At 62.0% G+C, this 55,435-nt stretch carries 54 protein-coding genes (2 of these 54 cut by a window edge); 27 read left to right on the top strand and 27 right to left on the bottom strand.

The annotated features are described in order from the left end of the window. The 11 genes from CXQ81_RS03940 to wrbA all read left to right on the top strand — a co-directional run. Positions 1 to 693, top strand: partial view of a DNA cytosine methyltransferase gene (locus tag CXQ81_RS03940; RefSeq protein ID WP_101336541.1) — the 3' portion only. Its footprint begins 762 nt before the window's first position; the window shows 693 of its 1,455 coding nt (coding positions 763-1,455); the start codon falls outside the window, past its left edge; it ends in the stop codon at positions 691 to 693. Continuing rightward, positions 686 to 1,309 carry a hypothetical protein gene (locus tag CXQ81_RS03935; RefSeq protein WP_101336540.1) on the top strand — a complete coding sequence of 208 codons (624 nt, stop codon included), beginning with the start codon at positions 686 to 688 and terminating at the stop codon, positions 1,307 to 1,309. Before CXQ81_RS03940 ends, CXQ81_RS03935 begins: the two co-directional genes overlap by 8 nt. Next, on the top strand, positions 1,306 to 1,632 hold the full coding sequence (locus tag CXQ81_RS31400) for a hypothetical protein (protein ID WP_256593452.1): 327 nt from the start codon (positions 1,306 to 1,308) through the stop codon (positions 1,630 to 1,632). Before CXQ81_RS03935 ends, CXQ81_RS31400 begins: the two co-directional genes overlap by 4 nt. Beyond that, positions 1,629 to 1,838 carry a DUF4224 domain-containing protein gene (locus tag CXQ81_RS03925; protein WP_101336539.1) on the top strand — a complete coding sequence of 70 codons (210 nt, stop codon included), beginning with the start codon at positions 1,629 to 1,631 and terminating at the stop codon, positions 1,836 to 1,838. Before CXQ81_RS31400 ends, CXQ81_RS03925 begins: the two co-directional genes overlap by 4 nt. Beyond that, on the top strand, positions 1,835 to 2,983 hold the full coding sequence (xerC, locus tag CXQ81_RS03920) for a tyrosine recombinase XerC (protein WP_101336538.1): 1,149 nt from the start codon (positions 1,835 to 1,837) through the stop codon (positions 2,981 to 2,983). Before CXQ81_RS03925 ends, xerC begins: the two co-directional genes overlap by 4 nt. Before the next feature lie 389 nt (positions 2,984 to 3,372). After that, positions 3,373 to 4,356: an AraC family transcriptional regulator gene (locus CXQ81_RS03915; RefSeq protein WP_101336537.1), complete on the top strand. Its 984-nt coding sequence runs from the start codon at positions 3,373 to 3,375 to the stop codon at positions 4,354 to 4,356. Between the two features lie 334 nt (positions 4,357 to 4,690). Next, on the top strand, positions 4,691 to 5,725 hold the full coding sequence (locus CXQ81_RS03910; protein WP_101336536.1) for a DUF1254 domain-containing protein: 1,035 nt from the start codon (positions 4,691 to 4,693) through the stop codon (positions 5,723 to 5,725). A gap of 146 nt (positions 5,726 to 5,871) precedes the next feature. Then, the gene (locus tag CXQ81_RS03905) at positions 5,872 to 6,723 is read left to right on the top strand and encodes a MipA/OmpV family protein (RefSeq protein ID WP_101336535.1); all 852 of its coding nucleotides are present in this window, start codon (positions 5,872 to 5,874) and stop codon (positions 6,721 to 6,723) included. Between the two features lie 53 nt (positions 6,724 to 6,776). Continuing rightward, positions 6,777 to 7,604, top strand: coding sequence for a phosphatase PAP2 family protein (locus CXQ81_RS03900; RefSeq protein ID WP_101336534.1), 828 nt, complete (start codon positions 6,777 to 6,779; stop codon positions 7,602 to 7,604). A gap of 13 nt (positions 7,605 to 7,617) precedes the next feature. Beyond that, positions 7,618 to 8,409 (top strand): hypothetical protein, encoded by a 792-nt coding sequence (locus CXQ81_RS03895; protein ID WP_101336533.1) that lies wholly within the window; start codon positions 7,618 to 7,620, stop codon positions 8,407 to 8,409. A 262-nt stretch (positions 8,410 to 8,671) separates the two neighbouring features. Continuing rightward, the gene (wrbA, locus tag CXQ81_RS03890; protein ID WP_085533433.1) at positions 8,672 to 9,271 is read left to right on the top strand and encodes an NAD(P)H:quinone oxidoreductase; all 600 of its coding nucleotides are present in this window, start codon (positions 8,672 to 8,674) and stop codon (positions 9,269 to 9,271) included. Between the two features lie 360 nt (positions 9,272 to 9,631). On the opposite strand, the gene CXQ81_RS03885 is transcribed toward wrbA, so the two are convergent. Next, a complete protein-coding gene (locus tag CXQ81_RS03885) occupies positions 9,632 to 10,060 on the bottom strand; it encodes a hypothetical protein (RefSeq protein WP_087089649.1) in 429 nt (142 codons plus the stop codon). A gap of 439 nt (positions 10,061 to 10,499) precedes the next feature. Between CXQ81_RS03885 and CXQ81_RS03880 the strand changes: the two genes are divergently transcribed. Then, positions 10,500 to 11,054 (top strand): hypothetical protein, encoded by a 555-nt coding sequence (locus CXQ81_RS03880; protein ID WP_053259294.1) that lies wholly within the window; start codon positions 10,500 to 10,502, stop codon positions 11,052 to 11,054. A 37-nt stretch (positions 11,055 to 11,091) separates the two neighbouring features. On the opposite strand, the gene CXQ81_RS03875 is transcribed toward CXQ81_RS03880, so the two are convergent. The 5 genes from CXQ81_RS03875 to CXQ81_RS03855 are packed head-to-tail and all read right to left on the bottom strand — an operon-like array spanning position 11,092 to position 16,117. Then, positions 11,092 to 11,409, bottom strand: a complete 318-nt coding sequence (locus CXQ81_RS03875) for a cytochrome C oxidase subunit IV family protein (RefSeq protein ID WP_007922565.1) — start codon at positions 11,407 to 11,409, stop codon at positions 11,092 to 11,094. 21 nt (positions 11,410 to 11,430) lie between these two features. Next, entirely contained in the window at positions 11,431 to 12,141 is a 711-nt protein-coding gene (locus tag CXQ81_RS03870) for a heme-copper oxidase subunit III family protein (protein ID WP_053259293.1), read from the bottom strand. Between the two features lie 4 nt (positions 12,142 to 12,145). After that, positions 12,146 to 12,838, bottom strand: a complete 693-nt coding sequence (locus CXQ81_RS03865; protein ID WP_101336532.1) for a cytochrome c oxidase subunit 3 — start codon at positions 12,836 to 12,838, stop codon at positions 12,146 to 12,148. Continuing rightward, entirely contained in the window at positions 12,835 to 14,610 is a 1,776-nt protein-coding gene (gene ctaD, locus CXQ81_RS03860; protein WP_101336531.1) for a cytochrome c oxidase subunit I, read from the bottom strand. Before ctaD ends, CXQ81_RS03865 begins: the two co-directional genes overlap by 4 nt. A gap of 40 nt (positions 14,611 to 14,650) precedes the next feature. Further along, on the bottom strand, positions 14,651 to 16,117 hold the full coding sequence (locus tag CXQ81_RS03855) for a cytochrome c oxidase subunit II (protein WP_101336530.1): 1,467 nt from the start codon (positions 16,115 to 16,117) through the stop codon (positions 14,651 to 14,653). 310 nt (positions 16,118 to 16,427) lie between these two features. Here CXQ81_RS03855 and CXQ81_RS03850 point away from each other — a divergent pair, with 310 nt between their 5' ends. Beyond that, entirely contained in the window at positions 16,428 to 16,823 is a 396-nt protein-coding gene (locus CXQ81_RS03850) for a cytochrome c family protein (RefSeq protein ID WP_053259289.1), read from the top strand. Positions 16,824 to 17,004: 181 nt separating this feature from the next. On the opposite strand, the gene CXQ81_RS03845 is transcribed toward CXQ81_RS03850, so the two are convergent. The 4 genes from CXQ81_RS03845 to CXQ81_RS30990 form a co-directional block, all read right to left on the bottom strand. Next, on the bottom strand, positions 17,005 to 18,309 hold the full coding sequence (locus CXQ81_RS03845; RefSeq protein ID WP_007922539.1) for an OprD family porin: 1,305 nt from the start codon (positions 18,307 to 18,309) through the stop codon (positions 17,005 to 17,007). A gap of 236 nt (positions 18,310 to 18,545) precedes the next feature. Further along, positions 18,546 to 18,941, bottom strand: coding sequence for a nuclear transport factor 2 family protein (locus CXQ81_RS03840; protein WP_007922537.1), 396 nt, complete (start codon positions 18,939 to 18,941; stop codon positions 18,546 to 18,548). Positions 18,942 to 18,968: 27 nt separating this feature from the next. Continuing rightward, the gene (locus tag CXQ81_RS03835; protein ID WP_053259286.1) at positions 18,969 to 19,664 is read right to left on the bottom strand and encodes a DsbA family protein; all 696 of its coding nucleotides are present in this window, start codon (positions 19,662 to 19,664) and stop codon (positions 18,969 to 18,971) included. Positions 19,665 to 19,707: 43 nt separating this feature from the next. After that, entirely contained in the window at positions 19,708 to 19,920 is a 213-nt protein-coding gene (locus CXQ81_RS30990) for a hypothetical protein (protein ID WP_157832231.1), read from the bottom strand. Here CXQ81_RS30990 and CXQ81_RS03830 point away from each other — a divergent pair. Continuing rightward, a complete protein-coding gene (locus tag CXQ81_RS03830) occupies positions 19,919 to 22,012 on the top strand; it encodes a TonB-dependent siderophore receptor (RefSeq protein ID WP_101336529.1) in 2,094 nt (697 codons plus the stop codon). The genes CXQ81_RS30990 and CXQ81_RS03830 overlap by 2 nt on opposite strands. 314 nt (positions 22,013 to 22,326) lie before the next feature. Here the strand turns inward: CXQ81_RS03830 and CXQ81_RS03825 are convergent, their stop codons facing one another. The 4 genes from CXQ81_RS03825 to CXQ81_RS03810 form a co-directional block, all read right to left on the bottom strand. Continuing rightward, positions 22,327 to 22,518, bottom strand: coding sequence for a hypothetical protein (locus CXQ81_RS03825; protein WP_009041729.1), 192 nt, complete (start codon positions 22,516 to 22,518; stop codon positions 22,327 to 22,329). A gap of 246 nt (positions 22,519 to 22,764) precedes the next feature. Beyond that, entirely contained in the window at positions 22,765 to 23,871 is a 1,107-nt protein-coding gene (gene aguA / locus CXQ81_RS03820) for an agmatine deiminase (RefSeq protein WP_101336528.1), read from the bottom strand. Positions 23,872 to 23,875: 4 nt separating this feature from the next. Then, entirely contained in the window at positions 23,876 to 24,754 is an 879-nt protein-coding gene (gene aguB / locus CXQ81_RS03815) for an N-carbamoylputrescine amidase (protein ID WP_101336527.1), read from the bottom strand. Between the two features lie 310 nt (positions 24,755 to 25,064). Further along, a complete protein-coding gene (locus CXQ81_RS03810; RefSeq protein WP_101336526.1) occupies positions 25,065 to 27,977 on the bottom strand; it encodes an aminotransferase in 2,913 nt (970 codons plus the stop codon). Positions 27,978 to 28,200: 223 nt separating this feature from the next. Between CXQ81_RS03810 and rfbB the strand changes: the two genes are divergently transcribed. Genes rfbB through CXQ81_RS03775 form a run of 7 tightly spaced genes read left to right on the top strand, consistent with a single transcriptional unit; the run spans position 28,201 to position 35,326 of the window. Beyond that, positions 28,201 to 29,283: a dTDP-glucose 4,6-dehydratase gene (rfbB, locus tag CXQ81_RS03805; RefSeq protein WP_101336525.1), complete on the top strand. Its 1,083-nt coding sequence runs from the start codon at positions 28,201 to 28,203 to the stop codon at positions 29,281 to 29,283. Next, positions 29,280 to 30,155, top strand: coding sequence for a glucose-1-phosphate thymidylyltransferase RfbA (gene rfbA / locus CXQ81_RS03800; protein ID WP_101336524.1), 876 nt, complete (start codon positions 29,280 to 29,282; stop codon positions 30,153 to 30,155). The genes rfbB and rfbA overlap by 4 nt, the downstream gene beginning before the upstream one ends. After that, positions 30,152 to 30,697: a dTDP-4-dehydrorhamnose 3,5-epimerase gene (rfbC, locus tag CXQ81_RS03795; RefSeq protein ID WP_009041723.1), complete on the top strand. Its 546-nt coding sequence runs from the start codon at positions 30,152 to 30,154 to the stop codon at positions 30,695 to 30,697. Before rfbA ends, rfbC begins: the two co-directional genes overlap by 4 nt. Then, a complete protein-coding gene (gene rfbD / locus CXQ81_RS03790) occupies positions 30,694 to 31,575 on the top strand; it encodes a dTDP-4-dehydrorhamnose reductase (protein ID WP_101336523.1) in 882 nt (293 codons plus the stop codon). The genes rfbC and rfbD overlap by 4 nt, the downstream gene beginning before the upstream one ends. A 36-nt stretch (positions 31,576 to 31,611) precedes the next feature. Then, positions 31,612 to 33,420 (top strand): ATP-binding protein, encoded by a 1,809-nt coding sequence (locus CXQ81_RS03785; RefSeq protein ID WP_101336522.1) that lies wholly within the window; start codon positions 31,612 to 31,614, stop codon positions 33,418 to 33,420. Continuing rightward, positions 33,417 to 34,820, top strand: a complete 1,404-nt coding sequence (locus CXQ81_RS03780; RefSeq protein WP_101336521.1) for a sigma-54 dependent transcriptional regulator — start codon at positions 33,417 to 33,419, stop codon at positions 34,818 to 34,820. The genes CXQ81_RS03785 and CXQ81_RS03780 overlap by 4 nt, the downstream gene beginning before the upstream one ends. A gap of 50 nt (positions 34,821 to 34,870) precedes the next feature. Next, positions 34,871 to 35,326: a YiiD C-terminal domain-containing protein gene (locus CXQ81_RS03775; RefSeq protein ID WP_007931705.1), complete on the top strand. Its 456-nt coding sequence runs from the start codon at positions 34,871 to 34,873 to the stop codon at positions 35,324 to 35,326. 152 nt (positions 35,327 to 35,478) lie between these two features. On the opposite strand, the gene cysQ is transcribed toward CXQ81_RS03775, so the two are convergent. After that, positions 35,479 to 36,306: a 3'(2'),5'-bisphosphate nucleotidase CysQ gene (gene cysQ, locus CXQ81_RS03770; RefSeq protein WP_101336520.1), complete on the bottom strand. Its 828-nt coding sequence runs from the start codon at positions 36,304 to 36,306 to the stop codon at positions 35,479 to 35,481. An 11-nt stretch (positions 36,307 to 36,317) separates the two neighbouring features. After that, entirely contained in the window at positions 36,318 to 36,884 is a 567-nt protein-coding gene (gene nudE / locus CXQ81_RS03765) for an ADP compounds hydrolase NudE (protein ID WP_007931715.1), read from the bottom strand. Positions 36,885 to 36,973: 89 nt separating this feature from the next. On the opposite strand from nudE, the gene yrfG reads away from it, so the two are divergent. Continuing rightward, positions 36,974 to 37,636 (top strand): GMP/IMP nucleotidase, encoded by a 663-nt coding sequence (gene yrfG / locus CXQ81_RS03760; protein WP_101336519.1) that lies wholly within the window; start codon positions 36,974 to 36,976, stop codon positions 37,634 to 37,636. A 119-nt stretch (positions 37,637 to 37,755) separates the two neighbouring features. Here yrfG and lysM read toward each other — a convergent pair whose 3' ends face one another. After that, positions 37,756 to 38,196 carry a peptidoglycan-binding protein LysM gene (lysM, locus tag CXQ81_RS03755; protein ID WP_007931719.1) on the bottom strand — a complete coding sequence of 147 codons (441 nt, stop codon included), beginning with the start codon at positions 38,194 to 38,196 and terminating at the stop codon, positions 37,756 to 37,758. Positions 38,197 to 38,335: 139 nt separating this feature from the next. Between lysM and CXQ81_RS03750 the strand changes: the two genes are divergently transcribed. The 4 genes from CXQ81_RS03750 to CXQ81_RS03735 all read left to right on the top strand — a co-directional run bounded on the left by CXQ81_RS03750 (position 38,336) and on the right by CXQ81_RS03735 (position 43,331). Next, positions 38,336 to 39,223, top strand: coding sequence for a LysR family transcriptional regulator (locus CXQ81_RS03750; RefSeq protein ID WP_007931721.1), 888 nt, complete (start codon positions 38,336 to 38,338; stop codon positions 39,221 to 39,223). A 94-nt stretch (positions 39,224 to 39,317) separates the two neighbouring features. Further along, positions 39,318 to 40,157 carry a formate dehydrogenase accessory sulfurtransferase FdhD gene (fdhD, locus tag CXQ81_RS03745; protein ID WP_009046475.1) on the top strand — a complete coding sequence of 280 codons (840 nt, stop codon included), beginning with the start codon at positions 39,318 to 39,320 and terminating at the stop codon, positions 40,155 to 40,157. Continuing rightward, positions 40,154 to 42,502 (top strand): FdhF/YdeP family oxidoreductase, encoded by a 2,349-nt coding sequence (locus tag CXQ81_RS03740; protein ID WP_101336518.1) that lies wholly within the window; start codon positions 40,154 to 40,156, stop codon positions 42,500 to 42,502. Before fdhD ends, CXQ81_RS03740 begins: the two co-directional genes overlap by 4 nt. Before the next feature lie 346 nt (positions 42,503 to 42,848). Continuing rightward, on the top strand, positions 42,849 to 43,331 hold the full coding sequence (locus CXQ81_RS03735; RefSeq protein ID WP_007931726.1) for a glycine zipper domain-containing protein: 483 nt from the start codon (positions 42,849 to 42,851) through the stop codon (positions 43,329 to 43,331). A gap of 130 nt (positions 43,332 to 43,461) precedes the next feature. Here the strand turns inward: CXQ81_RS03735 and CXQ81_RS03730 are convergent, their stop codons facing one another. The 10 genes from CXQ81_RS03730 to hslO all read right to left on the bottom strand — a co-directional run bounded on the left by CXQ81_RS03730 (position 43,462) and on the right by hslO (position 55,297). Beyond that, complete coding sequence (locus CXQ81_RS03730) at positions 43,462 to 43,893, bottom strand: thioesterase family protein (protein WP_101336517.1); 432 nt, start codon at positions 43,891 to 43,893, stop codon at positions 43,462 to 43,464. A 67-nt stretch (positions 43,894 to 43,960) separates the two neighbouring features. Further along, positions 43,961 to 45,193, bottom strand: coding sequence for a 3-hydroxyacyl-CoA dehydrogenase (locus CXQ81_RS03725; RefSeq protein WP_101336516.1), 1,233 nt, complete (start codon positions 45,191 to 45,193; stop codon positions 43,961 to 43,963). 112 nt (positions 45,194 to 45,305) lie between these two features. Continuing rightward, on the bottom strand, positions 45,306 to 47,240 hold the full coding sequence (locus CXQ81_RS03720) for an ATP-dependent DNA helicase RecQ (RefSeq protein ID WP_101336515.1): 1,935 nt from the start codon (positions 47,238 to 47,240) through the stop codon (positions 45,306 to 45,308). A gap of 188 nt (positions 47,241 to 47,428) precedes the next feature. After that, positions 47,429 to 48,553, bottom strand: a complete 1,125-nt coding sequence (locus tag CXQ81_RS03715; protein WP_101336514.1) for a polysaccharide deacetylase family protein — start codon at positions 48,551 to 48,553, stop codon at positions 47,429 to 47,431. A gap of 69 nt (positions 48,554 to 48,622) precedes the next feature. Beyond that, positions 48,623 to 49,798, bottom strand: a complete 1,176-nt coding sequence (locus CXQ81_RS03710) for a tetratricopeptide repeat protein (RefSeq protein ID WP_007931735.1) — start codon at positions 49,796 to 49,798, stop codon at positions 48,623 to 48,625. A 290-nt stretch (positions 49,799 to 50,088) separates the two neighbouring features. Continuing rightward, a complete protein-coding gene (locus CXQ81_RS03705) occupies positions 50,089 to 50,775 on the bottom strand; it encodes a hypothetical protein (protein ID WP_101336513.1) in 687 nt (228 codons plus the stop codon). Between the two features lie 163 nt (positions 50,776 to 50,938). Continuing rightward, positions 50,939 to 51,169: a pyocin S6 family toxin immunity protein gene (locus CXQ81_RS03700; RefSeq protein ID WP_101336512.1), complete on the bottom strand. Its 231-nt coding sequence runs from the start codon at positions 51,167 to 51,169 to the stop codon at positions 50,939 to 50,941. Next, positions 51,166 to 52,371, bottom strand: a complete 1,206-nt coding sequence (locus tag CXQ81_RS03695) for a colicin E3/pyocin S6 family cytotoxin (RefSeq protein ID WP_101339375.1) — start codon at positions 52,369 to 52,371, stop codon at positions 51,166 to 51,168. The genes CXQ81_RS03700 and CXQ81_RS03695 overlap by 4 nt, the downstream gene beginning before the upstream one ends. 302 nt (positions 52,372 to 52,673) lie before the next feature. Next, positions 52,674 to 54,215: a phosphoenolpyruvate carboxykinase gene (locus CXQ81_RS03690; protein ID WP_087089600.1), complete on the bottom strand. Its 1,542-nt coding sequence runs from the start codon at positions 54,213 to 54,215 to the stop codon at positions 52,674 to 52,676. 179 nt (positions 54,216 to 54,394) lie between these two features. Beyond that, positions 54,395 to 55,297 carry an Hsp33 family molecular chaperone HslO gene (gene hslO, locus CXQ81_RS03685; RefSeq protein ID WP_007931739.1) on the bottom strand — a complete coding sequence of 301 codons (903 nt, stop codon included), beginning with the start codon at positions 55,295 to 55,297 and terminating at the stop codon, positions 54,395 to 54,397. A gap of 101 nt (positions 55,298 to 55,398) precedes the next feature. On the opposite strand from hslO, the gene CXQ81_RS03680 reads away from it, so the two are divergent. After that, a protein-coding gene (locus CXQ81_RS03680) for a phosphatase PAP2 family protein (RefSeq protein WP_101336511.1) crosses the window boundary here: on the top strand, positions 55,399 to 55,435 show its beginning. Its footprint extends 764 nt past the window's final position; only the first 37 of its 801 coding nucleotides appear in the window; it begins with the start codon at positions 55,399 to 55,401; the stop codon falls past the right edge of the window.

Raw genomic sequence — 55,435 nt, 5'->3', positions numbered from 1 at the left:
TGCCCAAACTGCGAGGGAGACGAAGGCCCGGGCGTCGAAGTCATGGCTGGCGTGCCAGCGTTCGGGGGCGAGAACCAGAGCAGTCTGTTCCAAGCTGGGGCCTTGACCGCCCACGGCGTGCGCAACGACTTCGCGTCGGAGACGTTCTGCATCACCCCGACGCTGGCAGGCGGCGCGCGCAAGTCTGGCGGTTACAGCCTCGATGACATCCCACTGACTGCCGGCACCCTGCAGGCGAGCGGAAAGGCCGCAGGCAGCGCTACTCAGCAGGATGCCGAGGCCGGGTTGCTGGTGGTGCACGGTACTCAAGACCCAGACATCTGCATTGACCAAGTACACCCTCTTGGCCGTAACAGCGGCCAGGAGAACGCAGTCCTGGTGTTCGATCCGACGCAAATCACCAGCGCCGCCAACCGGAGCAACCCGCGACCAGGCGACCCTTGCCACACCCTTGCCAACGGGCAGCAACCGCCGACGCTTGCTGGCCAGCAGGTACGTCGACTGACCCCGCGCGAGTGCGAGCGCCTGCAGGGCATGCCGGACGACTACACCTTGATTCCCTGGCGCGGCAAGCTCGCCGAGGAATGCCCAGACGGCCCGCGCTACAAGGCTATCGGCAACAGCAAGGCGGTACCGGTGGTGCGCTGGATCGGCCGGCGGATCAAGCAACAACTGGAGGTGGCCCATGGCTGACCTTTTCTACCTTCAAGACAGCCGCAGCAACGTCGGTAGCCGGGCCATGTTCTGGAGGAACGGCGGCGGCTACACCTCCAACCTGGACGAGGCCGAACTCTTCACCAGGGAAAAAGCGGTGCGACAGTACGAGTGCCGCGAAACGGACCTGCCTTGGCCAAAGGCCTATGTCGAAACCCGGACAGAGATTGGCGTCGACAGCCAATACATCACCAAATCGGAAGCCGCTGCGGATCGCAACGAGGACGGCCGCATTTATGTGTCCTTCGTGCACAACTGGGACGGCAACGACCTGGTGTGGATCAGCGGTACCGGCGCGCCGACGTCAAACTTGGAAGAAGCCATTCACCCAGGGGCAGCGGAATCGGAGCATTATCTAAAGCGCGGGTTTGAAGTGTGGCCGTGTGGTTACATCGTCATGCGGTCACGCAACGTTGTCCGCGCCGACCAACTCAATCACAAACAAGCGCTCCGGGGTGCCGCCCTTAAGCTGCCCAAAGTGAAACGCCAGCGGATCCGCCGCTACACCGTCAACTGCGGCGGCTGCGGTCGCTTCCTGAGCGAACGCCAGGTTTACGGTAACTGCCCGAACTGCGGGGAGGGCAATGCGCCATGAGCCGCGTCGTGTTCCTCCAGGGCGGCCGTCGTTGTGGGCGCTCGAAGAGCCTCCTGCCGTTGCTCCAGTACGCCCAGGGCAACGGCTGGAAGGTGGTCCAAACCAACGGCGGACACCTGCGTTTCACCAAGCCAGAGCGTCCGATCATCCATACCAGCAGTACGCCGAGCGATTGGCGTGCTGTTCTCAACGCCTTGGCCATGCTGGCCAGGGCCGACCGCTTCGTTTTCCTGGAGCTTAGCCATCCTAAGCGAGAAGCCGGCCGCGGAGTTTCTCGGCAGAGGTCACCGACCGGCGGCGATACACTGGAGGCCCAGCCATGAGCGGAGCCACCGGCGTGCTCACATTCGAGGATCTCAAACGCATCACCGGCTACGTCCGGCGCGCTGACGTGGAGCGGACCCTGCACGACCAGGGTATCCGCTTGTTCAGGGGCCGCACCGGCCCCTGGACTACCGTGGAACTTATCAACCAGGCCGGCGGGCTACGGCCGGCGCCCCAGGAGCAGTACGGCGTCGAGATTCTATGAGGCAATCCAGGAAGCGAAAGCACAACCCGAACATCCCCACACACATCGACCAGGCCGCTATTCCAGCGGCCGTTTTCTATGACCATCGCGGCAAAGGCACCTGGTATACCCTCGATCGCGACGAGGCCGGCCGGCAGCGCCGGCAGAACATTGCAACGCCGCTGGCCAACCTGTCGGAGCTGCACCGAATCATGGAGGAGCGCGCCGGCATTGATCGTGACAGCCTCCGCTACATGTGCGAGCAGTACCATGAAAGCGCCAGGTTCAAACGGCTCAGCATCAAGAGCAAGGACGACTACGTTTACTCCCGGGGCGTCCTCCTCAAGATTCCCACCAAGCTCAACAAGCCCCTCGGTGACCTTGCCGTTCGCAAGTTCACCCCTGCGCTGATCCAGCGGATCATCGACAGCATTGCCGACGAGGGCACGCCATCAAAGGCAGCCCATGCCCTGCGCTACTTGCGACTCGTCATGCAGTGGGGCCGTAACCGTGGGTTCCTGGACGGCAACCCCGCCCAGGGCATCGAGGCGCCGATTGAGCGCAAACAGCGCCGCCTGCCCTCTCCCGCGGTCATGCAACGCCTGATCGAGCGGGCCAGGGAGCTTGGGCAACTGAAGCGCGGCCAGGCCGGTGCCTGCCCTGCTTATCTCAGCTATGTGATGGAGATTGCCTACCTGTGCCGCCTGCGCGGTATCGAGGTCGTCACCCTGACAGATGCCAACGAGCTGGCCGAGGGCGTACTCACCAACCGGCGCAAGGGTAGCCGTGACAACGTTGTTCACTGGACGCCGCGTCTGCGCGCTGCCTGGGAAGGCGCCAAGGCCTATCGCGCCCTGGTCTGGACACGGCAGAGCACCGCCGTGCCGAACGTACCCGAGAAACGCAACATCATCGTCGCCGCCCATGGGGGCGCACTTCGCAAGTCCAGCTTTGACACGGCATGGCAGCGCTTCATTACTGCCGCACTGAAAGCCGGCATCATCACTCCTGACCAGCGCTTCGCTCTGCACGACCTCAAGCGCCGCGGTATCACAGACACACCTGGTACCAGGGCTGACAAGCAGCTCGCCAGCGGTCACCGCGACGGGTCCATGCTCGACGTCTACGACCTCAGCGTCCCCACAGTCGCCCCGTCTGCCCTCTAACCCCCCGCCAGCCTACGTAACAGACGTGCCGGATACCGCATGGAATCCGGCCTCTGTCGCCCCTCTTACGTAACAAGGATTCCGCTAAGTGGTTGATTTCACTACAGAGAGCAGGGTCCTTGTAATCAGTAGGTCCCGGGTTCGACTCCTGGTGCCGGCACCATACAAGGTTGCAGAGAAGGCTTTCAAAATCTCTGGAACCCCCGAAAAACCCGCCTTCTGGCGGGTTTTTTCGTTTTGGGATTCTGCAAAAGCGATGATCTTGTCGCTGAATCGACCTGTGCTGTGCTGTCAATAACGCGACTTTGGCAAAAGTTTTACGCTAGTGTTTCCCTGCGGGCCAAGACGGTTTTCCCGTGCATTGCCTTTAAAAACAGGTGCGAACACTTATGACGAATGCCACGCCATCCATCAAACTCAGCACTCTTCGGCAAATAGCCCCCTACCTGAGCATGCGTGGGGTGTCGCCGCTGGAGTTCTTTCGGCGTTACGGCATTTCCCCTCATGTTTTTCAAAACCCTGATGCCTGGGTACCGCGAGCGGCCTGTTTTCATATAGCCAACGAAATGGCAGCTATCGCACAGGACCCCTTCGGCGGTGCCTGTGTGGGGCATCTGATCGAAGTACGCTCGCTCGGTGCCTGGGGCGAGTTGATATTGGGCTCGACCAACCTTGCTCAGGCTTGCGCAACGGCGGCGATCTATACGGACCTACTGCATCAAGGAGGAGAAGTAGAAATCGTCACCGAAGGCCGTACGACGAAACTGATCCACCAATTTACCGGACAGCACGGGGCTGATCCGAAGCAAGTCATTCTCGGCACGCTTGCGCTGCTTAGAAAAGTACCTCTCATGTCCGGTGAGCCTGGCGCCATACGCGTGCATCTGCAAAACCCGAGGGAAAGAGGCGATGAGGCGCTTGAAGAATACCTGGGGCCGAATCTCGAAATGAACGCGCAGTACAACATGATCGAATTCGACCGTGAGCTGCTCGACACACCCCTGCAACCTGTTCGGGATGATGCCTGGAAAGTCACCGAAGCCTTGAAGTCGACAGCACAAGCAGCGGGCGTGCTCATCGAGCGGATATCGGACCAGGATCAATCCAAACTTACCGCTATCTCAAGAAACATCGGACTGTCTTCTCGAACGCTGCAGCGCCGTCTCAAGTATTGCGGCATCGACTTCGAAGATCTACGCGACGAGACGCGGCGCAGCGAAGCACTTCAACTAATTGCCAGCGGTAAATACACCGCGACCGAAATTGCCTACATGGTGGGTTACAGCGATCAAGCGCACTTTACTCGAGCCTTCAAACGCTGGACCGGGAACTCGCCGTCGCGCTACCGCTCGGCCTTGAAACATGATTATTAAAATTCAAGACAGCGTCTTCGCCTGACCACTTGCTCCCTCTCCCACCCGCCCCTTCGGCCCACTTCGGGCTAAGCCTTCCAATAGCCTCGAACTACCGGGATAGGGCTTGCCGTCCTGACCTGAACAGCCATTTCTGTACGAGCACCGCCGGCAAGCTGATCGGTAGGTAACGGCTTGGCCTTTTGGCATCAAATGGCAAGTTTCCATCGAGACGTTCTTATACAGTTTGAAAAGGTAATGCCAACCCCAGCAAGCGCTGCAGCGAGCAACTCATGCACAAGAACAGCCTGAAGCCGGGGAAGGGAATCACTTCTTATAAGATCAAGAGGTTTAAATGTCCTACTCATCCACGGCCTGCATCGTCGCCCTGACGCTGGCAACTTTTGCGAGTGCAAACGCTCAGTCATCCGCTGATGCAGCGACGCCGGTGGGTGTCGATAACTTTGTCCGTGCCGAGTCCGATCTGTACATGGGCAAAACGGTGACGAGTGGAGGCTTTGGTCAGTTTGTTCATAACCGTGAACCGGTTCCTATCGACGCTCAGGATGTCGTCCGAATGAATCGGGACACCCTCTACTCATCAGCGGTGTTCGATCTCGATGCCGGTCCAGTCACGATCACTTTGCCTGAGGCCGGTGAGCGGTTCATGTCGATGCAAATGGTCAACGAAGATCACTACGTACCCGCCGTCATTTACGGTGCCGGTCGCCATACGCTGACGAAAGAGGATATTGGCACACGCTATGTTTTTGTCGCTGTGCGCATTTTCTTCGATCCCACGGATCGCGAAGATCTTGAGCAGGTGCATGAGCTGCAGGACGCAATCAAGGTCAGCCAGGCCAGGCCAGGGGAATTCGCAGTACCAAAGTGGGATCAGGCGAGCCAGAAAAAGATGCGGGATGCCCTGGCTGTCCTGGGTTCGACAATTGCCAACTACAACCAGTCCTTTGGCCCTAAAGGTAGCGTCGATCCGATCCAGCACTTGATCGGAACTGCGACGGGGTGGGGAGGAAATCCGAGCAAGGACGCCATCTACCTCGGCGGTGTGATGCCGCAGAACGATGGGAAAACCGTTTACCGTCTCAAAGTTGGACAGGTCCCGGTCAACAGCTTCTGGTCTGTGAGTGTTTACAACGCAGACGGATACTTTCAGAAGAACCCATATGACCTCTACTCGCTGAATAACCTCACTGCCAAGAAAAGCGATGATGGCTCGATTGTCATCCAGTTCGGTGGTTGTGACGCAAAGATCACTAATTGCCTGCCCGTTATGCCCGGTTGGAACTATACGGTCAGGCTTTATCAGCCGAGCAACGAAATACTGAATGGCCAATGGCGTTTTCCACAGCCGCAGCCCGTCGTTCTATAAATTCAATCATTCAAATAATGACTGGTTATTTAGATCAATTGGCTGACGCCTTAGTAGCGTTAGACGCAACGGTTACCAAGTTTGATATGGCTTATTAAGTCAGGGATGGCTCTGGACTACAGAGTTCACACCAAAGGAACTAAACAATGACAAACAAAGACCATTCAAATTCTTTCAGACACCCGCTGATGTTCATCATGGGTGCAGCCCTCGCATTGACGCTGGTGTTACCTGCACATGCAGCCCTTGACGATTCAAACGGCACTCCATCCGTGACGGTAGGCGGCGGAGTTGCCTTTGGCCCGTTGTACGAAGGCTCTTCACACTACGCCGCGTTCCCGTCGCTGAAACTGAAAGCGGTCTTGCCTACCGAAGACTGGGGCACCTTTACCGCGGCCTTCCCGGATGGGCTGCGCTGGGACTTGCCGGGGCTGGCTCCTTTCGGAGTGGCCCTGCTGATCGGTTATGACCAGGGGCGCAAGGAAAGAATTCATACCCTGGACGGCCGCGATGAATACTTGAAGGGAATGGGCAACCTGGACAGCACCGCCCTGGTCGGGGCGGAAGCGTACTGGATCCTGCCGGCCGGCCGCCTGTTCGTGCGCGGCCTGCAATCGAGCCAGAACCGTCATTACGGTGGCGAAAGCCTGGGGCGCACGGCGTACCTGGAAGCCGGGGTCGCCACGGCATACCCACTGTCTTCGACCTTGACCCTGGACTCGACGCTGTACGGCACCTGGAGCAATGAGAACGACATGATGGCGCGCTTCGGCGTCACGGCCCAGCAAGCCGCACGCACCCGGTTCGATGAATACCGCCCGGGTGGCGGGATGCGCGACGTGACCTTGAAGCTGGGCCTCACCTGGCAATGGCAGCCACAGCTGGCACTGGAAGGCGGCATCAAGACCTACGCCCTGGTCGCCGACGCCCGCGACAGCCCGCTGACGGGAGAGAAGGTCGGTGCCGGTGCCTATCTGAACGCTCTATACCGTTTTTGATAAACCGGTAATACCGGCGCCATCCGATACAGGGATAGATAAAGGAATGATCGATGAAAAAACTACCTAAGCAGTTGGGGATGACCGCGTCCCTGGCCGGCCTATTCGGGTCGGGACTGCTGCTCGCCGAAGATGCCGCCACCCAGGTCACGGACCCTCACTTCAAGCTGGCTCCAGGCTATCTGGACCCGGCTGACTTGCCAGTGCGCCTGGCGCTGCTCGGTGCACCGCCAAAACCAGACTCCGCGGCGCTTGCGCGGGATGAGGAAGCACGGCGTGCGGCGCTGGCGCTGCGTGGCACCGCTCGGGAGAAACTCGCGGCAACGGATGCGGCGCTGTCATTCCCTGGCCCGGCGAAAACATTCTCCTGCGCGCTGGGCACGCCGATCACCGAGAAAAGTACACCGCATCTTTACACCTTGATGCAGCGCACCCTGACCGATGCAGGCGGCTCCACCTACGCCGGGAAGAATGCCTACAACCGTACCCGTCCTTTCGTGGTGCATAACCAAAGCACGTGCCGCAAAGACATGGAGCCACTGCTGCGCACGGATGGTTCCTGGCCGTCCGGCCACTCTGCCGCGGGCTGGGCCTGGGGCCTGGTACTGGCTGAGATCAATCCGGCACGCGCCACCGAATTGATGACCCGTGGCCTGTCATACGGCCAGAGCCGGGTCATCTGCGATGCGCACTGGCAGAGCGACGTGGATGCAGGCCGCATCATGGGGGCCGCCACGGTGGCGAGCCTGCATGGCAATCCGGCGTTCCTGGCGGACCTGGCGGCCGCGAAGGAGGAGGTCAAGGCTGCGCAAAAGGCGGGCCTGAAGCCTGCAGAGGACTGTGCGGCCGAGGGCGTGGCGCTCTCGCTGACCCAGCACTGATCGGAGAAACACCATGATGCACAGTGACAACCCACGCTCGCCGTTGCGGTGCAAGCACGCGGGCCTGGCGCTGCTGGTCAGCGCCTTGACGGCCGGATCCAGCCTGCCGATGGTGGCCATGGCGGCGGATGCTGATGGCTGGCAGTTCAACGGCGGGCCTTACCTGTGGGGCGCCGGGATCCGTGGGCACGTGGGCCACCGCAGCACCGGGACCCAGTTTATAAAATCCGACTTCTCCGACATCGCGCGTAGCGTCGATATGTCGGTGATGCTGATGGGCGAGGCGCGGCGCGGGCCCTACAGCGTACTCGCCGACCTGATGTACATCGACACCGACACCCGCAACCGTCTGCCAGCGGGCGCCCCGGCGTCCAAGCTTGAGGTGGAAAGCAAGACGGCCTCGGGATTCCTGGGGGGCGGATACCAGGTGTTGGGAGATGACGATCATCGGTTGGACGTCGCGAGCGGCGTGCGCGTCTGGTACAGCAGCACCACCATCACCCTGCATGGCGGGCCTGCTGGCGGCCTGTCCGGGTCCGACAAGGCCACCTGGGCCGACGCCATGGCGGGGCTGCGTGGGCACTATGCCGTGAACGAGCGATTCTGGTTGTCATCCTGGGGCATGGCGGGCGCCGGCCAGTCGCGGGAAGACTGGGACCTGGCCGCGCTGGCGGGCTGGGAGTTCTTGCCGGGCTTTTCTGCGGTGGCCGGTTACCGGGCCATGGGGGTGAATTATCGCCATGACGGTTTTGTCTACGACATTGTCCAGAAGGGGCCACTGTTGGGGATCAGTGGGCGATTCTGAGGCTTTCATGTCATTACGTTTTTTTCTGGTACCCATACGCAGTATGTCAAAGGCCAACCTTCGGGTTGGCCTTTGTGCTTTCCATGATCAGCTTTTTCGAACATCCCGTTCGATATTTTCTCATATTCACAGAAGCCAATTAGATCGATCATGCGCCACGACTCACGCAGATGCAGGTGCAACAGTGGGATGGATAACTAACCTGATCGCCTATTTAACAGGCCGTCAGTCAGCTCAAGACACACCTCAAGAGGAAGTACGCATGGCTAAGGTATTGGTTCTTTATCATTCGATGTACGGTCATATCGAAACAATGGCCCAGAGCGTGTCGGAAGGTGCCCGGAGCGTTCCCGGGGTTGAAGTCACCCTCAAACGCGTACCCGAGACCATGGACCCGGAAGCCTTCAAGGCTGCCCATGGCAAAGTGGATCAGAGCGCTGCGGTTGCCACACCAGGCGAGCTGGGCGACTACGACGCAATCATCCTGGGTACTCCGACCCGCTTCGGCAATATGTCCGGCCAGATGCGCAACTTCCTCGACCAGACCGGCGGGTTGTGGGCCAAGGGCGGCCTGGTTGGCAAGCTCGCCAGTGTATTCACCTCGACAGGTACCGGCGGCGGCCAGGAGATGACCATTACCTCCACGTGGACCACCCTGGCTCACCACGGCATGATCATTGTGCCCATCGGTTACAGCTCGCCAGCCTTGTTCGATACATCCAGTGTCGGCGGTGGCACGCCTTATGGCGCATCCACCATTGCCGGTGGTGACGGCTCGCGCCAGCCTGATGCCCGGGAACTGGAGATCGCCCGCCATCAAGGCCAGTACGTGGCCCAGCTGGCGGTCAAACTGAGCAAGTAACAAATCGCCAGGTGAGCGCTGAAGCAGACACTGCATAAGCAGTGTCTGGATTCGACTCCCGGCGTGGCACTCTACAGAACAAAGCCCTCGCAACGATGCGAGGGCTTTGTTGTTTCTACCAGACGTACATTGTTCTAGCGGCTCTTGAGTTATCCACACCTGCCGCTCATACAAAACATAATCGTGGCTCCGTCGCACATCGGTCCGGCTATCCGGGAGCGGACAACTGATCTTGCAATACGAGTAAGCCGGCATCCATCTTGATCAACGTGCCCAAATGAGGCATCGCGCTCTATCGGCAAAGCTCAATTCAAAAGAGTTATAGAGGCCGCCAGTTTTAGCTACTCCCAAACTTGCTGATCATTGCTTTGGTGGCAGGCAGTCAGCCTGTAGAAAAACCATCGAATAAGTGAAATGCCTATCGAAAGACAGGGGCGGAGTACCGGGGGCGGTCCACTCCGCATAATTGCCTGTCATGGCGGTAGGGCTGTCCAGCTTACCCATCGCCATGCTCGCAATGGTACCGATCTGGGAGATAGGAATACTTCCATACCAATGGACATCTTTTTCGTTCTTGAACCAGTTGCCGTTCCAATTTGGCTCGCTTGTGGAATACCACGTGTTATCGGCTTTTAAGCAAACCGTCTGAACAGTCGCCGCAGCTCCGCCTGGAATGGTGAACGTCGACATCCGCCATAAGCCAACAGGCGAACTATCAGCGTGAGCTGCGCCAACAGCCCCAGCAGCAAGGCCGAGCGAAAGCACAAAACGGATAAAGCTTCCCTTCATAAATTTTCTCCATGGAAACATGTTGCATTGAGTTGAACTGGATAGAATTCCAGTCAAAATAACTGTACATACATACAGTATTTCGACGCAACCCCATGCCGATGAAATTTCTCCGGAAGGCCAATCATTTGTCCCCTACAAGGCATGCACAAAAGCTCGGCAGGCTTTAAGCACAAGGGCTGCCAGATTTCCTACGGGCAACAAACCGCTAATACCCACTTCACCAGGCCAATTCGAACAGAATGACTCACGCCCCTCAGATTGCCCTATGTGCCCGCAGCCCCCGGCCGGCAAGGCGTTGACAGGGGCGGTGCTATACTTTTTTAGCTAGCGATCAGCGTGCGGTGTTATCCAGAGCGGCAGGAAAACGCTCTGGAATTTCAGATAACGACTGCAGAAAAAATGGGGGCCTCTGCGACGATGAAGTAGGAGGTGACTCATGAACCGACACTTTTACATCAGCGATAATCTCGACGAGCTGGAAACCGTTGAAAGCGAACTGGAAGCCAGCGGCATCAGTACCGAGCAGATTCATGTGCTCAGCGACCGGGATGCGGATGTGGAACAGCATCACCTGCATGATGTGAACTCACTCATGAAGCAGGATGTCGTTCACTCCGGCGAGATTGGCGCGGTCATTGGCATACCGCTCGCGGCATTGGTACTGCTCGGTGCTTATCTGGCAGGTTGGACCGAGTCCGCGGCAGGCTGGGTGCCGTTCATCTTCCTGGCGATCGTGATCCTGGGCTTCTGTATCTGGGAAGGCGGCTTCTTCGGTATCCAGGTGCCCAATGCCCACTTCAGCAATTTGAAAAAGACGGTAAGGGACGGCGAGCACATTTTCTTCGTGGACGTCGAACCCGCTCAGGAGCCAATCCTGGATCAGGTCATCAGCCATCACCCACAACTGCAGGTCGCCGGGACCGGCGCAGCAGCGCCTCACTGGATAGTGGCCTGGCTGCAGAAATGGCATCAGTTCAAGCGCACGATATAGGACGCTGCGGCGCTTGAACGCTGGAGGCGGAAGCCGGTCATTGCCCGAGGAAAATCCCCCGGGTGGAAAACACGTAGTCCGCCTCGGCGGCCATCAGGCCAACCAGCACCAGCAGGCACAACGGCGGGACGAGGATCGCGTAGACCATCGCCAGGCGCTCCCAGGCCATGTGCATGAAGATGGAAACGATCAGGCCGGCCTTCAACAACATGAGGACCAGGATCAGCGACCACCTGAAGTAGCCCTGGAAGTGAAAGTAGTCGACCAGGTAGGACAGGGTACTGAGTACGAACAACAGCCCCCAGATCTTCAGGTACAGGCTCAGTGGATGCTGTTGACCTTGTGCATGTGCCATCGCCGATACTCCTCTGCGGGCTCACCATAAGTAGAAGAAAGCGAAGATAAATACCCACACCAGGTCCACGAAGTGCCAGTACAACCCGGCGATCTCGACGATCTGATAGTTGCCGGAGCGCTCGTAGTCTCCGCGCAACACCTTGAAGGCGACGATGCACAGGTAGATGACGCCGACCGATACATGCAACCCGTGGAAACCGGTAATCATGAAAAAGCTGGCGCCGAACTGCGCGGCGCCCATGGGGTTCGACCAGGGGCGCACGCCTTCGGCGATGAGCTTGCTCCACTCGAACGCCTGCATGCTGACGAAGGTCGCACCGAAGGCCGCGGTCGCCAGCATCAGGGCCGCGCATTTGCCGCGGACACGGCGATAGGCGAAGTTCACGGCCATGGCCATGGTGCCGCTGCTGCTGATCAGCACGAAGGTCATGATGGCGATCAGGATCAGGGGGATTTCAACGCCGCCGATGGTCAGGGCGAACACCTCGCTGGGGTTCGGCCAGGGGACGGTGGCACTGATGCGCACCGACATGTAGCCGGTCAGGAAGCAGGTGAAGATGAAGGTGTCGCTGAGCAGGAAGATCCACATCATCGCCTTGCCCCAGGGCACCCGCTTGAACACATCCTGATCCGAGGCCCAGTCGGTGGCGATGCTCTTCCACCCCGCTACCAGCGTATCGGGTGGGGGCGGGACGGGATCTTCCGGAGCTGTTGCTGAGGGCAATGCCATGGCTTCACCTCAGGCCGCAGAATGCGGCGATGGCTTGATAGGTTTCCGGCGTGCTGGTCAGCAGGACGAAGAGGACGATCCACAGCCCCAGCAGGTAGTGCCAGTAGATCGCGCAGAGCTCCACGCTGGACGCCAGTCGCGACAGCGGAACCCGGCGCAGGAACCTGGCGCCGACTCTGCCCCAGGCCACCAGGCCTCCCAGCAGGTGCAGCCCGTGTACGCCGGTCAGCAGATAGAAAAAGCTGTTGGCCGGATTGGCGGAGACGAAATAGCCCCAGTCGACGAACTGCTTCCAGACCCAGAGTTGCCCCCCGAGAAAGGCGATCGCGAAGACACCGCCCAGGGCGAAGCCGAGGGTGGCCCCGTTCAATGCATCCCGCCGGGCGGCCAGCCGCGCCCACTGCAGGCTGATACTGCCCAGCACCAGCAGGAGCGTGTTCAGCCAGAGTTGCCGGGCACTGGCCAGCGGCGCCAGGGGCTCGGTCAGAGGCTGCCAGTCCGCCATTTGCGAACGCGCGATGAAGGCCAGCAGGAACAGCAGGAACAGCGAGGTCACCACCACCAGGAACATGCGCAGGCCCACTTTTGCGGCTTTCGCCCTGTCCAGGCCTGCCGGTCCCCAAGAGTGCTCGGGGGGCTGGCTCCAACGGCCACCGGCGCCGGCGCTTTCGGTATTTTTCAATAGCGGCCCGTTCATGGTCTTTCGCCCGCGATTCTGGCTTCTGCGCTGTTCTGCCTCATCTGCTCCAGCTCCTGGGCAGAAACCGTCTGTGGCACGAAGTCCTGCTCTATCCCGGGCACGCTGTAGTCATAGGCCCAACGGTGCACCACCGGCAGCTCCGGCCCCCAGTTGCCATGTACGGGCGGGGTGTCCGGCGTCTGCCATTCCAGGCTGGCCGCCCCCCATGGGTTCGGGCCCGCCGGCTTGCCTTTGAAGGCACTCCAGGCCAGGTTGAAAAGGAACAGCAACTGGCATACCCCGACCGTCAGCGCGACAACGGTGATGAACGCATTCAACTGCTGCGCCGATTGCGGGATGAAGTCGTAGTTCTGCCAGGCGTAATAGCGCCGAGGCATGCCCAGCAGGCCCAGGTAGTGCATGGGGAAGTAGATGCAGTAAGTACCCAGGAAAGTTATCCAGAAATGCAGCTTGCCCAGGGTGTCGTTCATCAGGCGCCCGGTGATCTTCGGAAACCAGTGATAGATGGCGCCAAATATCACCAGTATCGGCGCGACCCCCATGACCATATGGAAGTGGGCCACCACGAAGTAGGTGTCCGACAGCGGGATATCCACAATCACGTTGCCGAGAAACAACCCGGTGAGGCCACCGACCAGGAAGGTGACGATAAAGGCCAGGGCGAACAGCATCGGCACCGTCAGGTGGATGTCGCCATGCCACAGGGTCAGCACCCAGTTGTAGACTTTCAGCGCGGTCGGCACGGCGATGATCAAGGTGGTGGCAGCGAAAAAGAAGCCGAAGTACGGGTTCATCCCGCTGACGTACATGTGGTGCGCCCAGACCACGAAGCTCAGCACGCCGATGGCAATGATGGCCCACACCATCATGCGGTAACCGAAGATGTTCTTGCGCGCATGGGTGCTGATCAGGTCGGAGACCAGGCCGAACGCCGGCAGGGCGACGATGTAGACCTCCGGATGGCCGAAGAACCAGAACAGATGCTGGAACAGGATCGGGCTGCCACCCTGATGCGCGAGCTGCTGCCCCATGGAGATCACCGCCGGCATGAAGAAGCTTGTGCCCAGCAGCCTGTCGAACAGCATCATCACCGCGCTGACGAACAAGGCCGGAAAGGCCAGCAGGGCCAGGATCGAGGCCATGAAGATGCCCCAGACGGACAGCGGCATGCGAAACAGCGTCATGCCGCGCGTACGGGCCTGCAGCACCGTGGTCACATAGTTCAGCCCGCCCATGGTGGCGGCGACGATGAAGATCGCCAGCGATACCAGCATCAACACGATGCCCCATTCGGTCCCCGGGGTGCCCCGGGTGATGGATTGCGGCGGATAGAGTGTCCAGCCCGCCCCGGTGGGCCCGCCCGGGACGAAGAAGCTGGAAAGCAGCACCAGGACCGAAAGCAGGTAGAACCAGAAGCTCAGCATGTTGACGTAGGGGAAGACCATGTCCCGGGCGCCAATCATCAGCGGAATCAGATAGTTGCCGAAGCCGCCCAGGAACAGGGCCGTCAGCAGGTAGATGACCATGATCATGCCGTGCAGGGTCATCGCCTGGTAATAGGTGCTGGCGTCCATGAACTCGAGGCTGCCGGGAAAGCCGATCTGCATGCGCATCAGGCCGGACAGCACCAGGGCGACGAGCCCCACGGAGATCGCCGTCAAGGAATACTGGATGGCGATGACCTTGTGGTCCTGGCTCCAGATATAGCGCGTGAAGAAGCTCTTCGGTTCGTGCAGGACTTCTGTTTCTGCATGCTCGACATAAGCCATCAGGTCATCCTCCGGTAAGTTTCGGAGCATTTCCGGCTAGTTACGGCGACTTGCCCGATTCCACCTTGCCGGCATCCGCGTCGACAGCAGCTTTCGACTTGATGAAGGCGATCAGGGCGTCCAGTTCCTTGTCATTGGGGGTAAAGGTCGGCATCACCGCGGCGTAACCCTTGACGATCGCAGCACCGGGGTGGCGCACGGAATCCTTCAGGTAGCCCTCATCGACCTTGATCTGAGAACCATCGGCCAGGGTTTGCGTCTTGCCGTACAAACCCTGCCAGCCCGGGCCGATACCCTGGCTGCCATCGACGCTGTGGCAGGCCAGGCAACCCAGCGATTCGGCCAGCCGCTGTCCCTGCGCCGCCAGCTCATTCTGTGCGTCTGCAGGGCCTTGTTCTTTCTGCCCCACGGCACTCAGCGACTTGATGAAAGCCACCACGGCGGCCAGTTCATCTTGAGTGAAAGTATAGGCCACCATGACCGGCGGATAGCCCTGGACCAGCTTGGCCTGCGGCTCGAGAATCGACTCCTTGAGGTAGGCTTCGTCGACCTGGACGCGGGTGCCATCGGCCAACTGCTCCGAGCGGCCGTACAGGTCCTTCCAGCCCGGGCCCAGGCTGGTGCTGCCGTCCTGGCTATGGCAGGCGCGGCAGCCATGGCTTTCCACCAGTTGGCGGCCTTTTTCCAGCAGGCTGTCCCGGCTCGGCGTGGCGACGTTCGTCAGCGTCTGGGCAAAGGTCGGCTGGCTAGCGAACCATTGGTCGAAAGCGCCCTGCTCCTCGACGACCAGATGGCCGCGCATGTTGTAGTGGCCCACGCCACAGTACTCGGCGCACAGCACTTCAAACTTGCCGAGCCGGGTCGGGGTGAACCAGAAGTGGGACACCATGCCCGGCACCATATCCATCTTCGCGCGCATCTGCGGAATATAGAAATCGTGCAGTACATCCTTTGCCCGCAGCAGGACTTTTACCGGCCGATCGATGGGCAGGCGCACTTCATTGTTCATGATCAGCACATCGTCCTGCCCGGCAGGGTCATTGCGATCAAGACCGAAGGGATTGCCGGGATCGATCCATTTGACATCCGCCTTGCCGAGTTTTCCGTCACGCCCGGGAAAGCGAAACGCCCACTGCCACTGCTGGGCAACCACTTCGAGCTGGGTAGCCTCTTGCGGCACCTGGACGAAATCGTTGTAGACCACCAGGCCGGGCGCGAGCATGCCGATGATGCCCAATGAAGTGAGGATGACCAGCCACCCTTCCAGCTTCCGGCTTTCCGGCTGGTAGTGCGCCCGGGCACCTTCGCGATGACGGAAGCGAATCACGGCGATGGCCATGAACAGCGTGATGGCGATGAAAAAGATTCCGGTGATGACCAGGGTGATCAGCAGCGTGGTGTCTATCGACCCCCAGTTGGAGGCAGCCGGCGTCATGTGCCAGGGAGCAAGCAGGTGAAACAGCACCGAAGCGACAACGACTAGAACCAGGATGATTGCTATCGCCATTTTCTCGTCTTCCTGTGCCGGTTGTTCTGTGGCCATGCAAACGCAACGTCGCCCAACCGCAGCGCCACACCGATGCCTAACCCTCCTCCCAAGCCTGCTGGAACATTGCCTCTATCCCCGGGGCAAATCTTCTGAAAAGTATAGTGCGCCCCGTCGGACGTGCGCCGCCGGGCCCCGACACGACACAAGGCCAGGAGGTTGTGGCATTACCACGTCCCTTTCCCCTGATGGCCATCCCCAACACCTGCCAACCATGCTCAAATAGCCCCCGCGTTTTCTGCCACCCGCCACATCCGATCCGGAGCCGAACATGAAAAACACCGCCGCCCTGACCTTGGCCCTGATGCTTAGCCTGCTGTCGCTCCACGCCCAGGCAGAAGCAGTGGGCGATGCCGAGGCCGGTGGCAAGCTGTTCAAGCGCATCTGCGGTGGCTGCCACAATATCGGGCCTTCGGTGCGCAGCTCTTTCGGACCGCAGCTCAATGGCATTTTCGGGCGCACTGCAGGGAGCGTGGCGGACTATCACTACTCCGACGCGATGAAGTCCTCCGGCATCGTCTGGACCCGCGACAAGCTGGTCGCCTACCTCGAAGACCCAAAGGCCGTGGTGCCCGGTACGCGGATGATCTTCTGGGGGCTGAGCGATCAGGAGAAGATCGATAATCTGCTGGCTTATCTGCAGAGCTTTCAGGCGCAACAGCCCTGAGTGACCTGACAAATCAAAGCGGCCCCAAATCCTCAACGGGCGCTTCGCGCCCGATCGCAGCCTGGCGGCAGCGGCTACAGGGAGCCGCGGTGCTGGACGGGGCAACACCCACAAAAAAGCCCCGAACCAGTCGGGGCTTTTGCTATTGCCGGCCCAGTATCAGGCCGCGATCAGGCGTTTATCAGAACACGTTGATCGGGTAGTCGACGAACACACGCAGTTCGTTACCGCTGTCGTTGTAGCCACTGGATTTCTGCGATACACGCAGGATCGAGCTACGCACCTTGACGCTCAGGTCCTTGGCCGGGCCGCTCTGGACCACGTACTTGAACTGGTTGAAGATTTCGCGCTCGGTACCGCCGGTGGTGGTGGCGCCCTCACTGTTGGTGGCGGTGATGTTGTCACCACGCACATAGGCCAGGTTGTAGGTCAGGCCCGGTACGCCGAAGGCGCCGAAGTCCAGACCGTAGCCCAGCTGCCAGCTGCGCTCGTCTTCCGCGTTGAAGTCGGACCAGTAGGAGTTCGCCAGGTAGATGGTGTTGCCACCGTCGCCCACACGGTGCTGCTCTTTCTGGTAGCCGCCGTAGGCGTAGCCCAGGTTGCTGTCGCCGGTGCTGCGCTGGTGCGCCAGGGTGAAGGAGTGCGGGCCGGTGGCGTAGGTGGCTGCCAGGCTCCAGATCTTGTTGTCCTGGCCACCTGCTTCTTTGAACTCGGCGTAGGACTTGTCCAGCTTGGTGCGATAACCGTTGAAGTCGAAGGTCAGGGACTGATCTGTGGCCAGCGGGAACACGTAGTTCAGGTTCACGTACTGCTTCTTCAGCACGTCTTCGACGTCGGAAGCGTACAGCGAGCCCTTGAACTGTTCGGTGAACTGGTAGCTGCCGCCCAATACGTTGATCGACTTCAGGCCACCGCTGTCACGGCCTTCGGCGCTTTTACGCGACTCGGCGGTGAAACGACCGGCGTTCAGCTCCAGGCCCTTGATCTCTTTGGAGGTGATCAGGGTACCGGTGTAGCTTTCCGGCAGCAGACGACCATTGTCGTAGCTCAGTACCGGCAGGGCCGGCATCTGGTCACCGTAGGTCAGGACGGTGTTGGACAGGCGGAATTTGACCGCGGCGCCGGCCTTGGCCAGGTCTCCTGCCGGGCTCTTGTTGCCGCCTTCGCTTGGCTTGAAGAAGTCGATGCCCTGGCCGCCGCTGTGGCTGCCTTTATCCAGGCGCAGGCCGTACAGGCCGAAGGCATCGACGCCCACGCCGACGGTGCCTTGGGTGAAGCCCGACGAGAAGGTACCGATGGCCGCTTGACCCCACTCACGCTGGTCATCGTTACCGTTCTTCTTGTCGCGATTGATGTAAGCGTTGCGCAGCAGAATTTTCAGGCTGCTGTCTTCGACAAAACCCTTGGACTCAGCCTGGTCGTTAGCCATAACTTGAGTACTGCTCAGAATCCCCAGTGCGATCAGACCGATCCGCTTGTTCAACATTTTATTTTCCTTATTACGGGTTGATGACGCGCTGTGGTGCTCCTTTGAAACGGCGCTTAAGCGCTCTTTTTTCAGGCCAGAACAAAAAGACCCACCCACGAAGAATCGCGGTGGGCCTTTTATTATTGGAAGGTCATGGCCGTTGGCCACAGGCGTTGGCGCGAATCCTATCCGCGCCCTGAACAGTGTGTCAATTTCAAGAATCGTCTGAAAATAGGCAAAAATCGTCTAAGAACTTAACGATCCTTGATGGCCAGTTGCACGGTATGGCTGTCGACGAACTGTTCGAAGTGCGTGACCTTGCCATCTTTCAACGTCCACAAATGGGCCACGCGGGCATTCAGCGGTTTGCCCGTGGCTTTATAGACGCCGCTGTAGTTGCCGTAGGCGAACACCTTGTCGCCCTGGGCCACATAGTTCTCGACAGTGAAGGCAAACCCCTCCCACTCGGTGGCCAGGCGCTTGAAGACATTCTCCACCACGGCATCGAAGCCGACGTAGGTGCCGGCGTAGGGAAAACCTGCCGCTTCGGTCCAGCGCGCATCCGCAGCCAGGGCGGCGGCGGTGTTTTTCGCGTTCTCCTGGGAGTTGGCGCCTTCGTAGGTGCTTTTGATCAGTGCCAGGTTATCCATGGGCGACTCCGCAAATCAAGTGGGGGTTCAAAGGGCGCAACCGTTCAGGCCACAGGCCTGCAGGCTAGGTGAAAGCTCGACCTCTGGCGAACCGAAGGCTTCGCTCAGCCAGGCGGCGAACGCTTGCGGCTTGCCCAGCCAGGGGCTGATATCGAGCAGCCTGAACTGACCGTCCTGCTCCAGCACCAGGGTCGGAAAACCCTGGCCACCGACCCGGGCCAACAAGGCGCGGCTGGCCTTGATGTGCTCGTTCAGGCTGTTCGCCGCGGCGTACTCGAAGGCTTCCTCGAACTCGCCGCGCTCAAAGCCCAGGCCTTCGGCGAGTTCCAACAGAACATCGACATCGGCGATGCGGCGCCCTTCGACGTAGTGGGCCGTCTGCAAGCGCCCGAGCAACTCCAGGCCGCGCCCGGCGAGCGCCTGCGCCGCCAGTACCGCGGCAATCGGCGGGGCCGAATCGAACAGCGCCGAATAGTCGCGCAGCAAACCTTCGAAGTAAGCCTCGCCGAACGGCTGCCCGGTGTATTCGGCAATGCGCCGGTCATGGGGCATGACGTAGTCGCGCAGTTGCGGCGAAACCTGCTGGCAGTTGCGCCCGGTCATCATGCCGCCGCCATGGGCCACCACCGGCAGCACTGCCTGGGCCGCCTGCACCAGCGGTTTGGCGCCGTAGCACCAGCCGCACAAAGGATCGTAGATGTAATGAAGGGTCGCTGCCGACATGCAAGGCTCCGGGACAAAGGCCGATAAATTCGATGGCGGCAGACTATGCCTGTGGCCCACGGCGAAAAACGCTGGAATGGCTTTTAGTCTGTTTCGGGAATCGGTCGAATCGGCCATGTATCCACTGCATTTCAATCAAGACACAAATTGAAACAATCCACCCAGGGAACTTTTCAAGAATAATTAACGAAAGTAAATAGCAAGCATTACCATTCGCGCCGACTGTTTCTTTCCCCTTCTGGATGCGTTTTTCCATGCCTGCCCCCTTCCGCCTGACTCCCCTCACCCTTGGCTTTTGCGCCTCGCTGACGGCCGGCTTCACCTGCGCCGCCCCGACCACCCTGCCGGCTACCGCCATCAGCGCGCAAGTCGATGCCGACGACCCACGGGTCAAGGAAGTCAGCACCGCGACCCGCACCGCCACGCCGGTGCGCTACGTGCCGCAAGCCATCGACTCGGTGAAGACCAGCAACCTGCTGGACTACGGCATCAACGACCTGGGCACGGCCTTGAGCGGCATTCCCAACGTCAGCAGCGGCGCCGACACCCGCTTCGACAGCCTGCGTATTCGCGGTTTCGACGCCAGCAACGACTTCTACCTCGACGGCGTCCGTGACGACAGCCAGTACGTGCGCGACCTGCACAACATCGAGCGCATCGAGGTGCTCAAGGGCCCGGCGGCGGTGCTTTACGGCCGTGGCAGCCAGGGCGGGATCGTCAACCGGGTGAGCAAGCTGCCGCAGTTCGGCCGCCACTCCAGCGTCGAAGTCAAAGGCGGCAGCGAAGACCTGCGCAGCCTGTATGCCGACCTCAGCGCCGACCCCAGCGAGAACATCAGCCTGCGCCTGAACATGGGCAACCAGGACAACAACAGCTTCCGCGACGGCGTCAGTGGCAGTCGCCAGCTGTTCGCGCCGTCCATGAGCTGGCAGCTGACGCCGGACCTGAACTGGCTGGTGCAGTACGAGTACAGCCGCTACAACCGCACGCCGGACCGCGGCATCCCGGGGATCGACGGGCGCCCGGCGGACGTGAGTCGCGACACCACGTACGGCGACCCGCGCGACTACATCGACGACAAGTCCCAGTCGCTGCGCTCCAAGCTCAGCTACGAGCTGAACGACAACTGGCAACTGCGCCATACCCTGAGCCTGTTCAAGCTCAACAGCGATTTCGACAACACCTACCAGACCGGCTACGACAGCCGCACCAAGCGGGTGAACCGCCAGCGCTGGCAGCAGGACCTGAACACCCGCAACCTCTACAACAACCTCGAAGTCGAAGGCACCTTCGATACCTTCGGCCTCGAGCACCGGGTGCTGACGGGTGTCGAGCTGGGCAGCCAGCGACGCGATCCTAAGCTCTATACCGCAGCGGCGGTCAGCGCCGGTGGCCAGGCCGTGCCGTCCCTGGACCCGTTCAACCCGGATAAAAACATGCGGCATACCGGGAAAATGGTGGCGTCCAGCTACAACCACAGCGAGGTGGAAAGCCGCGCCGTGTATGTCCAGGACCAGTTGCGCCTGAACGATCAGTGGCAAGTGCTCGCGGGCCTGCGCTACGACAACTTCAACGTCGAGACCCACAACAAACTGCTGGATATCAAGGACGACCGCGACAGCCACAGCACCAGCCCGCGCCTGGGCGTGGTCTGGACCCCGCTGGAGAACCACTCCTTCTACGCCTCCTGGAGCAAGAGCTTCTCGCCGGTCGGCGGTGGCCTGATCGGCATCACCCCCAATGCCAACGGCAACAGCAACGACCTGAGCCCCGAGCGCACCCGGCAGAAGGAAATCGGGGTCAAGAGCGACTGGCTCGACGACCGCTTCAGCACCACGCTCGCGGTCTATGAGCTGGAGCTCTACAACCGTCGCAGCCGCAGCGTGGAAGACCCGAACGTGATCCTGCTGACCGGCCTGCAGCGCTCCCGCGGCGTGGAACTGACCGCCGCCGGCAAGATCGTGGGCAACTGGTCGATCCGCGGCGGCATCGGCCTGCAGGACGCGACGGTGGTCAAGAGCAACAACGGTGACGAGGGCAACCGGGTGAACAACGTGGCCAAGCGCAATGGCAGCCTGTTCGTGACCTGGAAGCCGGAAATGGGCTGGTACGCCGAGACCGGCCTGACCCTGGTGGGCGATCGTTATGCCGATAACGCCAACACCGTGATGCTTCCGGGTTATGGCCGCTGGGACGCCCTGGCCGGCTTCCGGCAGAAGGACTGGGACCTGCGGGCCGCGCTGAACAACATCAGCGACCGCACGTATTACTCCTCGGCCACCAGCGCCGGGCAGATCCAGTTCGGCGATCCACGCAGCCTGGTGGTAACCGGCACCTACAGCTTCTAAAAAGCAGCCATGGATACGGCCGCCATCGCCTGAGCGCGGTGGCCGGCTTTGCGTCCGCTGCGCGGCCGATCACAGCCTTCGGCAGCGGCTACAAAAACCTCGACCTTGTACCCTGCTCACTCCCTGTAGCCGCTGGCGCAGCCTGCGATCGACGGCGCAGCCGGCGCAAAACCCGGCTACACCCTTCCTGCTGACGGATCGCGGTGGCAGATTCGCGTCCGCTGCGCGGCCGATCGCAGCCTTCGGCAGCGGCTACATTCGCGCAAAAAAAAGCGCTGCCATCCGGGCAGCGCTTTTACCAATCCGTTGTTTGCTTATCCTTCCAGCACATCCCACAGCGCTTCGAGTTCGGCCTCGCTGAACAAACCAGCAGGGTAACGATCGAGGATCATCCGGCGCGGGTCGGTTTCCCGGACCTGTCGCGTTCCATTGCACTTCAACCATTGCGCCAGAACCTGAAGCGACTCGCTATTTATTGCGGAAGTCCGCTCGCTGACCCTATTCATTTCCAGCGTTCTCTCCCGGTTTGTGAGCGGCTAACTTATCCAAGGTTTATGACAGAACATCGCAGTTCCACCCGCCTCGGATTGACCTCGCGAGAGATACAAGAGCTATGCCAAGGTCTCGCAATTGCCAGCTTCCGGATCCAAAAAAACCCGCAGTCCATCAGGGCTGCGGGCTTGCCGGGCGACGCCGGATTGGATCCATATAACCGCCCGTCAATCAGGCGTCATGGGCTGTTACAACAACACTCAAACCTTGTGCGGCGCCGGTTGCTGTTGGGTAAGGCAATGGATATTTCCGCCCCCCAGTAACAACTCGCGACCCGGCACCATCACCACTTCGTGTTGCGGGAACAGGTTCTGCAGGATTTCCTTGGCCTGGGCATCCAGGGGATCGTCGAAACTCGGAGCAATGATGCCGCCGTTGACGATCAGGAAGTTCACATAGGAACCGGCCAGGCGCACCGACGGATTACGCTCCTGGGTGCCATCCACCGGGTCGACGCCCGCGCACTCTTCTTCGGTGGCGTACAGCGGTCCGGGAATCGGCATTTTGTGCACCGTGAACGGGCGACCCTTGGCGTCGGTGCTGTCTTGCAGCACTTTCAGCGCCGCCTGGCAGCGCGGGTAGTTCGGGTCCTGCGGGTCGTCGGTCCAGGCCAGCAATACTTCGCCCGGGCGCACGTAGCAGCAGAAGTTATCCACATGGCCGTCGGTTTCGTCGTTGTACAGGCCGTCCGGCAGCCAGATGACTTTATCCACAGCCAGGTTGACGCTGAGCACCGCTTCGATCTCGGCACGGTTCAGGTGCGGGTTGCGATTGCGGTTGAGCAGGCATTCCTCGGTGGTGATCACCGTGCCTTCGCCGTCGACGTGAATCGAGCCGCCTTCGAGCACGAAACCCTCGGTGCGGTAACGCGGGCTGCGCTCAATCTCGAGGATCTTGCCGCCCACCTGCGAGTCACGGTTCCACGGCGAATACAGGCCGCCGTCGAAACCGCCCCAGGCGTTGAAATCCCAGTTCACGCCACGGACTTCGCCCTGCTCGTTGATGACGAAGGTCGGGCCGGTATCGCGGACCCAAGCGTCGTCGCTGGACATCTCCACCAGGCGGATATTCGGCACGTCCAGGCGGGCCCGGGCGTTTTCATACTGGCCCGCGGAGACTGCCACGGTTACCGGTTCGAAGCGGGCGATGGCCTTGGCCACCGCTACGTGCGCGGCTTGCGCCGGCTTGCCGCCCAGGCGCCAGTTATCCGGGCGCTCGGGCCAGATCATCCAGGTCTGGGTCTGCGTCGCCCACTCGGCGGGCATGTAGAAGCCGTCGGCGCGAGGGGTGCTGTGCAAAGTGGTCATGGGTTCAGGACTCCAGGGAACCGTCGAGGGTTTTGATCGCGCTGTACAGGTTCGGCCGACGGTCGCGGAACGAACCCCAGGCGCTGCGAATGTGTTCCAGCTCGTCGAGGTCGAAACTGTGGACAAGAATACCTTCTTCAGTCTCGTTCAGTTCTTCAACCTTCTCGCCGAACTGGTTGGCGATGAACGACGAGCCGTAGAAGGTGATGTCGTAGCCGTCCTGCTCTTCGTTGCCGATGCGGTTGCTGGCGATCAGCGGCATCAGGTTGGCGCCGGCGTGGCCTTGTTGCACGCGCTGCCAGTGGTCGCGGGACGAGATGCTCGTGTCGTGGGGCTCGCTGCCGATGGCGGTCGGGTAGAACAGAATCTGTGCGCCTTGCAGCGCCATGCTGCGGGCGCACTCGGGGAACCACTGGTCCCAGCAGATGCCCACGCCGATTTTCGCGTAGCGGGTGTTCCACACCTTGAAGCCGGTGTCGCCCGGATTGAAGTAGTACTTTTCGTGATAGCCGGGGCCGTCCGGGATGTGGCTTTTACGATAAATCCCGAGGTTGCTGCCGTCGGCGTCGATGATCGCGATGCTGTTGAAACGCGCCCGCCCGGCCAGTTCATAGAAGCTGATCGGCAGCACCACCTGCAGCTCCTTGGCGACTTTCTGGAAATGTGCGATGGCCGCATTGCTTTCCACCGGAGTCGCCAGCTGCAGGTAGTCCGGGTTCGGCTTCTGGCAGAAGTACGGGGCCTCGAACAGTTCCTGGATCAGGATGATCTGCGCGCCTTTGGCGGCGGCCTCGCGGACCAGCTTTTCCGCGGTCTCGATATTGGCTTCGAGGTCCCAGGAACAGGCCATCTGGGTTGCGGCGACGGTAACGATACGGCTCATGGATCATCTCCTGGGCAGCAGCAAAGGACCGAGGGTGGCATCGGTCGATGACAGAAAAAGGGCAAGGCCGAGGCGGTTTGATCATGACCTGGGCTGAGGCAGTTTATATCCGATAAAAATCGACTTTAAAAGCGTAAAAATAAATTAGCCAAAAATAAACCCCTATAAACATCGATTATTATCGATATTTATAGGGGTTTAGGGGTATCAGTACCGACGCTATCGCGAGCAAGCTCGCTCCTGCAGGGCACACCTTTCTATGTAGGAGCGGGCTTGCTCGCGATCCGAATGCTGGGCATTCGAGTGGGGCCTAGAGCCCCTCCTCCAGCACCTTGGCCAACATGTCGACAAAGAAGTCGACGCTCTGGCGCGTGGTGACCATCGGTGGCTTGATCTTGAGGATGTTCAGGTCATCGCCGGTGGGCTGCATGAAGATCCCCAGCTCGCGCAGGCGATCGCACAGCAGGGCGGTCTCCTGCGTGGCCGGCTCCAGGGTCTGGCGATCGCGGATCAGCTCAAGGCCCAGGTAGAACCCCGAGCCATGCACCGCGCCCACCAGCGGATAACGCTCGATCAGGGCTTCGAGGCGCTGCTTGAAGTGGCTGCCGACCACCTGGGCGTTTTCCCAGAGTTTTTCTTCCTGCATCACGTCCAGCACCGCCATGCCGATCCGGCAACTCACCGGGCTGCCGCCGGCCGAGGAGAAGAAATAACCCTCGGCCTCCAGCGCTTCGGCGATCTCCCGGCGGGTGATCACCGCCCCCAGCGGCTGGCCGTTGCCCATGCCTTTGGCCATGGTGATGATGTCCGGCACCACGCCCTGCTCTTCGAAGCCCCAGAAAAACTTGCCCATGCGCCCGTAACCGACCTGCACCTCATCGGCGATGCACACCCCGCCCTGGGCGCGGACCAGCGCATAGACCTGCTTCAGGTAACCCGGCGGCAGGGCGATGCCGCCAGCGTTGCCATACACCGGCTCGCAGATGAAACCGGCCAATTGGCGATTCTGCTCCGCCAGTTTGGCCAGGTTGTGTTCGACGCTGCGCACGTAGTCCGCGGTGCTGTCCTGGCCGCGGAACTCGCCACGATAGGTATTGGGCGCGGTCACCGGATGTACCCAGTCCGGGCGGCTGCTCAGGGCCTGGGGGTTGTCGGCGATCGAGGTGGACACCGCATCCGCGCCCACCGTCCAGCCGTGATAGGCCTCCAGCACGCTGAGCAGGTCGCGCCCGCCGCTGTAGGCCCAGGCCAGGCGGATCGCCAGGTCGTTGGCCTCGCTGCCGCTGTTGACCAGGAACACCCGGTCCATGGAGTCCGGCGCCAGCTCCAGCAAGCGCTCGGAGAACTCGGCAATCGCCGCGTAGTGGAAACGCGAGTTGGTGTTGAGCAGCGACCATTGGCGCGCGGCCTCGGCGGCCATCCGTGGATGGCCATGGCCGAGCACCGCGACGTTGTTGAGCATGTCCAGGTAGGAACGGCCCTGCATGTCGATCAGGTGGTTGCGCCAGCCGCGCTCGATGCGTGGCGGGTCGACGTAATAGTGCTTCTGCGAACGGGCGAAACTGGCATCGCGGCGCGCCAGCAAAGCGTGCGAGTCGAGCTCCGGCTCGGCGTCGCAGGCCAGGCCCAGCAGCGCCGCCGGCGACGGGCACAGCGCCTGCCATGCCGCGGCGCGCGAGGGCGTGCAGAACAGTGGCGGATCGAGTTGCGCGCCACGGCACAGCTGGACCTTGAGCCCGCCATCCACCGCCCCCAGGACCTGGCCTTTGACCAGTGCAGCGCCGGCATGCACCGAGGGCGTGACGCCCCACAGCCGCACACTCAATTGCGGGCCATCGAGGCGCAACACACCGTCGGTGGCGCGGTGCAGCACCCCGGCAAAAGGCGCTTCGACCGCCGTGCCCGACGGTACCTGCAACTGCACATGCAGCGGGAAGGTGTCCGGCTCGACCGCACTGTCCGGGCAGGTCCGGGACAGGCGGTACTGCCCATAACGACTGGCCGCCAATCCATGGGCCGCCGCGGCCTGCTGCAACAGCCGGGTATCGATCTCCGGCAGCTCCCAGTTGCCGGCCTCGAAATGCGGGCTGAGCACGCCCAGGTCGATCAGGGCGAACTCGCGCCCCACCAGGCCCGGCAGCAAGGGGGCGAAACCTTCGCTGGCGATGGCCGGCAGAGACTGGCCGACCGCCGCGAGGATCGCCGCTTCCATCAACTCGAACGGCACCGAGGTGGCGACGCGGAAGATCTCCCATTCGTGGCTCAGGTTGTCGCGGCTGTACTGGTTGCCCGGGTCGATGCTCACCTGCTGTTCGCCACTGAGCACCAGCACCGCGGCGCGGGCCACGATCAGCGGCCACAGCGCCAGCAGCTCGGCCTGCTGCAGTGGATTGACCGCGTGATAAGCGCGGACCGCCGGCAGGATGCAGAACGGATCGCCCTCGGCATGGTGCAGCAGCGCCGCGCAGGTCACCGACAGGTCAGTGATGCGCCAGGTGCGGATCAGGTCGCCGAAATCGATCACCCCCTGTACCTGCCAGTGGCGCTGGGCGTCACGCTGCCAGACCACGTTGTCGTCGGTGATGTCCAGGTGGATCGCCTGCACCGGCAACTGCTCGGCCAGGCGCTGCACACGGCGCTCGGCCTGCTCGGTCACTTCGGCGATCAGGCGGCGTTGCTGTTCGTCGGCGATCACCGGCAACAGGTGATCGATCAGGCTATGGGCATGGCGCGCGTCCCATTGCAGGGTGCGTTCCAGGCCCGGGTGCTGGAAGTCCGCCAGGGCCAGGTCCATCTGCCCGCACAACCGGCCGAAGCCGGCTGCCAGCTCGGGGCCCAGGTGCTTGAGGTGGGTCAGCGGCTGGCCTTCGATGTAGTCGAGCAGGCGCACATGCAGCGCCTGGCCGTCGACTTCAAGGGACAACAGGTCGGCGCCGTTCTTCGCCGGGATCACCCGAGGTACGTGCAGCTCGGGGTGGCCGCCCAGGTGCTTGAGCGCCGCATGTTGCGCCTGCAATTCCAGGGCGGCGTAGTCGCCGCGGCAGATCTTCAGGACAAAACGCCCCCGGGGACTGTCGAGCCGGTAGTTGAGATCCTGCTGGCTGCCCAACGATTGCAGCGTGCCGCCAAGGCCGTAGTGCACTTCGAGCAGGTCCAGCGCCTGCTGCGGGGTGACTTGCGGACCGGGCAGACTGGCGCGGTGAATCAACGTGGCGAGCAACATGGAACGACCCCTGGAATTATTGTCAGATGCGTATATCGCCACTGCGCCAGGCGTTACGCAACCCCCTGGCCCGGGCAGCCGACAAGGGCTGCACCGCCGCCGGGAAGGCAAACAGGATGCCAATACCCGGGCCAGACATCGGCGGCCCTTGCAGCGGCCGCTGGCTGCCGACAAGCTATGCTCCATTCGCGACTCCATGTCTTAGGGAAGAAGGCCTACCCATATGCGCATTCTCGTTACCGGCGGTGCCGGTTTTATTGGATCGGCGCTGATTCGCCACCTGATCCGCAACACCGAACACGAGGTGCTCAACCTCGACAAGCTGACCTACGCAGGCAACCTGGAGTCGCTTTCGAGTATCGCCGCCGACACCCGCTACGAGTTCGTCCAGGCCGATATCGTCGACCAGGCCAGCGTCAGCGCCCTGCTCGCGCGTTTCCAGCCCCAGGCGATCATGCACCTGGCCGCCGAGTCCCACGTCGACCGCTCCATCGACGGTCCGTCGGACTTCATCCAGACCAACATCGTCGGCACCTACAGCCTGCTGGAAGCCACCCGCGCCTACTGGCAGGCCCTGCCGCCGACGGAAAAAAGCGCCTTCCGCTTCCACCACATTTCCACCGACGAGGTGTATGGCGACCTGCACGGCGTCGACGACCTGTTCACCGAAACCACGCCCTACGCCCCCAGCTCGCCCTACTCCGCCAGCAAGGCCGCGTCCGACCACCTGGTCCGCGCCTGGCAACGCACCTACGGCCTGCCGGTACTGGTCACCAACTGCTCGAACAACTACGGGCCGTTCCACTTCCCGGAAAAACTCATCCCGCTGGTGATCCTCAACGCCCTGGCCGGAAAACCGCTGCCGGTGTACGGCAACGGCCTGCAAGTGCGCGACTGGCTGTTCGTCGAAGACCACGCCCGCGCCCTGCTCAAGGTGGTGACCGAAGGCGTGGTCGGCGAGACCTACAACATCGGCGGCCACAACGAACAGACAAACATCGACGTGGTACGCGGCATCTGCCAACTGCTGGAAGAGCTGGCGCCAGGCAAGCCCGAAGGCGTGCAGCACTACGCCGACCTGATCACCTTCGTCCAGGACCGCCCCGGCCACGACCTGCGCTACGCCATCGACGCCGGCAAGATCGAGCGCGAACTGGGCTGGGTACCGCAAGAAACCTTCGCCAGCGGCCTGCGCAAGACCGTGCAGTGGTACCTGGACAACCAGGAATGGTGCCAGCACGTGCAGGACGGCAGCTATCAAGGGCAACGGCTCGGTTTCACTGACTTCAAGGATCTGATCGCATGATGAAAGGTATCGTTCTGGCGGGTGGCTCGGGCACCCGCCTGCACCCGATCACCCTGGGTGTGTCCAAGCAACTGCTGCCGGTCTACGACAAACCGATGATCTATTACCCGATCTCGGTGCTGATGCTGGCCGGCATCAAGGACATCCTGCTGATTTCCACCCCCCAGGACCTGCCGCAGTACCGCAACCTGCTGGGCGACGGCAGCCAGTTCGGGGTGCGCTTCAGCTACGCCGAACAACCGTCGCCGGACGGCCTGGCGCAGGCGTTCCTGATCGGCGAGCAATTCATTGGCGACGACCCTGTGTGCCTGATCCTCGGCGACAACATCTTCCACGGCCAACACTTCACCGAGAAGCTGCAGAACGCCGCGGCGAAACCCTCCGGTGCGACGGTCTTCGGCTACTGGGTCAAGGACCCGCAGCGCTTTGGCGTAATCGACTTCGACGCACAGGGCAACGCTCTTTCGATCGAGGAAAAGCCTCTGCACCCCAAGTCCAGCTACGCCGTGACCGGGCTGTATTTCTACGACAACGCGGTGGTCGAGATCGCCAAGGCGGTCAAGCCTTCGGCGCGCGGTGAACTGGAAATCACCGACGTCAACAATGCCTACCTGCAACGCGGCGACCTCAGCGTCGAACGTTTCGGCCGTGGCTTCGCCTGGCTCGACACCGGCACCCACGACAGCCTGCTGGAAGCCTCGCAGTACGTGCAGACCATCGAGCACCGCCAGGGCCTGAAAGTCGCCTGCCTCGAGGAAATCGCCTACAACCAGGGCTGGATCGACCGCGAGCATCTGCTCGAACACGCCAAGTACTTCGGCAAGACCGGTTACGGCCAATACCTCTATAGCCTGGCGGGGGAAACCCAATGAAGGTCCTGGCCACCGAACTGCCCGGCGTGCTGATCATCGAGCCCAAGGTGTTTGGCGACGAGCGCGGTTTTTTCTACGAGAGCTTCAATGCCAAGGCGTTCGAAGAAGCAACCGGCGTGCGCACCCAGTTCGTCCAGGACAACCATTCGCGCTCGCAAAAGGGCGTGCTGCGTGGCCTGCACTACCAGATCGAAAACACCCAGGGAAAACTGGTGCGGGTGGTCGCCGGCGAAGTACTCGACGTGACGGTGGACATCCGTCGCAGCTCGCCGCACTTCGGTAAGTGGGTCGGGGTGCGGCTGTCCGCGGACAACCATCGCCAGCTGTGGGTACCGGAAGGCTTCGCCCATGGTTTCGTGGTGCTGAGCGAGTACGCCGAGTTCCTCTACAAGACCACCGACTACTACACCCCGGCGTCCGAACGCTGCATTCGCTGGGACGATCCGACCCTGGCCATCGACTGGCAACTCACAGGCCCGGCGCAGCTCTCGGCCAAGGATCAGGCCGGCAAATTGCTCAGCGAAGCCGAGCTGTTCCCATGAGCGGCCGGTTGAAGATCCTCATCAGCGGCCAGCACGGCCAGGTCTCCCAGGCCCTGCAACAGCGCCTGGGAAACCAGCATGAATTGATCGTGCCCGGGCGCGGCCTGCTCGACCTGACACGCCCGGACGCCATTCGCCAGCAAATGCGCAGCCTGCGCCCGCAGCTGATCATCAACGCGGCCGCCCACACCGCCGTTGATCAGGCCCAGAGTGAGCCGGAGCTGGCCTTTGCGATCAATGCCAGCGCCCCCGGGGTGCTCGCCGAGGAAGCGCGGGAACTGGGCATCCCGCTGATTCACTACTCCACCGATTATGTCTTCGACGGCAGCAAGCAGGCCCCCTACACCGAAGACGATGAACCCCACCCGCTGAGCGTCTACGGCCAGAGCAAACTCGCCGGCGAACGGGCCATCGCCGCGGCAGGTGGCGAACACCTGATCCTGCGCACCAGCTGGGTGTATTCGAACACCGGCAAGAACTTCCTGCTGACCATGCAACGCCTGCTGCAGGAAAAACCGCACTTGCGCGTGGTCGCCGACCAGATCGGCGCGCCTACCTGGGCCGGCACCATCGCCGCCAGCACTGCCGCCCTGATCGAGCGCTGGCAGGCCGGCCAGCCAGGAGCCTGGGGGACCTACCACCTGACCGCGGCTGGCGAGACCTCCTGGTTCGGCTTCGCCCAGGCCATCGGCGAGCACCTGCTGGCCCAAGGCAAAACCTGCGCGACCCTGGAGGCGATCCCCTCCAGCGCCTATCCGACACCCGCGCCACGGCCGCTGAACTCGCGCCTCGATTGCCGCCGCCTGGAGCGCGAGTGGGGCGTGCGCCAGCCTGAGTGGCGCAGCGCATTGCACGAGTGTCTTGCCGAGCAGGGGTAGGCATAATGCGCCTGTACCCACAGGCGCATGTCCCTCATGACCCCACCTCTCCCTCGACGCCCCCGCTGGCGTAGCCTGGCTTTGCTGGCCCTGTGCCTGGCGCCGCTGCTGTGGCCGCTGGAGCACCTGGCCGAGCGTTATTACCGCAGCGAACTGGCGGGCCAGAACCGCCAGACCCTCGACCTCTACGTCGCCAACCTGCTGGGCACCCTGCACCGCTATGAGGTGCTGCCGCAGATTCTCGGCGAGCTGCCAGCGTTGCGTGCGGTCCTCGGTGCGCCGGACGATGGTGTGACCCAGGGCAACGCCAACCGCCTGCTGAAAAACATCAGCGCCCAGACCGGGGCCGAAGTGATGTACCTGATGGACACCTCCGGCGACACCCTGGCGGCGTCCAACTGGGACAAGCACGACAGTTTCGTTGGCCGCAATTTCTCCTTCCGCCCCTATTTCAGCGAAGCCATGGCCGGACGCCTGGGGCGTTTCTTCGGCCTGGGCACCACCTCGGCCAAGCGCGGTTATTTCTTCGCCGCCGCCGTGCGCAACGGCGAGAAAATCATCGGCGTGCTGGTGGTCAAGGTCGACCTGGACCACACCGAAAGCCTCTGGGGCAAAACCCCCGAGCAACTGGTGGTCACCGATCACAATGGCGTGGTGATCCTCACTTCGCGCGCGGAATGGCGTTTCCGCTCGACCCGCCCGCTGACTGAAGACGAAAGCCAGGCCATCGTCGCCATCCAGCCCTACCCGACCCGCGATCCACGGCCGTTGAACCTCGACTCCAATGCCTGGCTGACCCAGACCCGGCAGATCGACGAAACCGGCTGGAGTGTGAGCATCCTCGCTCCGCGTACCCTGATCGATCGCCCGGTGCGCACCGTGGTGGCGGTGGGCGGCGCCACGCTGCTGGTCTTGATGCTGCTGCTCGGCTTGATGATGCAGCGCCGTCGCCACTACCTGGAACGCATCGCCTTCGAAGCCAAGGCCCGGCGCGAGCTGGAAATGCGCGTGGCCGAACGCACCAGCGACCTGGAAGGCCTGAACCGTCGCCTCAAGCAGGAAGTGCTGGAGCGCGAACACGCCCAGCAGGAACTGGTGCGCGCCCAGGACGACCTGGTGCAGGCCGGCAAGCTCTCGGCCCTGGGCACCATGTCGGCGAGCATCAGCCATGAGCTCAACCAGCCGCTGGCGGCGATCCGCAGCTACGCGGAAAACGCCGAGGTGCTGCTGGACCACCAGCGCACCGAGGACGCCCGCGGCAACCTCAAGCTGATCAGCGAACTGACCGGGCGCATGGCCTCGATCATCGCCCACCTGCGCGCCTTTGCCCGCCGCGACCGCCACGCGCCGGAAAGCGTCGCCCTGCAACCGGCGCTGGACGATGCCTTGGCACTGCTGGCCAAGCGCCGACGGGCGATGGAAGTGGAGCTGATCCGCGACCTGCCGGCGGCCACCCTGTGGGTCGAGGCCGGGGAGACGCGGCTGCGCCAGGTGCTCGGCAACCTGCTGGCCAACGCCCTGGACGCGCTGACCGAAAAAGGCCCGCCGCGCAAACTCTGGCTGAGTGCCGAATCCACCGCCACGGGCGTCAATCTGTACATTCGCGACAACGGCCCGGGCTTCTGCATGGAGGCCCTGGGCCGCGCCGGCGAGCCTTTCTACACCACCAAGACCCGTACCCAGGGCCTTGGCCTGGGCCTGGCGATCTGCGACACCCTGATGCGCGCCTTCGGCGGTGAACTGTCGTTCTCCAACCACCGCGAAGGCGGCGCCCTGATTACCCTGCGGCTGCGCGCCGGCGCGCCGGGAGTGAGCCTGCAACCGTCCGAGGACCGCAGCGTATGAGTACACCGATCACCAGTGACGTGCAGGTGGTGTTGATCGACGACGATCCGCACCTGCGCCAGGCCCTGAGCCAGACCCTGGACCTGGCCGGGCTGAAGATCCTGCCGCTGGGCGAAGCCCAGGGCCTGGCCGCGCGCCTGGAGCGCGACTGGCCGGGGGTGGTGGTCAGCGACATCCGCATGCCGGGCATGGACGGCCTCGAACTGCTCGGCGAACTGCACGGCCAGGACCCTGAGCTGCCGGTGCTGCTGATCACCGGCCACGGCGATGTGCCGCTGGCGGTGCAGGCAATGCGCGCCGGGGCCTATGACTTCCTGGAGAAACCCTTTGCCAGCGATGCCCTGCTCGACAGCGTGCGCCGCGCCCTGGCCCTGCGCCGCCTGGTGCTGGACAACCGCAGCCTGCGCCTGGCCCTGAGCGATCGCCAGGAGCTCAGCGCGCGGCTGGTCGGGCTGTCGGCGCCGATCCTGCGTCTGCGTGAACAGATCGGCGCCTTGGCGGCGACCAAGGCCGACGTGCTGATCCTCGGCGAGACCGGCGCCGGCAAGGAAGTGGTGGCGCGGGCGCTGCACGACCTGTCGAGCCGGCGCAACGGCCCGTTCGTGGCGATCAACGCCGGCGCCCTGGCCGAATCGGTGGTCGAAAGCGAACTGTTCGGCCACGAGCCGGGGGCCTTTACCGGTGCGCAGAAACGCCGCATCGGCAAGTTCGAATTCGCCAACGGCGGCACGCTGTTCCTCGATGAAATCGAAAGCATGAGCCTGGACGTGCAGGTCAAGCTGCTGCGCATGCTGCAGGAACGTGTGGTGGAACGCCTGGGCGGCAATCAACTGATCCCGCTGGACATCCGCATCATCGCCGCGACCAAGGAAGACCTGCGCCAGGCGGCCGACCAGGGGCGTTTCCGCGCCGACCTGTATTACCGCCTGAATGTCGCGCCGCTGCGTATTCCACCGTTGCGCGAGCGTGGCGAAGACGCCCTGCTGCTGTTCCAGCATTTCGCCGACGAGGCCAGCTCCCGCCACGGCCTGCCGCCCCACGAACTGCAACCTGGGCAGCGCGCCCTGCTGCTGCGCCACAGTTGGCCGGGCAATGTGCGCGAACTGCAGAACGCCGCCGAACGCTTCGCCCTCGGCCTGGAACTGGCCCTGGACAACAGCGCGGCGGATGGCGGCTCCTCGCAGCCGGCGCCGACGGTGGTCGAGGGCGGCCTGAGCGAACAGGTGGAGAACTTCGAAAAGAGCCTGATCGCCGCCGAGCTGGCCCGCTCCCACAACTCCCTGCGCAGCCTCGCCGAAGCCCTGGGTATTCCGCGCAAGACCCTGCATGACAAACTGCGCAAACACGGCCTGAGCTTCGGCGACAGCGGCGCCAGTTCGGGCGGCGACGATATCGAGTGAGCGATGCCGACTAATCTTGTTAATGCACCATTTCACCACCGAGGCCCTGCATGAACCGCGACAGTCGTCACCTGGAATCCATCCTCCATCACGACATTCCCCTGACGCGGGACATGGGCCTGAAAGTGCTCGACTGGCACGCGCATGAGCTGCGCCTGCAACTGCCGCTGGAAGCCAACGTCAATCACAAGAGCACCATGTTCGGCGGCAGCCTGTATTGCGGCGCGGTGCTGGCCGGCTGGGGCTGGCTGCACCTGCGGCTGAAAGAAGCGGGGATCGACGACGGGCACATCGTGATTCAGGAAGGGCAGATCAATTACCCGCTACCGGTGACCAGCGACGCCACGGCCATCTGCGCCGCGCCGAGCGAAGAGGTGTGGCACAGGTTCGTGACCATGTATGAGCGCTACGGCCGCGCGCGGCTGATCTTGCACACCCGGGTGGTGAATGCCGGCAGCGATGAAGATGCGGTGCGCTTCACCGGGCAGTACGTGTTGCACCGATGAACCTGTAGCCGCTGGCGCAGCCTGCGATCGGCTGCGCAGCAGTCGTAAACGGCCAGCGCGGTGTGTCAGACGGAATATCGCCAGTCGATCCACGGCCGCTTCGACGGAGTACCGCCCAGCCCGATCATTGGCTAAGCCAGCGGCTACAAGGATCAGCCGCGCGCCAGCTCCAGCAAGCGCCCACGCCATGCGGCCTTGGCCGGCAGCGCCAGGAAGAAGCCATTGAGCAGCGACTCCCGCGCCGGGTAGCAGAACGGCGCGCCACTCAGATCCAGCACCTCGCCTCCGGCGCCCTCCAGCACGCCTTGGGCCGCCGCGGTGTCCCACTGCGAGGTCGGCGCCAGTCGCGGATAACAATCCGCCGCGCCTTCGGCCAGCAGGCAGAACTTCAACGAGCTGCCGATGTTCGCCAGTTGCAACTCGCCCAGGGTCGCGCTCAACCCGGCCAGCAGACGCTCCTGCTCGGGGCTGGTATGCCGACGGCTGGCGACCACGGTGAAGGCTTCGCCCGCCGTCAGGCTATCACGCACCTGGATCGCCACCGGCGCCTGGCCCTTGTCCGCGCGCCAGGCACCGAGGCCGGCGCCGCCGAAATAGCAGCGACCGCTGGTCGGCATCGATACCACGCCGAACACCACCCGCCCGTCTTCGATCAGGGCGATATTGACGGTGAACTCTTCGCTGCCGGAGATGAACTCCTTGGTGCCGTCCAGCGGGTCCACCAGCCACCAGCGCTGCCAGCCGGCACGCACGTCCTGGGGAATGTCGGCGTCTTCTTCGGAGAGCACCGGGATGCTCGGGTCCAGCGCGGTCAGGCCTTGCACGATCAGGTGGTGGGCCGCCAGATCGGCGGCGGTCACCGGCGACTCGTCGGCCTTGCTGGTGACGGCGACGTTGGCGCGCCAGAACGGCAGGATCGCCTCGCCCGCCTGCAAGGCCAGGTCGATCACCGGCGCCAGCAACGGATGGGGAAAATTCATCGATGGTTCACTCATGCTTGGAAGGCGCCGCGCTGGGTCAGCAGATCGCGGGCCAGGTACAGCGCGGCCAGGGCGCGGCCCTCGGTGAATTGCGGGTTCTGCGCCAGGCTCGACAGCTCGCGCAGGTTGATCTTGTCCACGCGCATCGGCTCGGGCTCGTCGCCCTCCAGCCGTTCCTCGTAGAGGTCGGTGGCCAGCACCACCTGGATCTTCTGGCTCATGTAGCCGGGGGACAACGACAGCTCGGTCAGGTGTTCCAGTTGCCGCGCACCAAAACCGGCCTCCTCCTTGAGCTCACGCTCGGCGGCGGCCAGCACATCCTCGCCAGGCTCGATCAGGCCCTTGGGCAGCGACAGCTCGTAGGCGTCGGTGCCGCCGCAATATTCCTCGACCAGCACCGCGTGATCGGCATCGAGCATCGCCACGATCATCACCGCGCCATAGCCCGCGCCCTTGCCCACCAGGCGCTCGTAGGTGCGCTCCACACCGTTGGAAAAGCGCAACTGCACCGCTTCGACGCAAAACAGACGGCTGGTGGCGACGATCTCGCGGGCGAGTACGGTGGGTTTCTGGCGCATAAAAGGCTCCTTGGCGTGAACGCGCTACTATAACGCGGCTTTCCCGATTGTTTGTGTCGGATATCTTTCTACCGTTCGAGACGTTTTCCATGCCTTCACTGCCCTGGCGCGACATCGATACCGTTCTGCTGGATATGGACGGTACCTTGCTGGACCTGCACTACGACAACCACTTCTGGATGGAGCACCTGCCCCAGCGCTATGCCGAGCTGCATGGCGTCAGCCGCGCCATGGCGGAAATGGAATTGCAGCCGCTGTTCGAGCGTAACGCCGGACAGTTGCAGTGGTATTGCCTGGACTTCTGGAGCGCCGAACTGAAACTGCCGGTGCGCGAACTGAAGCTGGAGACCGCCCACCTGATCGCCCTGCGCCCGGACGCCGACACCTTTCTCACGGCGATCAAGCAGGCTGGCAAACGCGTGGTGCTGATCACCAATGCGCACCGTGATTCGTTGTCATTGAAGTTGGAAAAAGTCGAGCTGGCGCCCTATTTCGAACGTTTGATCAGTTCCCACGATTACGGCTTCGCCAAGGAGAACCCGCAGTTCTGGGATGCGTTGCAAGCGGATATCGGCTTCGATCCGGCACGCAGCCTGTTTATCGACGACACCCTGCCGATCCTGCGCAGCGCGCGGAATTTCGGCGTGGCCCATCTATTGGCGGTGAGTGAACCGGACAGCCGCAAGGGGCCGAAAGACACGGCGGAGTTTGCCGCGGTGGGGGATTATCGAGCATTGATCGAAGGGTTGTAGAGCAATCCTGTAGCCGCTGCCCCAGGCTGCGATCGACCGTGAAAGGGTCGTAGCGATGTTGATCGCCAAAGGTCCTTCGGACCTTATCGCAGCCTTCGGCAGCGGCTACAGACCGAGCATTACTCGGGAATGCGCAGTACCTGGCCCGGATAGATCTTGTCCGGGTGCGACAGCAGCGGCTTGTTGGCCTCGAAGATCTTGTTGTACTTGTTGGCGTCGCCGTACACGGCCTTGGAAATGGCGCTGAGGGTGTCGCCTTTTTTCACGGTGACGAAACGCGCGGCAGCCGCCACAGGACCGGTGACGGTGATCTGGTCGTCGACGCTGCCGACTCCTTCGATGTTGCCCACGGCCAGCAGAATCTTTTCCTTCTCTTCCTGACTGGCCACTTCGCCGGTCACGATGACCTTGTCGCCTTCCACGGTAGCCTGGACGTTGGGGTTACCCAGGCCGACCTTGGCGATGTGATCCTTCAGCTGTTCGCTCGCATTGGCGTTACCCGGCGTCAACAAATCGATAAGCTTTTCGCCCGCTTCTTTCACAAAGCTAAAAATACTCATGGTGCACACTCCTTGGGTTTTATGGGTCCAGACGCGAAAGACTAGACCAGCCTTGAGAGACGAGGTTCAAAATCGACCAATGACTCTCTGCCCGGCAAGCACGCTAGAATCGCCTCCCCCCAGCGCCCAGGAAGCGAAGATGGACATCAAGCAGCTGAAATTCCTCATCGCTCTCGACGAAACCCGCCACTTCGGCCAGGCCGCCGCGCGCTGCCACATCACCCAGCCGACCCTGTCCATGCGCCTGCGCAACCTCGAGGAAGAACTCGAGCTGCCGCTGGTCAACCGCGGCCAGCGTTTCGAGGGCTTCACCGCTCCGGGGGAACGGGTGCTGGCCTGGGCCCGCAGCGTGCTGGCCGCCTACGACGGGTTGCAGGCCGAGGCGGCCGCCTGTCGCGGCAATCTGGTCGGCACCCTGCGCCTGGGGGTGGTACCGCTGTCGAGTTTCGACCCGCTGCCACTGATGCAGCGCCTGCACCAGGCGCACCCGAATGTGCGCTTCGAGTTGTCGGCGCTCAGTTCCGAGCAGATCCTCGAACAGCTGGCGAGCAATCGCCTGGATATCGGCGTTTCCTATCTGGAGCGCCTGGACAGCGAACGCTTCGAATCCCTGGCCCTGGGCGAAACCCGCATGGGCCTGCTCTACGACCAACGCTTCTTCAGCTTCGGCGAACAGCCCCTGAGTTGGGAGGCGGTGATCGAACTGCCGCTGGGCATGCTGACCAGCGGCATGCATTTTCGCCAGTCCATCGACCATAACTTCCACAGTCGCGGCCTCACCCCTCAACCGCTGCTGCAGACCGATGCCGTGCATCAATTGCTGCAAGCCGTACATGGCGGCCTGTGCTGCGCGATCATGCCGCTGGACGGCGGCCTGGAAGCCCTCACCGAGCACCTGCGCCTGCAGCCCATAGCAGACGCCAACACCCTGGCGCACCTGGGCCTGATCATGCGCCGCAGCGCACCGCGCTCGGCCCTGGCCGAGGCGTGCTTCGCCCTGCAGCAGAAATCACCGAGCGAGTCTTGATCGACGGCATCTATCGGCACATCAGTACTAGCAATTAGACGCGACACTTTGACGCGCTTAGTCTTAGGGCTGGATATTCCGCCGGTGATGCCCCATGAAACCCCAGCGCCCGGCTTGCGCGACGCCCACTGCGAAAACACCCGCGCCCGCCGCCAGCCAGAACTACCGCTACAGCAACCTCGACCACACGGAATCGGCCAGCACCGCGCTCGCCGAGGAAGTCGCGCTGGCGATCGCCTATAACGGCATCAGCCAGGCCGTGATGCTGGTCACCCCCAGCGACCTCGAAGACTTCATCGTCGGCTTCAGCCTCGGCAGCGGCATCATCGGCGACGCCTCGGACATCTACGACCTGCAACTGAGCGGCAGCGGTTCGGCCCAGTACGCCCAGGTGCAGATCTCCAGCCGCGCCTTCTGGAATCTCAAGCAGCAACGCCGGCAACTGGCCGGCACCAGCGGTTGCGGCCTGTGCGGCGTGGAAGCCGTGGAACAGGCCCTGCCGGACCTCAAGGTGCTGCCCGGCGCGCCATTGCCGCCCGCCCAATGGCTCGATGGCCTGCGCCAGCGCATCAGCGCCTTCCAGCCCCTGGGCCAGCACTCCGGCGCGGTGCATGCGGCGGTGTTCATGAACGCCCAGGGCGAGTTGCTGCTGGGCCGTGAAGATATCGGCCGGCACAACGCCCTGGACAAGCTGATCGGCGCGTTGATCCGCCAGAACATACCTACTGCCGGCGGCGTGGCCATCGTCACCAGCCGTTGCAGCCTGGAACTGATCCAGAAAGTCCTGCGTGCCGGCATCCAGACCCTGGTCAGTCTGTCGGCCCCCACCGGCCTGGCCCTGCAATGGGCACGCCGGCACAACCTCAACCTCATTCACCTGCCGCAAAAAAGTGCGCCACGGGTCTATAGCCCTGCGATGGAGAAACAAGCGTGACCACTCATCACCAAGCCGACCAGACACCCACCCCGCGCTACAAGCCCTACAAGGGCCCGGCCGGCGGCTGGGGCGCGCTCATCAGCGTCGCCCAGGCCTGGCTGACGAGTGACAACGCCCTGAAAAACCTGCGCATGATGCTCAAGACCAACCAGAACGGCGGTTTCGACTGCCCGGGCTGCGCCTGGGGCGACTCGCCGGAAAGCGGCATGGTCAAGTTCTGCGAGAACGGCGCCAAGGCGGTGAACTGGGAGGCCACCAAACGCCGCGTGGATGGCAAGTTCTTCGCCAAGCACAGCGTCAGCTCGCTGCTGGAGCAGAGCGACTACTGGCTCGAATACCAGGGCCGCCTGACCGAGCCCCTGAGCTACGACGCCGAAACCGACCGCTACAAGCCCATCAGTTGGGAAGCGGCCTTCGCCCTGATCGGCAAGCACCTGCGAGCACTGCCCAACCCGGACATGGCCGAGTTCTATACTTCGGGCCGCGCCAGCAACGAAGCGGCGTACCTGTACCAGCTGTTCGTGCGCGCCTATGGCACCAACAACTTCCCCGACTGCTCGAACATGTGCCACGAAGCCAGCGGCGTGGCCCTGGCGCAAAGCGTCGGCGTCGGCAAAGGCACCGTGACCTTCGACGACTTCGAGCATGCCGATGCAATTTTCGTCTGGGGCCAGAACCCCGGCACCAACCACCCACGGATGCTCGAGCCGCTGCGCGAAGCAGTGAAACGCGGGGCCCAGGTGGTGTGCATCAACCCGCTGAAAGAACGCGGCCTGGAACGCTTCCAGCATCCGCAGCACCCGATCGAAATGCTCACCAATGGCAACAAGCCGACCAACACCGCCTACTTCCGCCCGGCCCTGGGCGGCGACATGGCGGTGGTCCGCGGCATGGCCAAGTTCCTCCTGCAATGGGAACGCGACGCCCAGAAGACTGGCGCGCCGGCGGTGTTCGATCACGACTTCCTCAACGAACACACCGCCGCCGTACTGGATTACCTGGGCGTCATCGACGACACCCCATGGGACGACATCGTCGAGCAGTCCGGCCTGACCCTGATGGAGATCGAGCGCGCGGCACGCATGTACGCCAAGGGCAAGAACGTGATCATGTGCTGGGCCATGGGCATCACCCAGCATCGCCACTCGGTGCCGACCATCCAGGAAGTCGCCAACCTGATGCTGCTGCGCGGCAATATCGGCCGTCCGGGCGCCGGCCTGTGCCCGGTGCGCGGCCACAGCAACGTGCAGGGCGACCGCACCATGGGCATCAACGAACAGCCGCCGGTGGCCTTCCTCGACGCCCTGGAGCGGCGCTTCCAGTTCAAGGTGCCACGCGAGAACGGCCATAACGTGGTCGAGGCGATCCACGCCATGCTCGAAGGCCGTTCGACAGTCTTCATCGGCCTGGGCGGCAACTTCGCCCAAGCCACCCCGGACAGCCCGCGGACCTTCCAGGCCCTGCGCAACTGCGATCTGACCGTGCAGATCAGCACCAAGCTCAATCGCAGCCACCTGGCCCATGGCAAGGAAGCGCTGATCCTGCCGTGCCTGGGCCGTACCGACATCGACCTGCAGAGCGAAGGCCCGCAAGCGGTGACCGTGGAAGACTCCTTCAGCATGGTCCACGCCTCCAACGGCCAGTTGCAGCCGCTGTCGCCACAGATGCGCTCAGAACCGTCGATCCTCGCCGGCATCGCCGCCGCTACCCTGGGCAGCCGCCCGGTGGACTGGAACTGGCTGGTGGCCGACTACAGCCGTATCCGCGACCTGATCGCCGACACCATTCCCGGCTTCAAGGACTTCAACCAGCGGGTAAAAAACCCTGGTGGCTTCTACCTCGGCAACTCGGCCGGCGCGCGGCGCTGGAACACTCCATCGGGCCGCGCCAATTTCCGCCCGAACCTGCTGCCAAAGGATCTGGTGCACGAACGCACCCGCGCCACCGGGCAGTTGCCGGACCTGATCATGCAGTCGATGCGTTCCCACGATCAGTACAACACCACCATCTACGGCCTGGACGACCGCTACCGTGGCGTGAAGGGCCAGCGCGATGTGCTGTTCGTCAACGAAGCCGACATCATCCGCCTGGGCTTCAAGCCGGGGCAGAAAGCCGACATCGTGTCGTTGTGGGATGACGGCCGCGAGCGTCGGGTCAAGGGTTTCACCCTGCTGGCCTTCGATATTCCGGCTGGGCAGGCCGCGGCCTATTACCCAGAGGTGAACCCGCTGGTGCCGCTGGAAAGCATCGGGGACGGCAGCTACACCCCGACCTCGAAGTTCGTCGCGATCCGCCTGGAAGCGGCCAGCGACAGCGGCTTGATCATGGCCCGGTCGGCCTGATCGACGAAATCGCTGGCCCTGTAGCTGCTGCCGCAGGCTGCGATAAGGCGCGCAGCGCCTTCCAGGGCCCTCAAGAGCAACGTCTCCTACGGAGCCGATCGCAGCCTGCGGCAGCGGCTACAGTCAGGAGGTTCCAGCGGCGGCGAAATCGCAGGCACAAAAAAGGCCGCTTCCATCCAGAAGCGGCCTTTTCCAAGTAGCTACAGACTCGCAAAAATAGGATAAGTTCCCTACTAAAAACAATAAGTTACGAGATTGTGTACAACTCGTGCTATTCGTCGGATTTCGATTGTAAGCGCCTCAACACAGCCTCAGGATCGCGCCGTCATCCCTTTGAGGCTCCTCTATGAAGTTCTCCTCGATTCTCTTGTTGTCCCTTGGCCTGGTCAGCGGCGTCGCCTCTGCCGGCGGCACCACAGAAGCAGGTGTGGGCGGCGCATTGGGCGGGGTTCTAGGCTCGGTCGTCGGTCAGTCGATTGGTGGCAACACCGGTTCCACCATCGGTGCCGCACTGGGCGGCGCGGGCGGCAGTGCCGTGGGTGCCGACAGACGCAGCCGTGGCGAAGCCGCTATCGGTGGCGCGCTAGGCGCAGCCGGCGGTAACGTGGTCGGTCGCAGCGTGGGGGGCACCACTGGCAGCCTGATCGGCGCAGCCGCGGGCGGTGGCGTCGGCGGCGCACTGGGTAACCACATGGGCAACTCCAGCGATCGTGACGATCGCCGTTACCGCGATCGCGACTACGACGACCGTCGCTACTACCGCGACGGCCATCCGGGTCGTGGCCATGCCTACGGGCATCGCAAGCACAAACGTCACTGGCGCGACTAAGACCTGAAACGGTCGCAACCCGCTGACACAAAGACCGCAGCCTGACGGCAGCTCCTGTCAGACAGGGTTCATCACCCCCGGGATGAACCCCAAGGAGCCACCCGAAGCAGGCTACGGTCTTTTTTGTGCCTTACACCAGCAAGCGCTCCAGCGCTCCACGCAGCCCGGCGGGAATCCCTACCGGCTGATTCGATGCCCGATCGACGAACACATGCACGAAGCGCCCCGCCGCGCAGGCATCGGTTTCCCCCGCCTTGAACACCGCCAGCTCGTACTGCACCGAACTGTTGCCCAGCTTGCCGACGCGCATGCCGATCTCGATGCGCTCGGGGAAAGCGATCGAGGCAAAGTAATCGCAGGCCGAACTCACCACAAAGCCCACCACCTCGCCGTCATGGATATCCAGGCCGCCCTCCTCGATCAGGTAGGTGTTCACCGCCGTGTCGAAGAAGCTGTAGTAGGTGACGTTATTCACATGACCGTACACATCGTTGTCGTGCCAGCGCGTGATGATGGGCTGGAAGTGGCGGTAGTCGGTGCGTTGCGGCATGCGGTCGGTCATTGGCGGGTTCTCGGAGGCAAGGTGTCTGGAAAGCGACCATGGTGTGGTCGATCAGGCGACGCCTATTTCAACCGATGGCCCGATGATCGGCAAACCCTTTGCCAGCCTGCACCAGCTCGTCAATCAACCGCGCCGGCTTCCAGTGCGCGCCCGACTCGGCTTGCAGCCGCAGCAGCCCTTGCTGGATGGACACCAGCCCCTGCTGGTCCGCCCAGCTCATCGGCCCGCCCTTGTCCGCCGCAAAGCCATAACCGTTGAGGTACACCAGGTCGATGTCGTGCGCCGAGCCGGCAATGCCTTCCTCGAGAATCTTCGCGCCTTCGTTGACCAGCGCCAGCAGGCAGCGTTCGAGGATTTCCTCGGGGCCGATGTCGCGACGACGGTAGCCCAGGCCTTCGCTGACCTCCTGAACCAGGGCATCGACCTGCACATCGTGCTCAGCCTGACGACTGCCGGGCTCGTACTGGTAATAACCCTTGCCACTCTTCTGGCCAAAACGACCCGCCTCGCACAGGCGATTATCCACCTGCACTTCGCGCGCCTCCTGGCCTTTGCCGGCCAGTTGCCGGGCACGCCATTCCAGGTCGATGCCGACCACGTCGTACATGCGGAACGGGCCCATGGCAAAACCGAAGCCCTGCAATGCGGCATCCACCTGATAAGGGAAAGCCCCTTCCAGCAACATCTTGCGCGCCTCCAGCACATAGGTGCGCAACATGCGGTTGCCGATGAATCCAGGGCAGTTGCCAGACACCACACTGACCTTGCCCATGCGCTCGCCCAGCGCCAGCGCGGCCTCGAGCACCTGCGGCGCAGTCGCGGCGCCCCGGACGATTTCCAGCAGCTTCATGATATGGGCCGGGCTGAAGAAGTGCAGGCCCAGCACCTGTCTTGGGCGCCGGGTGACTGCGGCGATGGCGTCGATATCCAGCGCCGAGGTATTGCTGGCGAGAATCGCCCGCGGCTGGAGCAGGCCATCGAGTTCGCGGAAGATTTGCTGCTTCAGCTCGAGGTTCTCGTAGATCGCCTCGATCACCAGGTCCACATCGCGGATCGCCGGATAATCCGCCGCCGCGCTTATCCGGGCCCGGCGCGCATCGGCCTCTGCCTGATCGATCCGCCCCTGACGCACGTTGTGTGCATAAGTCTCGGTCACCGCTGTCAGCGCCTGTTCGAGCATCTGCGGGTTGTTGTCCACCCACTGCACCGCGACCCCGGCATTGGCCAGGCACATCACGATCCCGCGGCCCATGGTCCCGGCACCGATCACCGCGGCGCGCTGAATATCGATCTGGCTCATAGTGGCTCCCCTGTAGGTGGCTCAAAGACGCAAACCACCATAATCAGGCCCAGGACATTTTTGAAATTTATTCCTGTGATGAGCGGCATTCAGCAGATGGATCGGGCAGGTATCAATCCTGGAGATGATGTTCGGCCCAATCGCGCACTTCGGCGTAGGGATAATCCTCGAGCACCGCGAAACCCGGGATCGACCGCGCCTTGAGTTTGGTGAACAGCGGCACGCTGATCCCACAGAGGAAACGCGTCAGCCGTTCCGCCCCTGGAACCGTGCCGCTGTATTGGTGGTGCCTGTGGATAAATTCGCCACACAGCGCTTCGAAGTTTTTATCCACAAGCGCTGGCAAGGCTGGCGGCTCCGGCAGGCGGGCCACCTGGCCATGGCATACCGAGCAATGCCCGCACCGCTGCGGTGCCTGGTCGTCGCCGAAATACTGCGCCAGGCGATACCCCAGGCACTGCTCGGTGGCGAACAGTGCGAGCATCGCGTGGATCCGCGCGATCTCGCTGCTTTCGTGCTGTTTGAAGTAGGCATGCAGTTGCTGGCTCAGGGTCGCGGCATCGAAGCCCGTCTCCAGCAGGTTGTAGACCTCGGTCATCTGCTTGCTTTCCAGCTCGACCCAGCCCTTTTCCTGGAAGTAGTCCAGGGCCTTCACCACCCGGTTACGCTCGGCCTGATGCTGCTGATACAGCGCGTCGAAATTCACCGTGGCCCAGGTCCGGGCACGGCTGGAGGTCTCGATGATCGCCGCCACGAAGTCCCGGCGCTCACCTTCGAAACGCGCCAGCAGCGCCTGGGGTTCCTCAAGGAACTTGAAGCGGTATTCGGCGAAGTAGGCGTAACGCGGCGCGATCAGGCCGCGCAGTTCCAGCTGCACCAACAAGGTCTTGAGCGGCAGCTGGCGGATATTGCTCTGGTCCGCCAGCGGCCCCAACAGGAACTCCCACTGCCCGTCGGGCGCCGCGCCCTGCAGCTCGTCCAGCACACAACGAATGCCTTCCAGCTCCGGCGTGTCGCCGTAGACGAAGTTTTCCAGCACGTTGAGGCTGTCGCGGTTGGCCAGCACCAGGCAGTCCGAAGGCTGGCCATCACGCCCGGCACGACCGATTTCCTGGCTGTAGTTCTCGATGGATTTGGGCAGGTCGAAATGCACCACGTTGCGGATGTCGCTTTTGTCGATGCCCATGCCGAAGGCGATGGTGGCGACGATGCAATTGGACTGACCCGCCATGAACTGACGCTGGATGGCCTCGCGCTGCTCATGGGGCAGGCCGGCGTGATAGGCCTGGGCCTGGATGCCGTTGCGACTCAGATGCTCGGCGATGTGCTCGGCGGTTTTCTGCAAGGTGACATAGACGATGCTCGGCTGCCCGGGACGCTCGCCCATCCACTGCACCAGGCGCCGGCGCTTGTCCTGGCCACGCACCGGCTCCACCAGCAGGTTGAGGTTGGGCCGGTAGAAACCGGTGGTCACCACATCCTGCCCGGCGATGGCGAATTTCCCCTGCATGTCAGCGATCACCTTGGGCGTGGCGGTAGCGGTCAACAGCAGTGCCTGGGGAATGTTGAACTGGCGCTGGTAGTCCGGCAGCTTGAGGTAGTCGGGGCGAAAGTTATGGCCCCATTCGGAGATGCAGTGCGCCTCGTCCACCACCAGCAGGGAGATCCGCACCTGCTGCAGGAAGTTGCGAAAACGCTCGTTCTTCAGGCGCTCCACCGAGATCATCAGGATCTTCAACTCACCGGAGCGCGCCCGCGCCATGACCTCGTTGGCGTCATCGCGGCTCTGCGCCGAATCGATGCTCGCCGCGGCGATGCCGTGCCGTTGCAGGAACGCCAGCTGATCCTGCATCAGCGCCAGCAACGGCGAGACCACCAGGGTCAGGTGTGGCAGCAACAAGGCCGGCAGCTGGTAGCACAGGGACTTGCCGGAGCCCGTGGGAAAGATCGCCGCCGCCGAGCGCCCGGCCAGTACCGCGCTGACCGCCGCCTCCTGGCCGGGACGGAACTGTGGATAACCGAAGACCTGTTCGAGGGTGTCGTGCATGAGCTGTCACTCCTTTGACCGCTGACATGCCTTGCAGACTGGCACAGGGTCGGGAAAAGGTCGGGGAAGAAAGGATACGGGATGATACAGGGAGGCGGAGAATACTGTCCGGCTGGGGTTATGCGGAGTTTTTCAGGGTGTATCGCGAGCCACCAAGCACCCGATGGCTCGCGATAAAAGTCGTGCTCTTACCGCGTCGCGCGGCAATCCACCCACTTCACACCATTGCTTTTGTTCGCGGCGATCAGCGTCGGCACTGCGGCAGGCGCCTTGTTGTGAATATCGTGGAACAAAATGATCCCCCGGCGCCACAGCAGCATCAGCGTCTGCACCCGCTGGCTCGCCGCACTGGCGCTGATGCTCTTGCTCCAGTCCTGGGAGTCGATGCCCCAGAGCATCACCTTGATGCCCTGGGCCTTGAAGAACGCCGGGCTGTCACTCGAACGCTGGCCATAAGGCGGGCGGAACAGCGGCTGGTAGTCATCCGGCAACGTGCCGCGCACCAGAGTCGCGGAACGGGTGATGGACTGCTGCCATTCGCTCCAGGCGCTGTGGGACTTGTGCGCCCAGCCATGCAGGGCAACGCACTGGCCGCTGTACAACTCGCGCATCTGCGCCGGCGACGACTTGCGCAGACGCGCCTGGAACGGCTCGCCCAGGACGAAGAACAATCCGTGCAGGTCGTTGGCCCGCAGCACATTGGCCAGCGTATCGGTGTGGCCGCCCGCGGCTGTCGGGCCGTCGTCGAAGGTCAGCAGAAACTGCCGGTCCGCCAATTCGTCGCCCATCAGCTCGGCGCTGTCGAAACGCTCGATCTCACTGCTGATCTTCGGAAACAACGCCGCCAGGCGCAGCTGTTCGTTCAGATACTGCTCATGAAACTGCCGGCTTGCCTGGGCCCAGGCGTCATAGGCCGGGCTGACCGTCCCGGTGAAACCCTGGGCCAGTTGCCGCAAGTCATCCAGGTTACGCACCGGCGGGCAGAAGGCGGCACCTTCACAGTCCTGGCTGGCGCTGTGGTAACTGCTGAGCAGGCGTATCCAGAAACGATCGCGCACTTGCTCGACCGAATGATGGTCCAGCGCCTTGACGCCCAGGCGCTGCTTGAGGCTGACATCGTCCAGCGCCTCGCTGGCCAGCAGGGCCTTGCCGAACATCAGGATTTCCGCGCGCGAGGCGGTATCGAAACCCGCTTGCGTGGCCAGCGAACCCGGCCAGGTGCTGCGGTCGATAGTGGCGAACACCATCGGGCCGGCAGCCTGGGCAACGGCCGTCCACAGGGACAACATCAAAGCAACAACCAGAACCCGCATAACAACCTCCATAAATGCATAACGCGCCGTGGGACGGCGCGTTATGGGGGTCAGATCAACACCCGTGAATCAACGGTTTTGCACACGCTCGATGGCTTTGTCGTACACCGGGTTGGCCTTCTGCTGCTTGGCCAACTGATAGTGACGCAGGGCATCGGCGAACTGACCGGCCGCTTCGTAGATCCGCGCGATGTTGTAGTAGGAACTGGCGCGCACGGTGGCCGCCGAGTTGCCGCTGGCCAGGGCGATGGCCTTGCGGTTGGCCCAGATCGACTCAGCAGTGTTGCCGGCTTTCTGATAGGCCAGGCCGAGGTTGCTGTAGGCCTGACCGTAGCCGTTGTTCAGCTCGATGGCCTGACGGTAGAAGTCGATGGCTTGCTGCAGGTTACCGGCGTGGTAAGCCTCTTCGCCCTTGCGGTTCAGGGTTTTCGCATCGGCTTGCGCGCTGCTGCTGACGGCGACAGCGGCCACTTCCACTTTGTCGTCGAGCAGCGGCGATACTTCGTTCAGCACGTCCTGCGCGTCGACGGTCACGCCGCTGAGGGTGTTGATGTCCTGGAAGTCGCCATTGCCGGTCATGCGGAACACGGTCCACAGGTTACCGCTGCGGTCCTGCGGCACGTAGTAAGTGCGCACCAGCGACTGGCCCATGTACACGAACACCTTGGCCTGGCTGGCAGAGAGCTGGCGGGACGCCGGGCGGCTCTGGTTGCTGTAGTCATGCACCGCGTACACATAGCTTTCGCCGTAGTGTTTCTTTTCCAGGGTGATGGTTTCCGGGCCGTAGCTGTCGACATCGTCGACGTCCAGGTGGGCGTCATCGCCTTGCTGGTTGCGGAAGTAGATGTTGTTGCCCGGGAAGATCATGTGCGAGTCGAGATCGCTGGGGTTCGCGCCCCAGGTCAGCACCACGCGCAGACCGTCGAGGTTCTGCATCACCGGGCTGATGGCATAGGTCATGCCGCTGCACGGGCACTTGACCACCAGGTTGGAATAGCCGGGTTTCTTGATGATCAGCAGGTTGCTGGGGTCATCGGCGAAGTCGGTGGTCAGGGTCACCTGGCCTTGAGCATTGGTACGACCAACCACGCTCTGCGCGCCATTGCGCTGCACCAGCACTTCGGCGTCGGCGATCTTCTGGTCCTTGACCACCGCACTCAGCACCTCGACCGGCAGCTGCTGCGCCGTCACCGAAAACGCCAATGCCCACAACGAAAAAATCGAAGTCACGCGAAACAATCGCATACCTAATTCCCTTTAAGTGTATGAAGTCGGCACCCAAAGGTACCCGGCAGATTTCGCGCGCACGATACACATTTTTCGGCGCGCGTGCTGAGTATTCGACGATTTGAAGAGCCAGCCTACAGGACTCCCTGTCCCGGACTATCCTGCCTCAGGGGCCAAGCGCTACGACCGCCCCGGTGCGGGCAAAGACGGACAGACCGAGTTGCGGTATGAACTCACGATGCCGGAAGAGGTTGGCCGTGACGGACTGCGACCGATGTGCAATCCGGACGACGACTGAAAACCTGAATTTACCTGGGGCGTATAACAACCCATTTTTTAAAAGAAGGATCTACTGGCTGCTCTGCTTCAATCGCTGCTGGGGTCTGGCTGATTTCCATGCCGTTACCGCAGAACGCAGTAAAAAAATCTCCATTGAAACGATAGAGATCAACGCTACTCACTGTCTCACAGGCATCGCTTGCAACTACTTTTAACGCTAGTTTGACGCGCAATGACTGATAGGTGTCGTACCAATCCTTGTAATACTCACGGGAGCGGGCGGCGGATGCGCCTGGTTTCAGGACAGTGCTTGCCACTCTTGCATCGAGAGGGCTCGATTCAAAATCCGCGTAGGGTTTGATCTCCTCGGGAGCAACAGTATAGATGCGCGCATCTCCGTGTTTCAGGTTGATTCGGACAACCTTAAGCTCTGCCTCTTCTGGATAAACCTTATAGACGACAGCCAGTGGTCCTAGCGAAGGGCTTGGCTTAACTCTACCTGTGTAAATGAATTTTTCGTCCATCTTCAGGTTGAAGCGCCTTGCTATCGAGTCGAGTCGATCCAGCCGCTTCTTTTCCTCGACACCGCTCTGTACAACCGTAACAGGTTTCAGGTTTTTCAGATCCTCAGGCAATGGCGAGCCCTGAATTTGTATATCTGCTTGAGCTGCACCGACAGCTGTCACCAAGGTCAATGGAATAACTATTTTCAACATTACATCCGGCTCCCTGGAGAGAAATCTTTCCTGTATTGCGCTGTGAGCAGCTCACAAATCGTTAAGTTGCCACCGCAATGACAAAAGCGGTTACTGGATTACTACGTTTATATGCTTCGTGTGAGTCGTCAGCAGGGGGCTCGGGGAAAAATCAGATCGAAATCTATCCGCCTGACGATGCCAGATAGAGATCCAGCCCTTCAGGAAACCTCACTGAACACAATTGCTCAATTTCAACAATCTGAGCAGCTGTTAATCGAAAATCGACACCAATACCGTCGCTGATTTCTGTCCACCCCATGACTGGAACCAGTTCGTCAGCAGACGCATTAATAGATACCTCAAACGCCAACTCGTCCTTTCCTGGCTCAAAGCCCATCACTGAAAACATCATGGCTCTATTCTCCTGCCTTTATCCGCGTCTTTTGTTTGCTTGCCTGTGACGTAATCAAACTCGCCTTGATGCCTTCCACGTTTGTTGTATTTCTCAAGAGCGCCATGCTGACGATCCCATTCATAAATATTACCCGCCCTATCAACCCAACGCGGACGTAGTCCACCACCTCCGGTTACAGGCGTCTTGGATCTGCCTCGCACAGCATCAGGGAAAGCCGGGAGCAAACCTTGAGGGGTGGGGTGATATTTATGATCAGAAACACTCAACACCACATACAGCGGCTGAACTCCTGACCCCGGCGGAAACACCAAAATAAAATCCCGATACTCCGGCGGATAAATCGGGCTGACGATGATCCGTTCCGCCGCTTCCGTCGGCGGGAAAATCCAGATCGGTGGTGTCTGTGGCGCCGCTTCCAGCGGTGGTATCCCTGCGGTGCTCGAGGGGTCCACCGCTGGAGTCCAGATAAGGGTGATGCCATCACCCAGATCGGCCACTTGCTGCTCATCACGAGCCTCAAACTCAGCCACCGGAATCATTTCCCACTCGCGGCGACCCTGGGTGTTGAAACCGTAGCCCTTGAGACTGCCGTCGGCCTGCTGTTCAACCCGCAGGCGCAAGCGGGTGCGGGCTTGCTTGAGGTTGCGTAGCTGCTCTTCGCTGTACAGCGCGCCGTCACCCAAACTCGATGGAGCGAGCAAGGCCACCAGCCCCAGCAACGCACCGGCCGCCACGCCCGAGGAGATCAGCCCCAAGCCACTGCCGGTGGTACCAGAACCCACGGAGACACCACCCAGGGTCAAGGCACCGAGATTGGCCGGCAGCGCGCCGCTGATACGCTTGAGGGGCACTCGCCCACCCGCCTCGACCTCACGGCCGCCCAACAGCGTCAACGCGCCGTAATTCGCCACCGAATCAGTGGGTATGAAGCCCGTCGGGGTGACGTAGTCGATGATTGCGTTCGGCAGCTTGCAAGACTTGGCAAATACGCAACCGACGGACGTTGGTTGCGATTCCACCTGTATGGTCGGCAGCCGCTCTTCATAGACCTGCTGACGAGCGAGCATCTGCTCGTAACCCTGCTGCGCCTCATCACGCTCGGCCAATTCGCTCGCAGTCATATCGCGCAGGCGACGATAACCACCGCCGTCAGCGTCGTAGTGCTGCCATACCTGGGGCACATCCTTGTTGCGGGCCATAGTCCTTTGCTCGGTCGCCTGGGAAACCCCGGCCTTCAACCGGGGGATCTCACGTTAACCAGTGCGAGGGGACCTTGGCTGTCAGGCAAATCCGAGCTGGTCGAGCGACTTTTCTTTTTCGTTCATGCCCTGCGATTGGCCCTAAACGGTCTACGACAGGACACAAGGATTTACCTTACAAATCGCATCGAATCTGGCTTATTGAACCGCTCGGACAAGCCGCCTAGTGTTTGAACAGGACTGAATGACGCCCACAAAAAAGCCGCCCCGAAGGGCGGCTTCTTGAACCACTTGCCCGATGCTTACAGCTTCGGACCGGCAGCCTTGATGGCGTCGCTCACGTCGAACTTCTTGAAGTTCTCGATGAACAGGCCGGCCAGGGCCTTGGCGGCCTCGTCGTAGGCGGCTTTGTCAGCCCAGGTGTTGCGTGGGTTGAGCAAACCGGTTTCGACGCCTGGAACGGCCAGTGGCACGTCCAGGTTGATGGTGCCCAGGTGCTCGGTCTCGGCACCGACCAGCGCGCCGCTCTGGATGGCGGCGATCACGCCACGGGTGGTCGGGATGTTGAAGCGCTTGCCAACGCCATAGCCACCGCCGGTCCAGCCGGTGTTGACCAGGTAGACCTTGGAACCGAAGCCGCGGATGCGCTTGATCAGCAGCTCTGCGTATTCGCCTGCCGGACGCGGGAAGAACGGTGCGCCGAAGCAGGTGGAGAAGGTCGACTTGATGCCGGCGCCCGAGCCCATTTCGGTCGACCCCACCAGAGCGGTGTAGCCGGACAGGAAGTGGTAGGCAGCTTGTTCTTCGCTGAGGATCGAGACTGGCGGCAGTACGCCGGTCAGGTCGCAGGTCAGGAAGATCACGGCATTCGGCTCGCCACCGAGGTTTTTCTCGGAACGCTTCTCGACGTGCTCCAGCGGGTAGGCGGCGCGGCTGTTCTGGGTCAGGCTGCCATCGGCGTAGTCCGCCTTCTTGGCGTCGTCCAGCACAACGTTTTCCAGCACGGCGCCATGCTTGATGGCTTTCCAGATGACCGGCTCGTTCTTCTCGGACAGGTCGATGCACTTGGCATAGCAACCGCCTTCGATGTTGAACACCACGCCCTCGCCCCAGCCGTGCTCGTCGTCACCGATCAGGTAACGGCTTTCATCGGCGGACAGGGTGGTCTTGCCAGTGCCGGACAGACCGAAGAACAGGGTCACGTCGCCTTCTTCGCCAATGTTGGCGGCGCAGTGCATCGGCAGCACGTCGGCGGCCGGCAGCAGGAAGTTCTGTACCGAGAACATGGCTTTCTTCATTTCACCGGCGTAGCGCATGCCGGCGATCAGCACTTTTTTCTGAGCGAAGTTGAGGATCACGCAACCGTCGGAGTTGGTGCCGTCACGCTCAGGAACGCATTCGAAGTTGGCCACGTTGAGCACCTGCCACTCGTCACGGCCAGCCGGGTTGTACTGGGCCGGATTGATGAACAGGCAACGACCGAACAGGTTCTGCCAGGCAGTCTGGGTGGTCATCTTCACGGCCAGGTAGTGCTCGTCGGAAGCACCTACATGCACATGGGAAACAAAATGCTCTTGCGCGTTGTTGAACGCCTCGACGCGAGCCCACAGGGCATCGAACTTGTCGGCCGGGAACTTGCGGTTGATCGGGCCCCAGGCGATAGCGTCCTGGGTGCTCGGCTCTTCAACGATGAAACGATCGACTGGCGAACGGCCGGTACGGTGACCGGTACGAACAACCAGCGCGCCGGTATCGGCAAGCTCGCCTTCACCGCGCTTCAGGGCTTCTTTGACCAGATCATCAACACTCAGATCGGTGTACACGGCGTTATTGGCTTGCGTCATGAGGTTCCCCGTCGGCCAGTGGCCGAGTGCTCCAAACGTTTTGTAGTAGAAAGTCGTGCACTACTACCGCGAAAAAAGTGCGCCGGATTATGCCAGAAAAGCCCAAAAAGAGTAGGGCCCTCCCGTCAGAACGGCGTTAATCCGGCGCTTGCCAGGTGATTTACCTGCGCTGAACCGTTTTAGTGACGAGTATCTGACGGCGACTCGACACCCGCTCCGGCGAACAATTGGCTGATATCGGCCGCATCGAACAGGTAGCGCTCGTTGCAGAACTGGCAATCGATCTCGATGCTGCCGCCGTGTTCGACCACCAGCTTCTGCGCATCTTCCAGACCCAGACTGACCAGCGCATTGCCCGAGCGTTCCCGCGAGCAGCTGCAACGGAAGCGCAACGGCTGCACATCGAACAGGCGCACGGCTTCTTCATGGTAGAGGCGATGGAGCACGGTTTCGTTGTCCAGGCTCAGCAGTTCGTCGGCGGTCAGGGTGCTGCCCAGCGCGGTGATGTGCTGCCAGCTGGCGGCGCGCTCTTCTTCATCCTTGAGGCGGTCGGCCGGCAGTTGCTGCAGCAGCAGGCCACGGGCGCGACGACCGTCGGCGTGCAGCCAGAAACGGGTACCGACCTGCTGGGACATGACGAAATAGTTGGTGAAGCATTCCGACAGGGTGGCGCCATCCAGGTCGACGATGCCCTGATAGCGCTGGCCGTGGGTCGGGTCGACGGTCAGGGCCAGCACGCCATTGGGCATCAGGTCGGCCAGGGTCGCATCCGGGGCGATCTGCTCCGCGTCGTAGCGGGCCAGACCACGGATCTCGCGCTCGCTGGAGCACTCGATCATCAGCAATGGCACCGGGCCTTCGGAACGGGCCTGGAGGATCAGCAAGCCATCGAACTTCAGCGTGCCGACCAGCAGCGCGGCCGCCGCCATCAGCTCGCCGAGCAGTTGCGCGACCGGCTCCGGGTAAGCGTGTTTGGCGAGCACTTCGGCATAGCTGCGCTCCAACGCCACCAGCTCGCCGCGGGCGTCGCTGTCATCGAAGATGAAGCGTTGGGTGAAGTCGGTATCCGGCAAATGAGTCATAGGTTTGGGTATCTGAAGTGATGACAAAATGGTTACAAGATATGAAAATTGCGTTTTTTGCACTGTTACGGTGCGCGATTTTCTGCCATTGGAGGCATTTTATGAACAATCCGGGTTTGTTCCAAGCAAGGTGGAACC

The organism is Pseudomonas sp. 09C 129 (genome assembly GCF_002843625.1).
Lineage (GTDB): Bacteria > Pseudomonadota > Gammaproteobacteria > Pseudomonadales > Pseudomonadaceae > Aquipseudomonas > Aquipseudomonas chlororaphis.
This window is presented reverse-complemented; position numbering and strand designations above follow the sequence as displayed.

What these genes read in the sequence shown, in the direction of transcription:
- CXQ81_RS03935 (WP_101336540.1), top strand. Translation starts at nt 686, where the DNA reads ATGGCTGACCTTTTCTACCTTCAAGACAGCCGCAGCAACGTCGGTAGC.
- CXQ81_RS31400 (WP_256593452.1), top strand. Translation starts at nt 1,306, where the DNA reads ATGAGCCGCGTCGTGTTCCTCCAGGGCGGCCGTCGTTGTGGGCGCTCG.
- CXQ81_RS03925 (WP_101336539.1), top strand. Translation starts at nt 1,629, where the DNA reads ATGAGCGGAGCCACCGGCGTGCTCACATTCGAGGATCTCAAACGCATC.
- xerC (WP_101336538.1), top strand. Translation starts at nt 1,835, where the DNA reads ATGAGGCAATCCAGGAAGCGAAAGCACAACCCGAACATCCCCACACAC.
- CXQ81_RS03915 (WP_101336537.1), top strand. Translation starts at nt 3,373, where the DNA reads ATGACGAATGCCACGCCATCCATCAAACTCAGCACTCTTCGGCAAATA.
- CXQ81_RS03910 (WP_101336536.1), top strand. Translation starts at nt 4,691, where the DNA reads ATGTCCTACTCATCCACGGCCTGCATCGTCGCCCTGACGCTGGCAACT.
- CXQ81_RS03905 (WP_101336535.1), top strand. Translation starts at nt 5,872, where the DNA reads ATGACAAACAAAGACCATTCAAATTCTTTCAGACACCCGCTGATGTTC.
- CXQ81_RS03900 (WP_101336534.1), top strand. Translation starts at nt 6,777, where the DNA reads ATGAAAAAACTACCTAAGCAGTTGGGGATGACCGCGTCCCTGGCCGGC.
- CXQ81_RS03895 (WP_101336533.1), top strand. Translation starts at nt 7,618, where the DNA reads ATGATGCACAGTGACAACCCACGCTCGCCGTTGCGGTGCAAGCACGCG.
- wrbA (WP_085533433.1), top strand. Translation starts at nt 8,672, where the DNA reads ATGGCTAAGGTATTGGTTCTTTATCATTCGATGTACGGTCATATCGAA.
- CXQ81_RS03885 (WP_087089649.1), bottom strand. Translation starts at nt 10,060, where the DNA reads ATGAAGGGAAGCTTTATCCGTTTTGTGCTTTCGCTCGGCCTTGCTGCT.
- CXQ81_RS03880 (WP_053259294.1), top strand. Translation starts at nt 10,500, where the DNA reads ATGAACCGACACTTTTACATCAGCGATAATCTCGACGAGCTGGAAACC.
- CXQ81_RS03875 (WP_007922565.1), bottom strand. Translation starts at nt 11,409, where the DNA reads ATGGCACATGCACAAGGTCAACAGCATCCACTGAGCCTGTACCTGAAG.
- CXQ81_RS03870 (WP_053259293.1), bottom strand. Translation starts at nt 12,141, where the DNA reads ATGGCATTGCCCTCAGCAACAGCTCCGGAAGATCCCGTCCCGCCCCCA.
- CXQ81_RS03865 (WP_101336532.1), bottom strand. Translation starts at nt 12,838, where the DNA reads ATGAACGGGCCGCTATTGAAAAATACCGAAAGCGCCGGCGCCGGTGGC.
- ctaD (WP_101336531.1), bottom strand. Translation starts at nt 14,610, where the DNA reads ATGGCTTATGTCGAGCATGCAGAAACAGAAGTCCTGCACGAACCGAAG.
- CXQ81_RS03855 (WP_101336530.1), bottom strand. Translation starts at nt 16,117, where the DNA reads ATGGCGATAGCAATCATCCTGGTTCTAGTCGTTGTCGCTTCGGTGCTG.
- CXQ81_RS03850 (WP_053259289.1), top strand. Translation starts at nt 16,428, where the DNA reads ATGAAAAACACCGCCGCCCTGACCTTGGCCCTGATGCTTAGCCTGCTG.
- CXQ81_RS03845 (WP_007922539.1), bottom strand. Translation starts at nt 18,309, where the DNA reads ATGTTGAACAAGCGGATCGGTCTGATCGCACTGGGGATTCTGAGCAGT.
- CXQ81_RS03840 (WP_007922537.1), bottom strand. Translation starts at nt 18,941, where the DNA reads ATGGATAACCTGGCACTGATCAAAAGCACCTACGAAGGCGCCAACTCC.
- CXQ81_RS03835 (WP_053259286.1), bottom strand. Translation starts at nt 19,664, where the DNA reads ATGTCGGCAGCGACCCTTCATTACATCTACGATCCTTTGTGCGGCTGG.
- CXQ81_RS03830 (WP_101336529.1), top strand. Translation starts at nt 19,919, where the DNA reads ATGCCTGCCCCCTTCCGCCTGACTCCCCTCACCCTTGGCTTTTGCGCC.
- CXQ81_RS30990 (WP_157832231.1), bottom strand. Translation starts at nt 19,920, where the DNA reads ATGGAAAAACGCATCCAGAAGGGGAAAGAAACAGTCGGCGCGAATGGT.
- CXQ81_RS03825 (WP_009041729.1), bottom strand. Translation starts at nt 22,518, where the DNA reads ATGAATAGGGTCAGCGAGCGGACTTCCGCAATAAATAGCGAGTCGCTT.
- aguA (WP_101336528.1), bottom strand. Translation starts at nt 23,871, where the DNA reads ATGACCACTTTGCACAGCACCCCTCGCGCCGACGGCTTCTACATGCCC.
- aguB (WP_101336527.1), bottom strand. Translation starts at nt 24,754, where the DNA reads ATGAGCCGTATCGTTACCGTCGCCGCAACCCAGATGGCCTGTTCCTGG.
- CXQ81_RS03810 (WP_101336526.1), bottom strand. Translation starts at nt 27,977, where the DNA reads ATGTTGCTCGCCACGTTGATTCACCGCGCCAGTCTGCCCGGTCCGCAA.
- rfbB (WP_101336525.1), top strand. Translation starts at nt 28,201, where the DNA reads ATGCGCATTCTCGTTACCGGCGGTGCCGGTTTTATTGGATCGGCGCTG.
- rfbA (WP_101336524.1), top strand. Translation starts at nt 29,280, where the DNA reads ATGATGAAAGGTATCGTTCTGGCGGGTGGCTCGGGCACCCGCCTGCAC.
- rfbC (WP_009041723.1), top strand. Translation starts at nt 30,152, where the DNA reads ATGAAGGTCCTGGCCACCGAACTGCCCGGCGTGCTGATCATCGAGCCC.
- rfbD (WP_101336523.1), top strand. Translation starts at nt 30,694, where the DNA reads ATGAGCGGCCGGTTGAAGATCCTCATCAGCGGCCAGCACGGCCAGGTC.
- CXQ81_RS03785 (WP_101336522.1), top strand. Translation starts at nt 31,612, where the DNA reads ATGACCCCACCTCTCCCTCGACGCCCCCGCTGGCGTAGCCTGGCTTTG.
- CXQ81_RS03780 (WP_101336521.1), top strand. Translation starts at nt 33,417, where the DNA reads ATGAGTACACCGATCACCAGTGACGTGCAGGTGGTGTTGATCGACGAC.
- CXQ81_RS03775 (WP_007931705.1), top strand. Translation starts at nt 34,871, where the DNA reads ATGAACCGCGACAGTCGTCACCTGGAATCCATCCTCCATCACGACATT.
- cysQ (WP_101336520.1), bottom strand. Translation starts at nt 36,306, where the DNA reads ATGAATTTTCCCCATCCGTTGCTGGCGCCGGTGATCGACCTGGCCTTG.
- nudE (WP_007931715.1), bottom strand. Translation starts at nt 36,884, where the DNA reads ATGCGCCAGAAACCCACCGTACTCGCCCGCGAGATCGTCGCCACCAGC.
- yrfG (WP_101336519.1), top strand. Translation starts at nt 36,974, where the DNA reads ATGCCTTCACTGCCCTGGCGCGACATCGATACCGTTCTGCTGGATATG.
- lysM (WP_007931719.1), bottom strand. Translation starts at nt 38,196, where the DNA reads ATGAGTATTTTTAGCTTTGTGAAAGAAGCGGGCGAAAAGCTTATCGAT.
- CXQ81_RS03750 (WP_007931721.1), top strand. Translation starts at nt 38,336, where the DNA reads ATGGACATCAAGCAGCTGAAATTCCTCATCGCTCTCGACGAAACCCGC.
- fdhD (WP_009046475.1), top strand. Translation starts at nt 39,318, where the DNA reads ATGAAACCCCAGCGCCCGGCTTGCGCGACGCCCACTGCGAAAACACCC.
- CXQ81_RS03735 (WP_007931726.1), top strand. Translation starts at nt 42,849, where the DNA reads ATGAAGTTCTCCTCGATTCTCTTGTTGTCCCTTGGCCTGGTCAGCGGC.
- CXQ81_RS03730 (WP_101336517.1), bottom strand. Translation starts at nt 43,893, where the DNA reads ATGACCGACCGCATGCCGCAACGCACCGACTACCGCCACTTCCAGCCC.
- CXQ81_RS03725 (WP_101336516.1), bottom strand. Translation starts at nt 45,193, where the DNA reads ATGAGCCAGATCGATATTCAGCGCGCCGCGGTGATCGGTGCCGGGACC.
- CXQ81_RS03720 (WP_101336515.1), bottom strand. Translation starts at nt 47,240, where the DNA reads ATGCACGACACCCTCGAACAGGTCTTCGGTTATCCACAGTTCCGTCCC.
- CXQ81_RS03715 (WP_101336514.1), bottom strand. Translation starts at nt 48,553, where the DNA reads ATGCGGGTTCTGGTTGTTGCTTTGATGTTGTCCCTGTGGACGGCCGTT.
- CXQ81_RS03710 (WP_007931735.1), bottom strand. Translation starts at nt 49,798, where the DNA reads ATGCGATTGTTTCGCGTGACTTCGATTTTTTCGTTGTGGGCATTGGCG.
- CXQ81_RS03705 (WP_101336513.1), bottom strand. Translation starts at nt 50,775, where the DNA reads ATGTTGAAAATAGTTATTCCATTGACCTTGGTGACAGCTGTCGGTGCA.
- CXQ81_RS03700 (WP_101336512.1), bottom strand. Translation starts at nt 51,169, where the DNA reads ATGATGTTTTCAGTGATGGGCTTTGAGCCAGGAAAGGACGAGTTGGCG.
- CXQ81_RS03695 (WP_101339375.1), bottom strand. Translation starts at nt 52,371, where the DNA reads ATGGCCCGCAACAAGGATGTGCCCCAGGTATGGCAGCACTACGACGCT.
- CXQ81_RS03690 (WP_087089600.1), bottom strand. Translation starts at nt 54,215, where the DNA reads ATGACGCAAGCCAATAACGCCGTGTACACCGATCTGAGTGTTGATGAT.
- hslO (WP_007931739.1), bottom strand. Translation starts at nt 55,297, where the DNA reads ATGACTCATTTGCCGGATACCGACTTCACCCAACGCTTCATCTTCGAT.